Below are 44,315 nucleotides of genomic sequence, written 5' to 3' on the forward strand. Positions count from 1 at the left end.
GGGGGGCGCGCGCGCGGGCGTCGTCGCCGGGCGCGCCGTGGTGGTGCCCGCCCGCCTCGAGGGGGACGGGGGGGGCCGGGGGACGGGTGGGGGCGGTCAGAAGAAGCGGCGGCGCTTGGCCTTCTGCGGACGAATCACGTCCGCACCCTTGGTCAGCAACCGGGTCACCCCGGAGGGACCACGGCGGGCCTCCAGGGTGTGGCTGAGCCGGCGGGCACCGGCAGCGGCCAGCGGCACCGCGACCGCCATCACCGCCCACTGGGCAATGCGCTTCTGGATCATGTGGGTTCACCTCCGTCAGTGGCTTCTGACGTCTCTGATACCCAGAGTGACGTGCGGGTAAGCGCGTCGGCTCAGATAACCGGGGCGACCGGGTTGGGCAGCGCGCCGCCGAAGCGTCGGTCCCGCTGGGCGTACAACTCGCAGGCGTACCAGAGGTGGCGGCGGTCGAAGTCGGGCCAGAGCGTGTCCAGGAAGACCAACTCGGCGTACGCGGTCTGCCAGAGCAGGAAGTTGGAGATCCGTTCCTCCCCGGAGGGACGCAGGAACAGGTCGACCTCCGGGATCTCCGGGTGGTAGAGGTACTTCGCGACGGTCTTCTCGGTGACCTTCGCCGGATCCAGCCGGCCGGCCGCCACGTCCCGCGCTATCGCGGCGGCGGCGTCACCGATCTCAGCCTGCCCGCCGTAGTTGACGCAGAACTGCAGGGTCAGCGTCGAGTTGTCGCGGGACATCTCCTCGGCGGTCTGCAGCTCGCTGATGACGCTCTTCCACAGCCGGCCGGGTCGGCCCGACCACACCACCCGGACGCCCAGGTCGACAAGCTGGTCACGGCGACGTCGGATCACGTCCCGGTTGAACCCCATCAGGAACCGGACCTCGTCGGGCGAGCGCCGCCAGTTCTCGGTGGAGAACGCGTACGCCGAGAGGTACGGGATGCCCATCTCGATGGCGCCCTCGATGGTGTCGAAGAGGCTGTGCTCCCCCGCCTCGTGCCCCTTGGTGCGGGGCAGCCCGCGGTCCTTGGCCCAGCGGCCGTTGCCGTCCATCACCACCGCCACGTGCTTCGGCACCGCCTCGGAGGGCAGCGCCGGGGGTCGGGCCCCGGACGGGTGTGGCACCGGCGGCGTCGGCTCGCGCCGGCCGGCCTTCTTCGTTCGGATCACTCGGTCACTCCCTGTTCGCGCCGTCCGCCCCGGCCTCCACGTCGCCACGTGGCCGGAGCACCACGGCCCCCGTGCCCTCCGGCGGCGAGGCCGCGCCGGCCGCCGGGGAACCCCGGTCGACCAGCGGCAGCGAGCGTAGCGCGCGCTCCAGGTGCCACTGCAGGTGAGCGGCGACCAGCCCACTGCACTCCCGACGTACGGCGGCGTCGGTGGCGTCGGCGACCACCCAGTCGCCGGTGGAAAGCGCGGACATCAGATCGATGGTGGCCGGCGCGGGATGAGCCGCCCCGGGTGGCCGACAGTCCAGACAGACCGCGCCGCCGGCCGGTACGGAGAACGCGCGATGCCGCCCGGGGGTGCCGCAGACCGCGCAGGCGACAAGCGCGGGGGCCCAGCCGGCCAGGGACATCCCGCGCAGCAGGTACGCGTCGAGCACCAGGGTGGTGGCGTGCTCACCCCGGGACAGCGCCTTCAGCGCGCCGACGGTGAGCTGGAACAGCCGCAGCGACGGCTCCCGTTCCACGGGTGTCAGCCGCTCGGCGGTCTCGGCGATCGCGCTTGCCGCCGTGTAGCGCGGATAGTCGCCAAGGAACCGCTTGCCGTACAGGTCGATGCCCTCGACCTGGCTGACGGTGTGCAGCGAGCTGCCGTGGTTGCCCTTCGGGTCACCGGCGAGCTGAAGGTCGACGTGGCCGAACGGCTCCAGTCGGGCACCGAACTTGCTCGTGGTGCGGCGGATCCCCCGGGCCACCGCGCGCAGCCGGCCGTGCCGGCGGGTGAGCAGGGTGATGATCCGGTCGGACTCGCCGAGCTTCTGCACACGCAGGACCACCGCGTCGTCGCGGTAGAGCTGTCGGCGGTACCCGGCCATCGGGCCATTCTCCCTCGGGGTGGGAAATCAGGGTTGGTTCGGGGTGCAAGCGCGGTCGAACCCCGATGTGGTCGACTCGCGCCCGGTCGTAGCGTGCTCGTCATGGCACTACAGCTGAACACCGCCACCCGCCGTCGCCGCGTCTCCACTCCCGTCGCGCTGGGGCTCGCCACCACCCTCATCGTGCTCTCCGGGTGCGACAACCTGTCGTTCCGCCGGCTCGACTACGACAACACCGAGGCGGTCCGGATCACCACGGTCCGGCTCTCCGGGGGCTCCGGCGACGTGGTGGTGCGCGGCACCGGCCCGGCGTCCGAGGTGCGGATCAAGCGGGTGGTGCGCTACCAGGGCGGTGAACCGAGCAATGCCCGGTACGAGATCAAGGGCAGCGAGCTGGTGCTGAACACCAACTGCGGCTCGCGGTGCAGCATCTCCTACGAGGTGACGGTGCCGGAGGGTGTGGGGGTGCAGGGCGAGACCAGCTCCGGCAACGTCGAGCTGACCCGGGTCGGCACGGTGGACCTCCAGGTGAGTTCGGGCGACGTGCGGATCTCCGGGGCGTCGGGTGCGGTCGGGGTGGAGGCCCGGTCGGGCAACATCGAGGTGAACGAGGCTGCCGCGGCGGTACGGCTGCGCGCCTCGTCCGGAGACATCAGCGCGCGTCGGCTGGGCGGCACGGTCGACGCCGAGGCCAGCTCCGGCAATGTCAACGTCGAGCTGGACCGGCCCGCCTCGGCCCGGGTGCACGCCTCCAGTGGTGACGTCACGTTGCTGGTGCCCGCGGGCAGCTACCAGGTCCGCTCCACCGCCGACTCCGGCGACAAGACCGTCACCGTCGCAGACAACCCGGCCGCGTCGCTGGTGCTCGACGGTTCGGCCGACAGCGGCAACCTCACGATCAGCGAGCGTTGATCTCGATGTTCCCCACCTCCTCGGCCGTCCGCTGTGCCGGCACCGCTGCGCCGACCGGCCGGGCAGCCGCGTCGGCGGCTTGCGCCGAGGCAACCGGGACCAGCTCCGGGCGGCGTCGGGCGGCGACGTCCTCGACCCAGCCGACCGCCAGGGTGACCAGCCCGACCAGGGCGAAGACCAGCAGTACCCGGATGGCCAGGCCCACCGGGTCCTGGTGGGACCAGCCCACCACGTCGACGAGCGGGGTGAGCGCCACCACGAACGGCATGTGCCAGAGGTAGACGGTGAGCGCCCGCCGGTTGAGCACCGTCACCGCCCGCTCGGCCAGTCGGCTCCGGCTCAGCCAGGCGACCCCGGTCGGTGCCCGACCCAGCGCGATCAGGATGAACGCGGCCGACCAGAGGGCGTTGCCCAGGTGGTTGTCGTTGAGGTCGTACCCGCGTGGCCCGGGATGCCCGACGATCCAGGCGCCGCCGCCCACGGCGAGGGCGAGCGCCAATGGGTACAGCAGCCGGCCGGGAAGTCGGCGCAGCATCCCGGCGTGGTGGGCGAAGCCGAGCAGCCACGCCCCGAAGTACAACCCGAACTCACGCAGCACCGGCGGCGCCGGGTAGATCCCCACCTCGATCGCCACCAGCAGGAGGTACGGGGCGAGCAGGGTCGGCAGCGGGGCACGCCGGAACAGCCAGAACGCGACAGGCGAGGCGAACACGAACCACAGGTAGTCGCGTAGGTACCAGATGACGCTCAGCGCCAGCGCACCCCAGTGGTTGGCCGGCGGGTCGGCGATCGGGAACAGCCACAGCAGCACCCGAGGGCTCGCCGGCAGCCCGGTGAAGAGCATGGCCGGCACGAAGACCACCGCGAGCACCCACAGCGACGGCAGTAGGCGACGCAGCCGACGCCCGACCGCCGCCGGTCCGGTGCGGGTGAGCGACGCGGCCATCAGCGAGCCGGCAAGCGCGAACATCACCGACATGGCGGGGAAGACGAGGGTGAGGGTGGCCCATCCGGTGACGTGGTAGATCACCACTCGGATGATGGCCAGGGAACGGAGGAGGTCGAGGTACCTGTTGCGCATCAGCCTGCATCTGGGTTGGGGACGCTTGGCACAACATCCCTACCCGGCGCGGCGTCCGCACCAAACGACAGCGGCCCCAACCGAACGTGAACGTCCTCCGTTGCCCGACCGAGGGCGGTCGTGCCGCCGGTCGGGCCGAGGGGGTGGGTCAGAAGCCCAGCTTGCGCAGTTGCCTCGGGTCGCGCTGCCAGTCCTTCGCGACCCGCACGTGCAGGTCGAGGTAGACCCGGCTGCCGAGCAGCTCCTCGATCTGCTTGCGGGCGGTGGTGCCGACCTCCTTGAGTCGACTCGCCTTGTGCCCGAGCACGATGGCCTTCTGGCTCGGCCGCTCCACGTACAGGTCGGCGTAGATCTTCATGACCTGACCCTCGGGAATCATCTCCTCCACCACCACGGCGATGGAGTGCGGCAACTCGTCGCGGACCCCCTCCAGGGCGGCCTCCCGGATCAGCTCGGCGACAAGCACCTGCTCGGGGTCGTCGGTGAGCATGTCGTCCGGGTAGAGCTGCGGCGACGGCGGCAGATACTTGGTCATCACGTCGACGAGGGTGTCCACCTGGTGCCCGGCCACCGCGCTCACCGGCACGATCTCGGCGAACTCCCCCAACTTGCTGACCGCCAGCAACTGCTCGGCCAGCCGGCGCTTGTCCACCAGGTCGGTCTTGGTGACCACCGCCAGCACCGTCGCCTTCAACTCGGCCAGCTCGCCGGTGATGAACCGGTCGCCGCGACCGACCGGCTCGTCGGCCGGGATGCACAGGCCGATCACGTCGACCTCGGTCCAGGTGGACCGGACCAGGTCGTTGAGACGCTCGCCGAGCAGCGTACGGGGACGGTGCAGGCCGGGCGTGTCGACGAGGACCAGCTGCGACTCCGGGCGGTGCAGCACCGCCCGGATGACGTGCCGGGTGGTCTGCGGCTTGTTCGAGGTGATGGCGATCTTGGTGCCGACGATGGCGTTGGTGAGCGTCGACTTGCCGGCGTTGGGACGACCGACGAAGCAGCCGAACCCGGCCCGGTACGGTCGCGCCTGCGGATCCTGCACCGGGCTCACTGGGTCACCGTGCCGAGGACCGTGCCGTCCGGAGCGGCCACGTGCACCGGGGCGTCCGCCGCGAGGTCGCGCACCGCCGCGTGCCCGGAACCGTCGAGCGTCGACGCCTCGGTCACCACCACCGCCGCCTCCAGCCGCGTCGCCCCGGCCGCCACGGCCGACGCGACAGCCAACTGCAACGCGGTGAGCGTCAGCGACGGCAGCGCGACACTCGCTGCCGCGTACGTCCGGCCGTCCTGGTCGCGGACCGCGGCGCCCTCCACGGCGCCGACCCGTGCGCGGGCGCCCCGGGCCAGGACGACGAGCTTGCCGTCCTCGGCGCTCAGCGCGCCAGACGCGGTGGGGGTGGGCCGGGCGGCAGACGCGGCGGGTGTGTCAGGCATCGGCGGGTTGCCTCTCGTCGTCTCGATGGTTGTCCGTGTCGTCCCCGGGGTCGGCCTGCTCGCCGCGCCCCGCGCTGTCCTGCTCGTCGCCCGGCTCGACCCGGCTGACCAGCACGGTGTCGATCCGGTTGCGCCGGCCGGTGGTGCCCTCGGCGACCAGGCGGAGGCCGGCGACCTCGGCCTCGGCACCCGGGATCGGCACCCGCCCCAGCGACTGGGCGAGCAGCCCGCCGACCGTCTCCACCTCGTCGGTGGGTAGGTCGGTGTCGAACATCTCGCCCAGATTCTCCACCGGCAGACGAGCGGTCACCCGCACCGAGGAGTCCGCCAGGCGTTCGACGGGCGGGCGCTCGACATCGTACTCGTCGGTGATCTCACCGACGATCTCCTCCAGGATGTCCTCGATGGTGACCAGACCGCCGGTGCCGCCGTACTCGTCGACCACGATGACCAGGTGGTTGCGGGCCGCCTGCATCTCGGACAGCAGGTCGTCGACCGGCTTGGACTCCGGTACGAAGGTCGCCGGGCGCATCAGCTCGGCCACCGGCAACTGCTCGGCCCTCGGATCCCCGCCACGGGAGCGCCGGATCAGGTCCTTGAGGTAGAGGACACCCAGCACGTCGTCGACGCTCTCGCCGATCACCGGGATGCGGGAGAAGCCGGACCTGAGGAAGAGCGCAAGCGCCTGCGCGAGCGTCTTGTTCTCCTCGATCCACACCATCTCCGTACGCGGCACCATCACCTCACGGGCGATGGTGTCGCCGAGCGCGAAGACGGAGTGGATCATCTGGCGCTCGCCGTGCTCGACCACGCCGCGCTGCTCGGCCAGGTCGACCAGCTCCCGCAGCTCCACCTGGCTGGCGAACGGCCCCTCCCGGAAGCCGCGCCCGGGGGTGACCGCGTTGCCGATGAGGATCAGCAACGACGCGAGCGGGTTGAGCGCCCGGCCCAGCCAACGGACCAGCGGCGCCACCGCACGCCCCACGGCGTAGGCGTGCTGCCGGCCGAGGGTGCGCGGGGCGACACCGACCACCACGAAGCTGACCACTGTCATGGCGCCGGCGGTCACCAGCGCGGCACGCCAGCCGGCACCGAAGCTGTCCACGGCCACGAGGGCCACGAGTGTGGTGGCGGTCAGCTCGGCGAGCAGCCGCAACAGCAGGAGCAGGTTGAGATGCCGGACCACGTCGCCGGCGACGACCTGGAGGGTACGGGCGCCGCGTACCCCGTCGCGGGCGAGTTCGGCGGCGCGGGCCGGTGAGACCGCCGCGAGTGCCGCCTCGGTCATCGCGATCAGGCCGGCCAGCACCACCAGACCGGCCGCGAAGACGATCAGCTGAAGGTCGGGAAGGCCGGCGGTGGCGCCGGCCGCGAGTAACGGAGGAGTGGACATCACTGGGTGCGGGTCGACCGCCAGCTCGCCAGCAGCCGAGCCTGGAGTGCGAACATCTCCCGCTCCTCCTCCGGCTCGGCGTGGTCGTAGCCGAGCAGGTGCAGCACCCCGTGCACGGTGAGCAGGTGCAGCTCGTCGGCGGGCGCGTGCCCGGCGGTGGCAGCCTGCTTGGCCGCCACCTCGGGGCAGAGCACGATGTCGCCGAGCAGGGCAGGCTCCCCGCCGGCCGGCGCGGACTCACCGGGGCCGTGGTCGACGCTGCCCTCGTCCATGGGGAAGGCGAGCACGTCGGTCGGACCGTCGCCGCCCATCCAGCGGTGGTTCAGCTCGGTCATGTAGTCGATGTCGACAAGCAGCACGGACAGCTCGGCGAGGGGGTTGACCCCCATCTCGTCGAGGGCGTGCCGGGCGACGGCGAGCACGGCGTCGGTGTCGACGTCGACACCGGACTCGTTGGCGATCTCGATGGACAACTGCTTTCCTCTGCTTTAGCGGCGGCGGCCGGCCCGGCCGCCCTGGGCGGGTCGCCCAGGAACGGCGTGAACGCCGGTTGCCTGCTGGTTCTCCCGCTCGGCATCCCAGCGGGCGTACGCGTCGACGATCTCCCCGACCAGCCGGTGGCGGACCACGTCGGAGCTGGACAACTGGGAGAAGTGCACGTCTTCGACGTTCTCCAGGATCTCCCGAACCACCCGCAGGCCGCTGCTCGTCCCGCCGGGTAGGTCCACCTGGGTGATGTCACCGGTCACGACGATCTTGGAGTTGAAGCCGAGTCGGGTGAGGAACATCTTCATCTGCTCGGGCGTGGTGTTCTGCGCCTCGTCCAGGATGATGAACGCATCGGAGAGCGTACGGCCCCGCATGTACGCCAGTGGGGCGACCTCGATCGTCCCCTGGGCCATCAGCTTGGGAATGGTCTCCGGGTCGAGCATCTCGTGCAGCGCGTCGTAGAGCGGGCGCAGGTAGGGGTCGATCTTCTCGTTGAGCGTGCCGGGCAGGAAGCCCAGCCGCTCGCCCGCCTCGACCGCCGGCCGGGTGAGGATGATGCGGTTGACCTGCTTGGCCTGCAACGCCTGGACGGCCTTCGCCATCGCCAGGTAGGTCTTTCCGGTGCCGGCCGGGCCGATGCCGAAGACGATGGTGTGGGTGTCGATCGCGTCGACGTACTTCTTCTGCCCGAGCGTCTTGGGGCGGATGGTGCGCCCGCGCCGGGAGAGGATGTTGAGCGTCAGAACCTCGGCGGGCCGCTCGGCGCTGCCCTGCTCGAGCATGCCGACGGTACGCCGGACGGCGTCAGTGGTCAGGGTCTCGCCTTTCTCGATGAGTTCGAGGAGTTCGCTGAAGACCCGCTCGGCGAGGGCGTTGTCCGCAGGGTCACCGGTGATGGTGATCTCGTTGCCGCGGACGTGCACGTCACTGCTGACCGAGCGTTCGACGAGTCGGAGGATCTCGTCGCCTGCGCCGAGCAGATTGACCATGATCTTCGGGTCGGGCACGGTGATCCTGGTCTGCACCCGGGGCGGGCCGGGAGGTGGGGTGCCGGTCATAGGTCGGGCCGAAGGGCCCTGCGCCACCTGCTCTCGATCTCGGCGCCGGCCTGCTGGCCTGGCGTGCGGACGTTACACCCATCGTATCGTTTCAACGCGGGCCGCATCGCGCCCATTTCCGCTGGCCGCGATCAACTCCCGGCCCGGAAGTCGTACCTGTCGAAGGTCTCCTGGTGGCGGGTGAACCGGTAGGTCGCCCAGTGCATCCGGACCACCGCGCCGGCGTCGTCCCGGGTCAGTCGGAGCAGCTCACCGACCTCCCGCCCGGAGACCACCCGGAACACGTCCGGCTGGTCCGGCAGCGGAGTGAAGATCGCCGGTGGACGTCCGGCCGGGTCACCCACCCCGCGCGCCCGCAGGGCGCCGTCGTGCCAGGAGAAGACGTACTCGGAGCCCTCGCCCCACCAGCGGCCGAGCAGACCTCGCAGGGCCGCCGGTGCGGGTGGGCCGGGACGCCAGGGCTCGATCTCGGCCGGGTCGTGCTCGACCGCCGCCGCGAGCAGCCGGTGCGACAGGTCGAACAGCTCGGACGCGGTACCGGACGAGCCGAGCACCGCGGCGCCCATCGCACCGGCCGTGCCGTCCCCGCCGCGGCGGCCGTACACCCCGGCGAGGAAACCGGGCATCGCCCCGTCGTGCCCCACGTGCATCACCCGTTCCCCTTGCGGGATCAGGATCAGCCCGAGCCCGAAGCCCGCGCCCCAGAGCGTCTCGTCGGTGGTGGTCAGCGGCCAGCGCATCTCGTCCAGGGTGGCCGGGGCGAGGACCGCGCCGGCCGGGTCCAGCGCCGCCGGGTCGGCCAGGAACGCCGCCCAGCGGGCCATGTCGGTCGCGGTGCTCCAGAGCTGGGCGGCCGGGCCGACCGCGCCGAAGTCGGTGGGCGGTTCCGGGTGCGCCTCGTCGGAGTACGCGTCGACGAGGAACCCGGTGGCCGCAGTCGGCCGGGGGGTCACCGTGGTGTCGGTCAGCCGCAGCGGCGTGAGGATCCGCTCGGTGAGCGCCTGCGCCCAGGTGCCACCCCGGAGCCGGGCGACGAGTTGGCCGAGGACGGCCAGGCCCAGGTTGGAGTAGTGGAACCGCCGGCCGGTCGGCAACACCCGCTCGGCCCGGTCCAACTCCGCGACGAGTTGGTCGTCGTCGGGTGCGCGCAGGCTGTCCCACACGTCGCCGAACGGCTCGCGTTGCAGGCCACCGGTGTGCGACAGCAGCCGGCGTACGGTCAGCTCGCCGTGCGCCGGGAGGTCCAGGTGCCGGCCCACCGGGTCGTCCAGGTCGAGCAGCCCGTCGTCGCGGCACTGCAGGACCAGCACCGCGGTGAACGTCTTGGTGACCGAACCGATCCGGAACTGGGTGCCCGGCCCCAGCGGGCTGTCGGTGCCGGTCTCGCCGACGGTGCAGCTCCAGAGCGGTCGGTCGGCGCGGTGCAGCGCCGCCGACACCGCCGGCACCCGGGCCTCGGCCTGCACCCGTCGGACCAACCGGTCCAGATGGTCGTGGACGCGGCCGTCCGGGCCGGTCACGCCAGGTTCCGGGCGAGCATCGGGCCGAGCGGCGCACCACCGAGCAGGTGCGCGTGCACGTGGAACACCTCCTGCCCGCCGTACGCGCCGGTGTTGAACATCAGCCGGAAACCGTCGCCGAGCAGACCCTCGTCCTCGGCCACGGCGGCGGACGTCGCCAGCACGTCGGCGGCGAGCGCCGGATCCCCCTGGGCGAGCGTGGCCACGTCGGCGTAGTGCTCCTTCGGAATGACCAGGACGTGCACCGGCGCCTTCGGGTCGATGTCGCGGAAGGCGAGCGTGGTGTCGGTCTCCCGGACCACGGTGGCCGGGATCTCCCCGGCGACGATGCGGCAGAACAGGCAGTCGGATCCCATCGGGGCAGTGTAGGGACCAACCGGGCCGGGGACGCTCTGGTGCCGCCGGCCCGTTCGCGGGAGGCCACGACGGCTGCGGCAGGATGGCCGGCATGACGGATCGGGCGGTACTCGTGACGGGGGCCTCGCGTGGCATCGGCCGCGCGGTGGCGATGGCGTTCGCGGCCGGCGGGGACCGGGTGGCGATCCACCACCGCGACTCCGCCGACGCGGCCGAGGAGGTACGCGGGCAGCTACCCGGCGACGGGCACGTGGTGGTCCGTGCCGACCTCACCGACCCGGCCGCGGTCCGGGTCATGGTGGACCGGGCCGCCGAACTGCTCGGCGGGCTGGACGTGCTGGTCAACAACGCCGGGACGTACGGCGACCGCGACGACCCGCACCCGATCTTCGGCGCTACGTACGAGGAGTGGCAGGAGCGCTGGCGGCAGGTGCTGGAGACCAACCTGACCGGTGCCGGCAACGTCATCTGGTGCGCCGCCCAGCACCTGCGCGAACGCGGCGGACGGATCGTCAACGTCTCGTCCCGTGGCGCGTTCCGTGGGGAGCCGCACCAGCCGGCGTACGGGGCCAGCAAGGCGGGGCTGAACGCGCTGGGTCAGTCCCTCGCGGTGGCGCTCGCGCCGTACGGCATCACTGTCGCCACCGTCGCGCCGGGCTTCGTGGCGACCGACATGGTCACCGAGTACCTCGGCGGCGAGGAGGGCGCGGCGATCCGGGCGCAGAGTCCGTTCGACCGGGTGGGCCGACCGGAGGAGATCGCCGCCGCAGTGCACTGGCTTGCCTCGCCGCAGGCCGAGTGGGCCTCGGGCACGATCGTCGACCTCAACGGCGCCTCCTACCTGCGCAGCTGACGTCGGGAACATCCACCGAATCACCCGGTTCGGGGGGTGGTTCGCGGCTCCGAGCTGGGTAAGTCTCGCCGACATGGCCGACTCCGCGCTGCTGGACCTCACCGCCGACTACCGGGTGGCCGACGGCCACGACGACGACCCCGTCCTGCTCCGCCCCGACGGCACCCCCGTCGAGACGTGGCGCGAGGACTACCCGTACGACGAGCGGCTGGACCGTGACGAGTACGACCGCGACAAGCGGCTGCTCCAGATCGAGCTGCTGAAGCTCCAGGACTGGATCAAGGAGTCCGGCGAGCGACTGGTGATCATCTTCGAGGGGCGGGACGCGGCCGGCAAGGGCGGCACCATCAAACGCTTCATGGAGCACCTCAACCCGCGCGGCGCGTCGGTGGTGGCGCTCGCCAAACCGGACGAGCGGGAGGCCGGCCAGTGGTACTTCCAGCGGTGGCTGGCGCACCTGCCGGCGGCCGGTGAGATCGTGCTGTTCGACCGTTCCTGGTACAACCGGGCCGGCGTGGAGCGGGTGATGGGCTTCTGCTCCCGCAAGGAGTACCTGGAGTTCCTGCGGCAGGCACCGGAGCTGGAGCGGATGCTGGTGCGCTCGGGCATCCGGTTGGTCAAGTTCTGGTTCTCCGTCTCCCAGAACGAGCAGCGCACCCGGTTCGCGATCCGCCAGGTCGACCCGGTCCGGCAGTGGAAGCTGTCTCCGATGGACATCGCGTCGCTGGACCGGTGGGACGACTACACCGAGGCCAAGGAGGCGATGTTCTTCTGGACCGACACGGCCGACGCGCCGTGGACGGTGGTGAAGAGCAACGACAAGAAGCGGGCCCGGCTGGAGGCGATGCGGCACGTGCTGCACCGCTTCGACTACGAGGGCAAGGACGCCGAGGTGGTCGGCACACCGGACCCGCAGATCATCGGAAACGCTGGGCTGGACCTGGGGCCGGAGGAGGAGGTCGTGCCGGTGTTCCCGAGGCCCTGAACGGTCACCAGCGGCCGAGACGGGTGGCGAGCACGCTGAGGGCCGCCACCCCGGCGGTGGAGGTGCGCAGCACGGCCGGCCCGAGGCGGACGGGTCGCCCGCCGGCCTCGACGAACGCGGTCACCTCGGCCGGGGCGATGCCCCCCTCCGGGCCGACCACCAGCACGATCTCGCCGACGGTCGGCAGCTCGGCGGTGGTGAGCCGGTCCTCGGCCTCCTCGTGCAGCACGAACGCGGCGGCGGCACCGGCGATCCGACGGGCCACCGTGGCGGTGGACTCGTCGGGCGAGCCGGCCACCACCGGCAGCCACGGCCGGCGGGCCTGCTTGGCCGCCTCCCGGGCGGTGGCCACCCACTTGTCCCGGGCGCGTACGCCCCGGTCGCCGCGCCACTGGGTCACCGAACGCGACGCCGCCCAGGGCACGATCTCGTCCACCCCGACCTCGGTCATCGCCTGCACGGCCAGCTCACCCCGGTCACCCTTGGCGATGCCCTGCACCACGACGATCCGGGGGACCGGCGCGTCCGCGTACCCCCGGGAGGTGATGGTGACCTCCAGGCTGCCCCGGCCGACGGCGGTGACCACGGCGGCGGCCGTGCCGCCCCGACCGTCGGCGAGCAGCAACTCCTCGCCGACGCGCAGCCGCTGCACGGTGGCCGCGTGGTGCCCCTCCGGGCCCGCCAGGGTCAGCGCGTCGTCGGTGGGCAGCGTCTCGACCAGGAACAGCGGTGCGGACACCTCAGGCGTGCCCGTTGAACGCGTCGCGCATCCGGGAGAAGAAGCCGCCCTGCTTGGATAACTCGGCGACCTCCTCACCACGGGTCTTGGCGAAGTCGCGCAGCATCTTCTCCTGGTCCGGGTCGAGCTTGGTCGGCGTCCGCACGTCCAGGTGCACGTAGAGGTCGCCGCGGCCGGTGCCGCGCAGGTGGGGCACACCCCGGGCGCGCAGTCGCAGCGTGCTGGCCGGCTGGGTGCCGGCCTTGACGTCGACGGTCTCCTCGCTGTCCAGCGTCTTGATGGTCAGCCTGGTGCCCAGCGCCGCCGCCGTCATCGGCACGGTGACCCGGCAGTGCAGGTCGTCGCCCTTGCGGGAGTAGACGTCGTGCGGGCGCTCGTGGATCTCCACGTAGAGGTCGCCGGCGGTGCCCCCACCGGGGCCCACCTCGCCCTGCTGGGCCAGCCGGATCCGCATGCCGTCCTCGACGCCGGCCGGGATCTTGACCGTCAGCGAGCGGCGGGTGCGCACCCGGCCGTCGCCGGCGCAGGTGGGGCAGGGGTGCGGGATGGTGGTGCCGTAGCCCTGGCACACGGTGCACGGCCGGGCGGAGACCACCTGGCCGAGGAAGGTGCGCTGCACCGACTGCACCTCGCCCCGGCCGCCGCACGCCTCGCAGGTCGCCAGGTGCGTGCCGGCGGCGGTGCCGGCACCGGAGCAGGTGGTGCAGAGCACCGCCGTGTCGACGGTGATCGGGGCCTCGACCCCGAACGCCGTCTCGTGCAGGTCGAGTTCGAGGCGCAGGATCGCGTCGGCGCCCGGGCGGGTACGCGGCCGTGGGCCACGGGCACCACCGCCCGCACCGCCGAAGAACGCGTCCATGATGTCCTGGAAGCCGACGAACGGGCCGGCGCCCCCGGGGCCGCCCGGGCCACCAGCGCCGCCGCCCCCCGGGGCGAGCGGGTCGCCACCCAGGTCGACGATCTGCCGCTTCCGGTCGTCCGAGAGGACCTCGTACGCGGCGTTGATGTCCTTGAACTTCTCCTGAGCCTCCGGGTCCGGATTGACGTCCGGGTGGAACTGGCGTGCCAGCTTGCGGTAGGCGCGCTTGATCTCGTCATCGGAGGCTTCCCGGCTCACACCGAGAATGCCGTAGTAGTCCCTGGCCACTGCGTTCCGTGTCCTCATGTTCGTCTCGCGTTGCGCCGGTCGGCGGCCGCAGCCGGCCGCATCGGCCCTGACCAATCAGTTCTGGGCCAGCAACTCGCCCACGTAGCGTGCCACGGCGCGCACCGTGGCGATGTTGCCGGGGTAGTCCATCCGGGTGGGCCCCAGCACCCCCAGGCCGCCCAGGATGGTGGTGCCCGGGCCGTACCCGGTGCTGACCACCGAGGCGGCGCGCAGGTTGTCGAATTCGTTCTCGTCGCCGATCAGCACCCGGGTCGTGCTCGGCTCGGTCTCACCGATGAGCTTGAGCAGCACGACCTCCTCCTCCAGAGCCTCGAGGATCGGCCGCAGTGAGCCCTGGAAGTCGAGCAGGCCGCCCCGGGTGAGGTTCGCGGTGCCGGCCAGCGCGATGCGCTCCTCGTGCCGCTCGACGAGCGTCTCCAGCAGGACGCTGGCGAGCGTCGTCATGGTCGGACGCAGCCCGGGCGGCACTTCCTCGACAAGCGCCTGCACCAGTGGTGGCGTCTCGGAGAGCCGGGCGTTGGTGAGCTTCTCGTTGATCAGTCGGCGCAGGTCGGTGACGTCGTCGGCGGGCACCGGCCCGGGCAGTTCCACGAGTCGCTGCTCCACCCGCCCGGTGTCGGCGATCATGACGAGCATCAGCCGGGTGGTGGAGATCGGCACCAGCTCCAGGTGACGCACCGAGGAGCGGGCCAGCGACGGATATTGCACGACGGCGACCTGCCGGGTCAGCTGGGCGAGCAGTCGCACCGTGCGGTGCACCACGTCGTCGAGGTCGACCGCGCCGACCAGGAACCGCTCGATGGCCCGCCGCTCGGCCGGGCTGAGCGGCTTGACCCGGGACAACCTGTCGACGAAGAGGCGGTAGCCGCGGTCGGTGGGCACCCGGCCGGCACTCGTGTGCGGCTGCCGGATGTAGCCCTCCTCCTCCAGCACGGCCATGTCGTTGCGGACCGTGGCCGGGGAGACCCCGAGCTGGTGCCGCTCGACGAGCGCCTTGCTGCCGACCGGCTCCTGGGTGGAGACGTAGTCCTCGACGATGGCGCGGAGCACGGCGAGTTTCCGGTCGTCGAGACCCATCCTCCGCACCTCCTGTCGCACGTCGGCCGCCGGCGCTGCGGGCCGGCCGGGCCGTCCTGGCACTCGACTGTAACGAGTGCCAGTCTACGTCGGCAGTCCCGCCGACGCGATGATCAACGACCACCCGTCGGTGCGGCCCGCGCCACCCCGATCGTCCGATCGTCCCGCACTGCCCGGCGGTGTCGCTCTGGTGCGCCGTTGCCACCGGCCCCTACCGTGACATCCATGACTGAACCTCCTCGCCCTCCCGGGTCGGGCGACCCCGGCAACTACCCGCCGGAGCCCACGTCCCCGGGCCCGTACCCGTCGGCCGAGCCACCCACCGCACCACTGTCCGGGGCTCCCGGCCCGGCCGGCTATCCTCCGGCCGGTGGCTATCCGCCGCCCACCGGTGACCAACCGCCGTCGGGCGGCTACCCTCCGGCAGGCGGCTACCCTCCGCCCGGTGGCTATCCGCCACCCGGCGGTTACCCGCCCGGTGGCGCCTACGGCGGCCCCGGCGGCGGTTACGCCAACAACGAGGACAAGACCTGGGCCCTGGTCGCGCACTTCGGCGGAGCGCTCGGCGCGCTTGTCAGCTTCGGTCCGCTGGGCTTCGTCGCCCCGCTGATCGCCTACCTGGCCCGCGGCCAGCAGTCGCCGACCGTCCGGGCCCACGCGCTCGCCGCCCTGAACTTCCAGATCCTCTGGTCGATCATCGCGTTCGTGCTGCTCTTCGTGAGCTGGTGCCTGCTCTTCCTGCCCAGCATCGCCGTCGTGGTGATCCAGATCCTGTTCGGGATCATCGCCGGCATGAAGGCCAACGAGGGCACCCCGTACCGCTACCCGATGACCGCCACCTTCATCAAGTGAAGCGGGCCGGCCGCTCCCCCGGCCGGCCCGATTCGCCGCAGCTCGACCCAACCACTCACGGCAGCAGGTCGCGCACGACCGCGTCGGCGAGCAGCCGCCCGCGCAGGGTGAGCACCGCCCTGCCGGCGGCGTACTCGTCGGCGGCCAGCAGACCGTCGGCCAACGCCCGCTCGGCGCCGGCCCGGCCGGTGCCGTCGAGCACCGCAAGCGGGAGACCGCTGGCCAGGCGCAGCCGGAGCATCACGTCCTCCATGTGCGCCTCGTCGACCGTGAGCACCTCCCGGGCCAGGCCAGGGGACTCGCCGGCGGCCAACCGCTTGGCGTACGCCGAGGGGTGCTTGACGTTCCACCAGCGCACCCCGCCGACGTGGCTGTGCGCCCCCGGCCCCAGCCCCCACCAGTCCGCGCCGGTCCAGTAGAGCAGGTTGTGCCGGCACCGGGCCTCGTCGGTGCGGGCCCAGTTGGAGACCTCGTACCAGGAGAGGCCAGCCGCGTCGAGCGCGGCCTCCGCGGCCAGGTAACGGTCCGCGGCCACGTCGTCACTGGGGTACGCCAGCTCGCCGCGCCGCATCCGGGCGGCGAGCCGGGTGCCGTCCTCGACGATCAGGGCGTACGCGCTGACGTGGTCGACCCCGGCGGCGACGACCTGCTCCAGCGAGGCGGCGAAATCCCCGGCCCGCTCCCCCGGGGTGCCGTAGATCAGGTCCAGGTTGACGTGCTCGAACCCGGCGTCGTGCGCCTCCAGGGCGGCGGCGGTGGCCCGGCCGGCGCTGTGCTTGCGGTCCAGGATCGCCAGGACCCCCGGGGAGGCGGACTGCATGCCCAGCGAGATCCGGGTGTAGCCGGCGGCCCGCAGCAGCTTCAACGATTCCGGGGTGACCGACTCCGGGTTGGCCTCGGTGGTCACCTCGGCGTCGGCGGCCAGCCCCCAGGTGCGGTCGATGCCGTCGAGGATGCGGGCCAGGTCGTCGGCGGGGAGCAGGGTGGGCGTGCCGCCGCCGACGAAGACGGTGTCGACCCGGGGCGGCGGGGTGTCGCCGAGCACCCGGGCGGCGAGCGCCAGCTCGGCCAGGACGGTGTCGGCGTACCCCTCGCGGCTCGCACCACCGCCCAGTTCGGCTGCCGTGTAGGTGTTGAAGTCGCAGTATCCGCAGCGACTGGCGCAGAACGGCACGTGCACGTACACGCCGAAGCCGCGCGCGCCGACCGCTGCGGTGGCGGTGGCGGGCAACGATCCGTCGACGGGGACGGTCTCACCATCTGGAAGGACGCCGGGCATGGCCACTAGTGTGCCCGGCATGACCTCTCCCGACGTCCTCGTGCGGGTCGCCACGGCCCGTGGGGTGACCACCCTCACCCTGGACAGCCCGCACAACCGCAACGCGCTCTCCACCGGCCTGATGACCCAGTTGCTGGCCGGGCTGGCGGACGCCGTCGCCGACGAGGCGGTCCGAGTGGTCGTGCTCGACCACACCGGCCCGGTCTTCTGCTCCGGCGCGGACCTGAAGGAGACCGCCGCGGCGTACGCCAGCGGGACGGTGCCGGCCGGGATGCTCGGCGACGTGCTCGCGGCGCTCTGGGAGTGCCCGAAGCCGGTGCTGGCCCGGGTGGGCGGGCCGGCGCGGGCCGGCGGGCTGGGTCTGATCGCCGCCGCCGACCTGGCGGTCTGCGCCGACGAGGCGACGTTCGCGTTCACCGAGGTGCGCATCGGGGTGATCCCGGCGGTGATCTCGGCGACCGTGCTGCCCCGGCTGCACCCCCGCGCCGCCGCCGAGCTGTACCTGACCGGAGACACCTTCGACGGTCGCCGGGCCGCCGAGGTCGGCCTGGTCACGGCGTCGGTCCCGGCGGACGGGCTGGACGCCGCGGTCCAGGGCTACTGCGACTCGCTGGTGCGCGGCGCGCCCGGGGCGCTGGCCGGCGCGAAGGAGCTGCTGCGCCGACCGGGCACCGCCGAGCTGCGCGCCGACCTGGCCCGGCTCTCCGCCGTCTCGACCGGCTACTTCCTCTCCGACGAGGGACGCGAGGGGGTCACGGCCTTCCGCGAGCGTCGGTTGGCGCGCTGGGTGCCCGCGCCGGACGGCGACTAGGTCGTCCGGGGCGTCGCCTTCGGTCGGCGGCGCCCCGGTCTCCGGTGCGGTGGTGGGTCGGGGTCACCAGGCGGTCGCGCCGCCGTCGACCGGGTAGTTCGCCCCGGTGATGTACGACGCCCGGTCGGACGCGAGGAAGACCACCAGCTCGACGACCTCCTCGGGGCGCGCGAAGCGCTTGAGGAGCGTCTTGGCCGTGATCGCGTCCCGCGCCTCCTGGTTGTCACCGAGGTCGCGCTCGCTGGCCGGGGTGAGGGTGGGCCCGGGGCTGATCGCGACCGCGCGGATGCCGTGCGGCGCGCCCTCAAGCGCGAGCTGACGCGTCATGCCGATGATGCCGGCGTTCGCGGCGGTGTGACCGACCATCGGCGGGACGTGGCCACCGATCATCCCGGCCATGGAGGCGGCGCTGATGATGACACCGCCACCGCGCCGGACCAGGTGCGGCCAGGCGAACTTCGACACGAAGTACGGAATGTCGAGTTCTCCGGTGATGGTGTACCGCCAGTCCTCCACGGAGAAGTCGGGCATCGGGCCGAAGCGGAGCGCGGCGGCGTTGTTGTAGACCACGTCGAGGCCACCGTAGGCGGCGGCAGCGTCGTCGACGAGCTTGCGTACCTGCTCGGGGTCGGTGAGGTCGACCGGGGCGATGCCGGTCATCTCCCCGCCGGCACGACGGACGAGTTCGACGGTCTCGTCGTTACCGGCCACCTGGAGGTCGGCGCCGACGACCTTGGCGCCCTCCCGGGCGAAGGTCAGCGCCGCGACGCGACCCAGACCACCGCCGGTGCCCGTGATCAGGACGACCTTGCCATCGAGCGTTCCCATGGAACTCCTCCTTCAGACGACCGACGCACCCGGGTATGGGTGGTAGGTCCGATTGATATGTCAACCGAGTCAAGTCCTTGACCGATCAATTGCTTCCCGTTGTGGCATACCCGGTGACGCTCACGACAGGCCCCGCCAGCAGCGGGTGACGGCACGACTGCGCAGGTGAGAACCCGAGCGGAGCGGGAACATCGCCAATCGGTACGGGACAGCGGAGCCGACGCCGAACCCCCCGGAATCGACCGACCCGGGGCCGAACCGCTCGGACGACCCGGCGAGGGCGTGCGGGGACGTACGCTTGGCGGACTGTCGATCTGGGGGTGTGGGTGCGAACTCGGGCAACCGTGGCGGGTGGAGTGGTGCTCATCCTCGTCGCCGTGATCGCGATCTGGCTCGTCGTACGGCAGGTCGGTGACAACCTCGCGTTGCCGCTGGTGGCTCGGAAGTGCACGGTGCAGGCCGACGGACGCGTCGCGCTCGACGCCGACCAGATGGCGAACGCGGCGACGATCGCGGCGATCGGCGCGAAACGCGGAATGCCCGAGCGGGCCGTGGTGGTCGCGCTCGCCACCGCGTACCAGGAGTCCGGGCTGCGCAACCTCGCCGACGGCGACCGCGACTCGGTGGGTCTGTTCCAGCAGCGACCGAGCCAGGGCTGGGGCACCCCGGCGCAGATCCGCGACCCGCGCTACGCGGCCAACCGGTTCTACGCCGCCCTCAAGAAGGTGCGCGGCTGGGAGAAGATGCGGGTCACCGACGCGGCCCAGCGGGTGCAGCGCTCGGCGTTCCCCGAGGCGTACCAGAAGTGGGCCGACGACTCCGAGGTGCTCAGCCGAGCCCTGCTCGGCGACGCCAGCGGCGCGGTCGCCTGCACGGTGGGGCGCACCCCGGCGATGCACGGCGCGGCGGCGGCCGCGCAACTGACCCGCAACCTGGTGCTGGACTGGGGGTTGAAGGGCACCGACCCGACCGACCCGACCGGGCTGGCGGTGACTCCGGGCGACAAGCGTGACGGCTGGCGGTACGCGCACTGGCTGGTGTCGCACGCCCAGGACCACGGGGTGAAGCGGGTCCGCTTCGGCGACCTGGAGTGGACCGCCCGCGGCGGTTCGTGGAGCCGGGTGGACGGCCAGCGCAGCCCTGCCGGCCAGGTGGTGGCCGAGGTGTTCAACGAGGGCTGACGACCCGGATCTCTTAACCGGCAGTCACCGCACAATCGGGCAACGAATACCAAATCGCGCTATTGATCACCTAGATCTCACTGTGTGCGTTTCTCTCGCTGCACGGGGTCCCGATGCGGGCCAATCCCACCAACACACCTTCCCCGATGCCGGGACCACCGCGTTACGATCGGCGGCCTGTGCCAGAAAAGGTTTCACCTCATGGGGAGGGGTACGACGCGGTGTTCGATTACGGCGACCGGACCGGTTACGAACCGATCAGCGACACTGACCGCAAGGAGTTCCACGAGCAGGGCTTCCTCCTGCTGCGCAACGTCCTGACGGAGGACCACCGGGCGGCGCTGGAGGCGGCTGTCGACCGCGTCTACGCGGAGGAGCAGGCCAAGGGCACCACCAAGAAGGACGGGACCCTGCACCTGCTGGGCTTCCTGGAGCGCGACGAACTCTTCGGCGAGCTGCTGACCCACCCGATCGCGTTCCCGTACATGTGGGGGCTGGCCGGCTGGAACATCTACACCCACCACAACCACCTGGACGTCACCCCGCCGGCCGCCGAGCCGGAGAAGCCGTACTGGGGTTGGCACCAGGACGGGTACCGGCAGAACTCCGACCCGGAGACGATGGACCCGAACCTGCCCCGGCCGATGTTCTCGCTGAAGGTCGCGTACGTGCTGTCCGACCTGTCGGAGACCGGCCGCGGCGCCACCAAGGTCATCCCGGGCAGCCACCTGAAGAACTCGCTGCCCCGGCCGGCGGACCTCACGGTGCAGAACCCCGACCCGGAGGGCACGGTGGAGATCACCGCCAACCCGGGCGACGCCTTCATCTTCGACCGTCGGCAGTGGCACTCCCGCTCGACGAACCTGTCGACGATCACCCGCAAGATGCTCTTCGTGGGCTACACCTACCGGTGGATCCGTCCGCTCGACGAGCTGCACCCCGACGTGAACGGCGAGTGGTACCGCAACCGCACCCCGGTCCAGCGCCAGCTGATCGGTGAGGGCACCCACACCGCCAACTACTGGGGCATCAACTGGGACGGGTACGTCGACGACGAGATCCCGCTGCGCAAGGAGCTCAAGGAGCGCGGTCTGCTCGACCGAAACATCCCCTGGCTCCGCTGATCCTCTGCTCGTAGGGCGGCCCCCTGTCACGCACCGAGCGTCGGCAGGGGGCCGCTGCCCGTTTCGGCGGCGGTCGGCGCGGCCGGTCAGCCCCGGGCGGCGAGGCGGCGGCGGGCCTTCTCCCGGATCGGCTCCGGCAGGTCTTCCGCTTCGAGCAGCCGAGGCAGCAACTCCGGCTCCAGGCTGGTCGCCCGGAACACCTCGCCGATGGTCACACCGTGCGCCGGCCTCTCCACCACCTCGACCGGGTCGCCCGCGCCGACCTCCCCCTCGCGCAACACCCGCAGGTAGGCACCGGGCAGCGCCCGGGCGGTGAACCGCTTGATCAGATCCGGTACGCCCCAGAATCCGGCGAAGGTGGTGCAGGGCGTCCGTGGCTTGGTGACCTGGAGCAGGGCCGAACCGACAAGCCACTGCTCGCCGATCACCGCACCCGTCACGTCGACCGCGTAGGTGGTCAGGTTCTCACCGAAGCCGCCGGGCCCTACGGCGCGGCCCAGTTCGGCCGCCCACCAGGCGGCGTCCTCCTCCGCGTAGGCGTAGACCGCCTGGTCCGGGCCGCCGTGCTGGGGCCGCTCGGCGACGAAGTCGCCCGCCAGGCCGCCGGTGAGCAACGACACCGGGCCGTCGACCGGCCGCTTGTCGATGCCGCTGCGACCACTCGCGTCGCCGGCCCACCCCGCCTCGGTCACGATGCCGAGGTTCACCGCTGCCACCCTGCCCGTCATGACCATCAGCCTAGTGGCGGGCCGACGCCGACCAGCCCCCGCGCGCCGCCGGGGTCAGCCCTTCACGGCGCCGGCCACCAGGCCGGAGACCATCCGACGCTGCACCAGCAGGAAGAAGATGATGACCGGCAGGGTGAACAGGGTGGACGCGGCCATCACCGGCCCCCAGTTGGTGTCGTCCCGCCCGAAGAAGAAGGTCATCGCCACCGGCAGCGTGTAGCTGCCCTGGTCGTTGATGAACGTCAACGCGAAGATCAGCTCGTTCCAGGCCGTGATGAAGGAGAAGATGCTGGTGGCCACCAGGCCGGGTGCGACAAGCGGGAAGAGCACCCGGCGGAAGGTCTGGGCCCGGCTGGCCCCGTCGATCGCCGCCGCCTCCTCCAACTCCTTCGGCACCGCGGCGACGAAGCCACGCAGCATCCAGACCGCGAACGGCAGCGAGAAACCGAGGTACGTGAGGATCAGGCTGGGCAGGGTGTTGTAGAGCCCCAACCGTTGGATCATCAGGAACAGCGGGATGACAAGCGCCTCCAGCGGAATCATCTGCACCACCAGCAGCATGATCAGGAAGCTGGTCCGCAGCCGGAACCGGAACCGGGCCACCGCGGTCGCGGCGAGCAACGCCACCAGGCCGCTGAGCACCACCGTGGAGACGGCGACAAGCGCGCTGTTGACGAAGAAGTCGAGGAAGCTGACGCCGGGGATCAGGTTGCCGGTCAGGATCTCCCGGTAGTGGGCCAACGTCGGATGGGTGGGCACCGGCTGCGGGGTGGCCGAGAAGATCTCGTTGCTCGGCTTCAGCGAGGTCGAGATCATCCAGTAGACCGGGAACGCCGCGAAGAGCGCGACCAGCAGCCCGGCGCCGTTGAGGGCGATTTTCTTCACGACTCGTCCTCCTGCCTGAGCACCATCCGTACGTAGAAGCCGGTGACCACCAGCAGGATCAGCGTGAGGATCACCGCGATGGCCGCGCCGAGCCCGTACTTCGGCGGCGGCGAGAAGGCTTCGGCGTACGAGTAGATGGCGAGCATGAACGTCGGCCGGTCCTGGGTGCCGCCGGCCAGCACGAACTGCTGGGTGAAGACCTTGAAGTCCCAGATCGTCGAGAGCACGATCAGGATCCCGAAGACCGGGCGCAGCAGCGGGAAGGTGATCTTCCAGAAGACCCGCCACGGGCTGGCGCCGTCCACCCGGGCCGCCTCGTGCAGCTCACTCGGCACGCTCTTCAGCCCGGCGAGCACGCTGACCGCGATGAACGGGAACGAGTGCCAGACCACCACCAGGGTGAGGATGGCGAAGAAGAGCAGCGGCGAGTTGAACCAGCCGTAGCCGGTCCAGTCGCTGCGCCCGAACAGGCCGTTCGAGAGCCCGTCCGGCAGCGCGTTGAACAGCCAGGTGACCAGGCCGCTCGTGTCGTCGAAGATCCACTTCCAGACGATGGTGCCGGTCAGCGCCGGCGTGGCCCAGGCGAGCATCACGCAGCTCGCCACGAACGTCGCCATCTTGCGACCGAGCCGGTTGAGCAGCAGCCCCACCAGGGTGCCGAGCACCATCGTGAGCAGCACGTTCGCCGCGGCGAACAGCACCGTGTTGCGCAGCACGGTCAGGAAGAACGGGTCGGAGAGGATGTCGGCGTAGTTGCCGAGCCCCACCCACGGCCACTCCCGATCGCCGCGCAGCTGCCGGACGCTGTTCAGCCGGTAGAAGGACATCACCACCACCTGGCCGAGCGGCCAGAGCAGCAGCACCCCGATGATCAGCAGGGCGGGCAGGAGCAGCAGGTAGGGCAGGCGGTCCACCCGGCGACGCCGCCGCGCGGGGGTCTCCCTCGCGGCGGACGTCATCGGGTTTTTTGTCTGTGAGCTCACTTGCTGTTCAAGATGCCTTCCATCTCACCGGCCGCATCGGCGGTAGCCTTCTCGACCGTCTTCTGACCCTTCATGACCGAGCTGTTCATCGCCTGGGTCACCGTCTTGGTCCGGCTGACCTCCACCCACTTCGGAGTGAGCGGCGTGAGCTTGGTGTTCTGCATGGTGGTGGCGAACGCCGCCATCACCTTGTCGTTCGCGTACGCGTCGCCGGAGACCAGGTCCTGGTAGACCGGGAAGAAGCCGAGGCTGCTCGCGAAGCTCTGCGCGTTCTTCTTGTTCAGCAGCACGGTCAGGTAGTCCCAGGCCAGGTCCTGCCGCTCACTGTCCTTCCAGATCGCCACGTCCGAGCCGCCCGCGAAACCGGGTGCCGCCTTGCCGTCCGGGCTGGGGATCGGGAACGTACCCCAGACCTTCTCGATCTCGGGGTTGTCCTTCTTGATGGCACCCTGCTGCCAGCTACCGGCGAAGGCCATCGCGGCCTTGCCGGTGGCGAACTGGGTACGCGCGTCGATCTCGTTCCAGCCGGCCGCCGCGGGCGGGGCCACCTTGTGCACGGTCACCAGATCGGTCCAGAACTTGACGGCCCGCTGCGCCTCGGGCGTGGTGTAGCCGGACTTCCAGGTGCCGCCCTGGTTGCTGGCGATCTCGCCGCCCGCGCCCCAGAGGAAGGAGTAGAAGGGCAGCTCGGAGTTGCCCGGCAACGCGATGCCGTAGGTGCCCTTCTTCTTCGCCTGCACGGCCTTCGCCACCGTGACCAGGTCGTCCCAGGTCTTCGGCGGCTGCACACCCGCCTCGGCGAACCAGTCGGTGCGGTAGTAGATCGCCCGCACACCCGCGTACCAGGGCACGCCGTACTGCTTGCCGTCGAGCTGCGCGTTGCGCACCAGGTCCGGCAGCAGATCCTTGCCGTCGGCCCAGCCACCCATCCGGGCACTCACGTCGGCGAGCGCCTCCTGGGCGGCCCAACCCTGCGTTTCGGTGTTGCCCAGCTCGGTGATGTCCGGCCCCTCACCGCCGGCGAGCGCGGCCTGGAACTTCTTGGGCGCCTCGAGCCAGGGGATGTACTGCACGACGACATCGGTGTCGGGGTGCTTCTGGCGGAACTCGGCCTCGACACCGTCGAGGAAGGAGTTCTGCGCGTCCCCGCCCTCACCCATCATCCAGACCGTGAGCTTGCTGTCGTCGGCCGCGTCGTCGCCGGAGCCTCCACAGCCGGTCAGCACCATCGCGGCCGAGGCCACCATGGCGGTGACCGGGGCCAGCCGCTTCCACCTGTTCACGCCACTTCTCCCCTCGCGCCGCTTGGAACTAACCTTCTCCGCCGCACCCTAGTACGGAGGATTCCTTTACGACAGTGGGCGGGACCGGCCGAAGCGTCGCGACCGTACCGCAGCGGCCCGACGACCGAGGCCCCGACATCTGACCAAAACCGGGTAGGACAGCACGAAAGGGCGCCCGGCTCTGGCCGGGCGCCCTTTCCAGTCGTGCTGTCCTACAGGTGGTGCTGTAGCACCAGATGATGCCGGGTCGTTATCGGCTGACGCCGGGTCGTTACCGGGTGACGCGGCGGCGGCCACCCACACCGGCCACCAGCGCGACCGCGATCGCGGCCACCACGACCTGCACCAGCAGCTCGCCCCAGTCGACACCGCTCGTCTCGGTCGCGATGCCGATGGCCCGCGCCAGGACGGTGCCCAGCAGCGCAGCGCCGATACCGATCAGCAGGTGCAGCCAGATCGGCATGTTCTGCTTGCCCGGGACGACCAGGCGGCCGAGCGCGCCGACGATGAGACCAACAACGATCGCAGTGATGATGCCCCACACGGTGAGCTCCACGGCCACCCTCCTTCAAAGAATGTCTGACACACGGTGTGTGTGCTTCCTGTCGTGACCGTTAATTGCCCGACCCACCCAAAATCCAAACCGACTTCGCCCACCAAACGATCACGACTTGGGAGACAGGGACACGTTCCACAGCGGTCCCCGTCGACCAGGGGTGTCCTGACCACCTCAGCCACCCGGAATACCCGAGCCCACCAGACATACAGGACGGGTTGACCACCGCAATCCAGCCCACCGAGTACGTCCGGCAGGGACCTGCGGACCTTGAGAGGCAGACCGCCGACTTCGAGCCGAACCACGACGCCCACCCCGACGATCTGAGCCACGACGACGCACGGCCCGTCGGGCAGAACGCGGCGCGGTCCGCCGGCGTGGGCGAAACGCCGATGGGCGCCCGGCCTGTCGGCCGGGCGCCCATCGGAGGGTCGCTGTGTTACGGGTTCAGGTGTTACCGGGTCACGCGGCGGCGGCCACCGACGCCGGCCACCAGCGCGACGGCGATCGCGGCGAGCACGACCTGCACCAGCAGCTCGCCCCAGTCGACACCGCTCGTCTCGGTCGCGATGCCGATGGCCCGCGCCAGGACGGTGCCCAGCAGGGCCGCGCCGATGCCGATGAGCATGTGCAGCCAGATCGGCATGTTCTGCTTGCCCGGGACGACCAGGCGGCCGAGCGCGCCGACGATGAGACCGACAACGATCGCAGTGATGATGCCCCACACGGTGAACTCCACGGTCGCCCTCCTTCAAAAGAATGTCTGACACACGGTGTGTGTGCTTCCTGTCGTGACGGCTAAGTGCCCGACCTACCAAAAGCCCAAACCGACTCACGTCACCTGACAACGCCAAACTTCGATACCTCGGGGGGTGCGTCGGTTGACGCGAACGTGCGTCCACACAGGTAGGAGGCCATTTCGCCGAATTCACCGACTGCGTGACGACGACAGAAAATTTTCTCCGAGGCCGGGTCCCACCTCCGCGCGGCCGGCACGGGGACGCACCGGGACGCCCAGGAACGCCATCGCGCCCGGGTGCCTGTGGCACCCGGGCGCGATGGCGTTGCGAACTACTTCTTGCCGGCGGCCTTGCCGTCGCCGGAGTCGGAGGAGAGGGCCGCGATGAAGGCCTCCTGCGGCACCTCGACCCGGCCGACCATCTTCATCCGCTTCTTGCCTTCCTTCTGCTTCTCCAGCAGCTTGCGCTTACGGCTGATGTCACCGCCGTAGCACTTGGCGAGAACGTCCTTGCGGATCGCCCGGATGGTTTCCCGGGCGATGACCCGGCTGCCGATGGCCGCCTGGATCGGCACCTCGAACTGCTGGCGCGGGATCAGGGTACGCAGCTTCGCGGCGATGGTGACGCCGTAGTTGTACGCCTTGTCCTTGTGCACGATGGCGCTGAACGCGTCCACCGGCTCGCCGTGCAGCAGGATGTCCACCTTCACCAGGTCGGACGCCTGCTCGCCGGAGGGCTCGTAGTCGAGCGAGGCGTAGCCCTTGGTACGGCTCTTCAACTGGTCGAAGAAGTCGTAGATGATCTCGGCGAGGGGCAGCGTGTAGCGCAGCTCCACCCGGTCGGCGGAGAGGTAGTCCATGCCGAGCAGGGTGCCGCGGCGGCCCTGGCAGAGCTCCATGACCGCGCCCACGTAGTCGTTCGGCGTCAGCACGGTGGCACGGACCACCGGCTCGTACACCTCGGCGATCTTGCCGGTGGGGTACTCGCTCGGGTTGGTGACGACGATCTCCTCGCCGTCGTCGGTGATCGCCCGGTAGACGACGTTCGGCGCGGTGGAGATCAGGTCGAGGTTGTACTCGCGCTCCAGCCGCTCCCGGATGATCTCCAGGTGGAGCAGACCGAGGAAGCCGCAGCGGAAGCCGAAGCCGAGCGCGCCGGAGGTCTCCGGCTCGTAGTCCAGGGCGGCGTCGTTGAGCTTGAGCTTGTCCAACGCCTCGCGCAGGTTCGGGTAGTCGGACCCGTCGATCGGGTAGAGGCCGGAGTAGACCATCGGCTTCGGGTCCTTGTAGCCGCCGAGCGGCTCGGCCGCCGGCCGGCTGTTGATGGTGACCGTGTCACCGACCCGGGACTGCCGGACGTCCTTCACACCGGTGATCAGATAGCCGACCTCGCCCACGCCGAGCGCCTCGGCCTTGACCATCTCGGGTGAGATGACGCCGATCTCCAGCAGCTCGTGCACCGCCCCGGTGGACATCATCTTGATCCGGTCGCGGGCGCTGATCCGGCCGTCGATGACCCGGACGTACGTCACGACGCCGCGGTAGACGTCGTACACCGAATCGAAGATCATGGCCCGGGCGGGCGCCTCGGCCTCGCCGACCGGCGGAATGAACTGCCGGACGATCTCGTCGAGCAGGTACGGAACGCCCTCGCCGGTCTTGCCGGACACCCGGATGCAGTCGGCGGGGTCGCCACCGATGAGGTGGGCCAACTCCTCGGCGTACTTCTCCGGTTGGGCGGCCGGCAGGTCGATCTTGTTGAGCACCGGGATGATGCGCAGGTCGTTCTCGAGCGCCAGGTAGAGGTTGGCCAGGGTCTGCGCCTCGATGCCCTGCGCGGCGTCGACGAGCAGCACGGCGCCCTCGCAGGCGGCCAGCGACCGGGACACCTCGTAGGTGAAGTCGACGTGCCCCGGGGTGTCGATCATGTTGAGCACGGCCTGCTCGCCGGCCCGCTCACCCTCGCCGATCGTCCACGGCATGCGGACGGCCTGGCTCTTGATGGTGATGCCGCGCTCGCGCTCGATGTCCATCCGGTCCAGGTACTGCGCGCGCATCTGCCGCGGGTCGACCACGCCGGTGAGCTGCAACATCCGGTCGGCCAGGGTCGACTTCCCGTGGTCGATGTGGGCGATGATGCCGAAGTTCCGGATGCGACCGGGGTCGGTGGCACCAGGGGCGTTCGCGCCGGGATCGAGCTTCGGTGGCACAGCGGTCCGTTCTGGTCGGCTGACGTGAACAGGCCGGCGCGCCGCCGACCCCCTCTATGTTCCCACGCCGCCGGGGTACGCCCACTGGGCGGGCGATGGATCGGCCCGAGGATCCCTCACTCCAGCGGCGGCTCGACGAAGAGCGCGGCCAGCCGGGGCAGCCGCCGACGCGCCTCGTCCTCGTCGTCGAAGTCCCAGAAGTCGTTGAGATCCGGCGTCCGCACCGGGTCGCGGTCCGCCGGCAGGTCCGTCGCGGTGGCCTTGCGGTACGCGTCCCACGGCACCGAGAGCATCCGCTCCGCGGAGAACTCCTCGCCACTGAGAGACGCCGCCCGCACCTGGGGCAGTTCGGCTAGCGAGTCCGGTTCGGCGACCGCACGGGCGAAGACCGCCCGCCCCTGGGCCATCAGCCAGCCCCGGAAGTGCTCGAAGCCGTCGGCCGAGGCGCCACCGTTGATCAGGTACGCCGCGCCCCACAGGTCCGCCTTGTGCGAGGCGGCAAGCACCCGCGTCTGGTGCCGCGCGTACCCGACGATGTCCTCCGGATCGCGCTCGGCGAGCAGGGCGACGGCCCGCGCGGCTACCGGCCCGGGTTCTCCCCCGCCGCCGGCCCGAGCCTCGTCGATCAGCTGCCAGAAGTCCTCGGTCCTCATGGCTTGGCAGTCTGGCAGTGTCGCCGCGCGTCGCGCACGCACCCCGGGGCAGCATGGTGTGGTGTCCTCTCCCCCGTTGCCGCCGGTGCCCTACCACGCGAGCGCCCAGCGGCCGTCGTGGTCGGCGTTGCCGGCGACGCTGCGGGCCGCGGTCGCCGACCGGCTCGGCGCGCCGGTGGTCACCGCCCGGGTCGCGGGCGCGGGCTTCACCCGCGGCTTCGCCGCAGTGCTCCACACCGCCGCCGGTGGCCGGGCCTTCGTGAAGGCCGCACCCGCCGCCGAGCAACCGCACCTTGTCGACTGGTACGCCCGGGAGGCCGCGATCCTGGACCGGCTGCCGGCGGATCTGCCGGCGCCCCGGGTCCGGTGGACCCTCGCCGAGGCGGGGTGGTTCGTGCTCTGCACCGACGCGGTCGACGGCCACACCCCACGCCTGCCCTGGGCGCCCGCCGAGCTGGACGCCACCCTCGCCGGGTACGCGCAGGTCGCCGCCGCCCTGGCCGACCCGCCGACCGAGCTGACCACGCTCGGCCTGCCGCACCTGGCCGACCTCGCCAGGTCGGACATCCTGTGGTGGGAGGAGGTCGCCACCGGCCGCGAACCGGTACCGCCGCTGCCCCCGTCGGGCCGGGACCGGCTGCCCGACCTGGTCGCGTTGGAGTCCCTGCTCCCCCGGTACGCCGCCGACGCGACCGGCCTGATCCACGGTGACCTGCGGGTCGACAACGTGCTGATCGACGCCGACGGTCGGGCCTGGTTCTGCGACTGGACCTGGGTCTGCACCGGGCCGGCCTGGTTCGACCTGGCCGGGCTGCTGCTCACCGCGTACGCCAGCGGGCTGGACGCGGACCGGCTCTTCGCCACCCACCTGGCCACCGTCGGCGCGCCCCCGGACGCGCTGGACGCGACCCTGGCCGCGCTGGCCGGCTACTACCTCACCGGCGCCGCGGCCGCACCGCCCACGGCCTCGCCGCACCGGCGCGCGCACCAACGGTGGAGCGGCGAGGTGTCCCTCGACTGGCTGGCCCGCCGCCAAGGCTGGCAGTGACAACGCCCCGACGTCCCTGGCGGGGCGGCCCGGCGGGCTCGGCGGCCCGGCGGGCTCGGCCCGGCGGGCTCGGCCCGGCGGGCTCGGCCCGGCGGCCCGGCGGCCCGGCGGCTCTTGATCGACTCGGGTTCCTTGAAGTCGGGTGGTCTGCCGCGCTGGGTTGCCCCGGTTTTCAGGAAGGCGAGTGGATCAACCGTCGAACGTCCGGATAAAGCCCTCGCGGCCCGGGACGAACCCGGGTGAACCCGGCTCTGGCCGAGCCGTTTTGGCTCGTCCCGGGCGACCTGGTAACCTGGCTCTTCGCGCAGCGATGACGCATGTTCGTCATCACGCGCAATAAGCTGACCAACCCGAGCTATCAAGACGAGGCTGTCGCGTGGCGAACATCAAGTCCCAGATCAAGCGCAACCGGCAGAACGAGAAGGCCCGGCTGCGCAACAAGTCGGTCAAGTCGTCGCTGAAGACCGCCGTCCGGAAGTTCCACGAGGCTGCCGAGGCCGGTGACGTCGAGAAGGCGACCGCGCTCATGCTGGACGCCTCGCGCAAGCTGGACAAGGCCGTCAGCAAGGGCGTGATCCACTCCAACCAGGCCGCGAACCGCAAGTCCGCGATCGCAAAGCGCGTGGTGGCGCTCTCCGCCTGACGACTTCACCGTCAGACTGATTCGGAAAGCCCCGGGCCTCGGCCCGGGGCTTCCGTGTGTCCAGAATTCAGCCGTGTGGCGGTTTGGCGACGCGGCGGCCGCCGCTCGCGGCGCGACGGATCAGGCCCTCAGTCTGCCGGGTTGGCGCGTCGGGGAGGTGGCACCGCGTCGGCGGTGATCACCACGCCGGGCACGCTGTGTGAAGCCCACTCCACCTGGGCCCGGCCGACCACCGGCTCCATCTGCCGGCGAAACCGGTCCCGCTCCTGCTCGGGCACGAGTGCGGCGGAGCGGACCACGATCGCGGCGACCATGTCGTTGAGCTTGACCATGGCCGCCACCACGACCGGCAGCACCAGTACCGCCCACCAGCTGACCAACTCGGCCAGGGCGAGCAGCACCGCCAGAGCGATGGCACCCTCGAAGAAGAGGAAGCACAGTACGCCGCCGGGGTTGACGCAGCGCAGGCCGAGGAGCCTGGCGTAGAGCGGCCGGTAACGCTCCTCGTCCACGGGAATGGTGGCCCACACCGGGCGGTTGACCCCCGTCACCTGATGCTGCCCTGTCGGGCTGCGGCGACCGAGAAGACGGCGCGCTCCAGGGCGTACGCCCGGTCGTCGGAGCCGCCCTTGACGGCCGCGTTGCACTCGGCTGCGACCTGCATGGCCCGGACCAGACCCTCCGGAGTCCAGCCCCGCCCCTGCCGCTGCGCCCGCTCGATCTTCCAGGCGGGCATGCCGAGGCTGCTGGCGAGCTGGTACGCACTACCTCGCCCAGCCGATGCCACCCGGGCCACCGTGCGCACGCCGTCGGCCAGGGCGTCGGCGATGGGCACCGGGTCGACCCCGACGTGCAGGGCCCAGCGCAGGGCCTCAAGTGCTGCCGGCACGTCGCCGACCATGGTGGCGTCCGCAACTGTGAAGCCGGTCACCTCGACCCGGCCCCGGTAGTACCGGGCAACCGTATCGACGCTGATCCGCCCATCGGTGTCGGCAATCAGCTGCGAGCAGGCGGCGGCCAGCTCGCGCAGGTCGTTGCCGACGGCGGCGAGAAGCGCCTCGGCGGCGTCGTCAGTGCACTTCCCACCGGCTCGGCGGATCTCGTCGCGGACGAAGGCCACCCGGTCACGGTGCCCCTTGAGCTTGGCTGCCGGGACGACCGTCGCGCCGGCCGACCGTAGGCCGTCGGCGAAGGCCTTGCCCTTGGCACCGCCCAGGTGCAGCACCAGAAGCTGGACGTCCGGGTCGGGATTCTTCGCGTACGCCAACAGCGCGGCGACCAGATCCTTGCGGGCGTCCTGGCCGGCACGCAGGATCAACAGCCGCCGCCCGCCGAACAGCGACGGGCTGAGCATCTCGGCAATCTCGCCGACGGTGAGCTGACCGGCCTGGTATTCGCGGACGTCCACCTCGGGGTCGATGCCGCGAACCTTCGCGACAGCTTCGGTGACCGCGCGCGTGGCGAGCAACTCCTCGTCACCGAGGACGAGCACAATGGGGGCGAGGCTGGCGGGGGTCACGCCGCCCATATTCGCACGGCCTGCGGCGGGATCGTGCCTGCTCATTCCCTGCTTGATCGGCGCAGCCCGCACACAGTGCAAATCCAGACATATATCTCAATTAACCACCTAAACCGCAAGTCGCTCGTTCAATGGGAAACCGTTTCCGTGAATCAGCGCTGCCCACCGGCGGGCACACCTCGCCGGGCTACCGCCAGACCGTCGCCCGTTCGGATCGCCGCCACATCGCCATCCGTGTCGGTGCGCAGCACCCGCACACCGCCTCTGCGCAGTTGGGCGAGCAGCCCCGGACTCGGGTGCCCGTAGGTGTTGCCCGTGCCCACCGGCACGAGCGCCACCGCCGGCCGCACCGCGCCGAGGAAGCCCGCGTCCTGGTACGACGAACCGTGATGCGCGACCTTCAACACATCCGCCCGCAGTTGGCCGGGCACTGCCCGGGTCAGCAGCGCGTGCTGCTCCTCGGTCTCCGCGTCGCCGGTCAGCAGAATTCGTACCCCGGCGACCGTGGCGCGCAGCACCAGCGAGTTGTTGTTCGGGTCGGACCTGGTCCCGGCCAGCGGGTACGGCGGGCCGAGCACCAGCAGGTCGACCCCGCCCACCGGATGACGAGCGCCGGCCACGGTGGTCAGCAGCGCGGCCCGCCCGCCAGCGGCCGCCACCCGAACGAGGTCCCGGCCGCTCTCCGGGTCTGTCGACGACGGCGTCAGCACCGCACCGACCCGCCGCCCCCGGAACACCCCGGCCACCCCGCCCACGTGGTCCGCGTGAAAATGGCTGATCACCAGCAGCGGCACCTCCCGTACGCCGAGACGACGCAGGCACCCGTCCACCGCACCCGGTTCCGGCCCGGCGTCCACCACCACGGCCCGGCCGGGGCCGACCGGGAGCACCAGGGTGTCGCCCTGCCCCACCGCGCAGGCCACCACCACCCAACCGGCGGGCGGCCAACCGGCGGCCAACAGCCGAATCGGCAGGGCCCCAAGCACGGCAGCGACCCCGACCAATGCCACCAGCCGGCGTACGAGGGGCCGGCGCACCGCGATCAGCAGCGCGACGGTCAGCCCGGCCAGCAGCAGGGCACCGAGCACCCCGCCCGGCCACGGCAGGGTGCCGCCCGGCAGCCGAGCGCCCTGCCGTGCGATCACCACCAACCACCAGGCCGGCCAACTCGCCAGCCAGGCGAAGACCTCGGCACCGGCCGGCCAGATCGGCGACACCAGGGCCGCCAGCACGCCCAGCACGGTCGCCGGTGCGATGGCCGGCACCGCCAGGAGGTTCGCCGGCACCGCCACCAGGCTCACCGTGCCGGAGATGCCGGCGACGACCGGCCCGCAGGCCAGTTGGGCAGCCGCCGGCACGGCCAACGCCTCGGCCAGCCCAGGGGGGACGCCGCGCCGACGCAACCCGTCCCGCCAGCGAGGCGCGAGCAGGAGCAGGCCGCCGGTGGCCAGCACGGAGAGGGCGAACCCGGGATCCCCGGCCAACTCCGGGTCGACGAGCACCAGCACGGTCACGGCGGCGGCCAACGCGGGCAGTGCCGCCCGAGGACGACCGGCGGCGAGGGCGGCGAGGCCGATCGCTCCCATCGTGGCGGCCCGTACGACGCTCGGCGACGGGCGGACCAGAATCACGAACCCCACAAGCGCCACCCCACACAGCGCGGCGGCGAGCCACGGACCGGCCCTCGACCAACGGGCCAGCAGTAGCACCGCACCCACCACGATCGCCACATTGGAGCCGGAGACCGCGTTGAGATGGGTCATCCCGGTGGCCTGAAAGTCCTCCTCGACGGCGGGTGGTAGTCGGCTGGTGTCGCCCACCACCAGACCGGGCAGCAGCCCACCGGGATCCTCGGGCAGTGGCGCGCAGGCGCGTTGCAGGCCGGTACGTAGCGTCCCGGCGGCGCGCTGCGCCCACGACGGCGCGCCGTGCCGCTGCGGAGGGTCATTGGTGCTGAGCACCGCCGCGGTGAGGTCGCCACCGCGGGGAAGGCCGAGCCGGCCGTCGACGGTGAGGCGCTGCCCCGGCAGCAGGCCCCGCCACGCCGGATCGGTGGCAAGGACGAGCAGCCGCACCGACGCGTGGAGCCGTCGACCGTCCGGGTCGGTGAGCCGGACCAAGTCGGTCGACACCAGCAGCATTCCGGGTCGCCCGGCGCTCCGAATCGGGCGGGGGTCGTCCCGGACGAGCAGGTCGGCGGTGACCGGAGCGCGCTGCTCGGCGAGGGCACGGATCGCCGGCGCGTCGCGAACGGCGAGTCGAGCGGCGGTGGCCGCACCACCGCAGACCACGCCGAGGCCGATCGCCACGACGACCCATCCGTAACGCCGCACCGCGGCTCGGGGACGCCCGAGGCGGCCGAGCAGGTGCGCCGCGCCAACCGCCGTCAGGCCAGCCGCCGCGCCCGCCACCAGCAGGACGCCTCGGCCACCGAGGTGCAGGCCGGCGAGTGCCGCGAGCCAGGCCGCCACCGCGAGACCGGCCAGTCGCAGATCCGGCGGCTCGGACCGGGCCCGACCAACCGGCTGGGCGGACCGGGCCGGACCAGCCGACGGCGCAGACCGGGCCCGACCAGCCGGTGACGCAGACCGGGCCCGACCAGCCGACGGCGCAGACCGGGCCCGACCAGCCGGTGACGCAGACCGGGCCCGACCAGCCGGTGACGCGGCCTGGTCCGGCTCGGCCGGGGGCCGGGGCTGGGCCACGCGAGGCGGCTGTGGACCGGCGGCGGACCCGCTCACACCGTCACCAGGTCCTTGAGCTGCTCGTAACGGGCGTCGCCGATGCCGTCGACCTGACGCAGGTCGCCGACGGATTTGAACCCGCCGTGCTGATCTCGATGGGTGAGGATGCGTTGGGCGAGCACCGGCCCGACCCCGGGCAGCGCGTCGAGCTGAGCCAGTGTCGCGGTGTTGAGGTTCAGCGGCCCGCCGGCGGCTGCCGCGCCGCCCGCCGCAGGACCGATCGCACCGCCCGGTAATGGCGGTGGAGTCACCCCGACCACGATCAGCTCGCCGTCGGTGACCTTGCGGGCGGGATTGAGCAGCGCCACGTCGACCCCGGGCAGTGCGCCGCCGGCCGCCTGCACCGCGTCGGCGAGACGGGACCCGGCCGGCAGGCGTACCAGACCGGGTTTTCGGACCTTGCCCGCGACCGCCACCACCAACTCGCCGGCCTCGGACGTGCCAGAGTCAGCCGCCGGCGCGGCCGACGCGGTCTCGCTCGATAGCGGGGCGACCGGCTCCGACTGCGGCCGGGCCTGCCACGCCCAACCGGCCGCACCCGCGACCACCACCACGGCGACCACCGCCAGCGCCCGCACACCACGCCGCCCGGGGTCGAACGCCCCCGGCCCCGGCAACCACGACTCGGGCGGGACCGCGAGGCCCTCCGACATCGGCTCCGCGACCGGCACGGCGAGCCGGGAGAACAGCACGTCCGCCGGCGGCGCGCCGACCAGGGGCGACGGGGGTACGCCCGTGAGCGGCGCCTCCGGCCGGGGCAACGGTGCGACAACCGTCTCCGTCAGCCGGCGCAGGCGCTGGCGTACCTCTGTCTCCTCGTCGTGCGACACAACGCGACGCTAGGGCGGCGGCCGGGACGGTGGAGGACGACGACGCCGCCCTGTGGACAACCGACGTCACTGTGGACAACGCCCTGATCATGCTTTGATCTGCTACGCGGGAGTCGACCGCCGACACGGGACCCCGGGCCACCGGTCTGCTCGCTGACGTTCGCGGCGAGCGGTCCACCCTCGACATATGCCCGACTCCCGCCTGCTGCGCATCGGCACGCGCAACTCTCCGATGGCTCTCGCGCAGGTCGAGCGGGTTCGCGCGCTGCTGGCCGACCGACACCCCGATATCACCGTGGACGTGCCGTCGATGGCGACAAGCGGGGACCGCTGGCACGGTGACCTGGGCGGCAAGGGGGCGTTCACCAAGGAGGTGGACGCCGCCCTCATCGCCGGCGACGTGGATCTGGTGGTGCACTGCGTCAAGGACGTCCCAGGAGACCGGCCGGCACCAGCCGGCACGGTGATGGCCGCCTACCTGGCCCGTGACGATGTCCGGGACTGCCTCGTACACCCGGGTGGGCTTGCGGATCGACCAGCTGCCCCCCGGCACCCGGATCGGCACCTCCGCGGTCCGGCGGGTCGCGCAGCTGGCGCTGCACTGGCCGAGCCTGGTGCCGGTGGCCATCCGGGGCAACGCGAACAGCAGGCTCGCCAAACTCGACGCCGGCGACAGCTACGACGCGCTGCTGCTCGCGTACTCCGGTCTGGAACGGATTGGGCAGGCCGCCCGGATCACCCACCCGATCGGCGTCGACACGATGGTCCGGCCGTCGGCTCCGGCACCCTGGTGCTGCAGTGCCGGGAGGACGACACCAGCACCCGTGACCTGGCGGCCAGCCTCGGCGACCGCCGGGCCTGGCGGGAGACCGTGGCCGAACGGACCATGCTGCACATCCTGCAGGGCAACTGTCACTCCCCCATCGCCGCGCTCGCCCGCACCGAACCCGACGGCCGCCTCGGCCTACGAGCAAGGGTGATCAGCCTCGACGGCAAGACCGTGCTCGACGTACACGAGTGGGCGGCGGATCCGATCACCCTCGGGACCTCCGTCGCCGCCGCCCTGCTCCGGCAGGGTGCCCGTGACCTCCTTGACCTGTCCGCGCACGCCTGACCGCCCGCCGGCTACCACTTAGAGGTACGGCCGGGTGATGATCTCGATGGCGTGGCCGGCCGGGTCGAAGAAGTAGAAGCCCCGTCCACCGTGCTCGGTGTTGGTCTCGCCCTCCCGCTTGAGCTGCGGATCAGCCCAGTACGTGATGCCCCGCCCTTCGACGAACGCCAGGCACCGCGCGAACAACTCGTCGTCGACGAGGAACGCGTAGTGCTGCATCTGGATGTCCACCGGCGGCTCGGCGAACTGGAGCAGCACACCCTCGTCCAGTTGCACATTGGCGAACGGCCCCCACGAGGGTGTCTCCGGCAGCTCGAACAACTCCCGGTAGAACGCGGCCGAGGCGCTCTTGTCCTTGCTGGCGATGATGGTGTGGTTGAACGTGACTGTCATGCGTACCCGTCTTCTTCCCGGTCGATCCGAAGACCCGACCGGAAGCCCGCAACGCCTCACCCAGCCACGCAGATGACGAAGCCCCGAGGGCACCAACGCCCCGGATCCCGCACGAGAGACGCGTACGTCGCATCGATCTCGGCGTGGTGGCTGAAGTAGCCGGAACCTCCGGGGGGTAGGCCCATCTGGGGCGCGCACGGAGGCTAACACAACCGGCGTGTTCGTAGCCGACGGCTGGGCGTCGCCGGCACGACGGGTCAGCGGGCCTCCGGGTCGAGGCCGAGCACGGCCCGCCCGCCGTCCACCGGCAGCGTCACCCCGTTGACGAAGCTCGCCGCGGGCGACAGCAGGTACGCGACCGCCTCGGCCACCTCGTCGGCCCGCCCGATGCGGCCCGTCGGGTGCAGCCGGGTCAGCTCGGCGTCGATCCAACGGGCCTGGGCGGGCTCCAGCGTGGCGAGGAACTCGGCGTGCCGCTCGGTGGCGATGGAGCCGAGCGCCACCGCGTTGGCCCGGATGCCGTGCCGCCCGTACTCGACGGCGAGCGCCCGGGTCAGCCCTTCCAGGGCGGCCTTCGCCGTCGCGTACGGCAGGGCGCCGGACACCGGTCGGCGGGCCTGGTGCGACGAGACGTTGACGATGGCGCCGCCGGCGGCGCGGGCGAGGAATCGGCGGACGGCGACCCCGGCGCCCACCACGGCGGGGCGCAGGTTCATCCCGATCAGGTCCAGCACCGTGTCGGCCGACGTGGTGTGCAGTGCGGCGTCGCGGAACACCGCAGCGTTGTTCACCCAGCCGCCAAGCGGTGCGGCGTGCTCGGCCAGCTCGGCGGCGTGCTCCGCCACCTGCTCGTCGGCGGCGTCGCCGACCACCGCGACGAGCCGATCGGCGGCCGGATGGCCGGCCACCCAGTGGACCGCGTCGGCGTCGTGTTCCAGGATGACGATGGTGGCGCCGGTCGCCACCAACCGTTGCACCACGGCCCGGCCGACGCCGCGACCACCGCCGGTCACCACGTACGAGGTGGGCACCACTCAGCCCTTCCGTCGGCGGTGGACGACCACGCAGGCCAGGCCCGGCCCGGCGTGCGCGGCGACGACGGCGCCGGCCTCGGAGACGTACGTGTCGTGCAGCCGGTCACCGAACCGCTCGGTCAGCGCGGTGCGCAACGCCTCGGCCCGTTGCGGCGCGGCCAGGTGGTGCACCCCGAGGTCCACGTCGTCGCCGTCGGCCGTCTCGACGGCCAGGTCGACGAGGCGGGCCACTCCCCGGCTGGCGGTGCGGACCTTCTCCCGCAGCACGATCGCCCCGTCCGGCATGTGCATGATCGGCTTGACGGACAGCGCGGTGCCGACCAACGCCTCGGCGGCGTTGATCCGGCCGCCCCGGCGCAGGAACTCCAGCGTGTCGACGTAGAACCAGACGGTGGTGCGGGCGATGGCGTCGAGCGCCGCGTCGCGTACCCCGTCGAGGTCGGCGCCGGCCTCGGCGGCGGTGGCGGCGGCGATGGCCGGGAAGCCCAGCCCCATGCCCGCCGAGCGGCTGTCCACGACCTCCACCCGGCCGTCCAGGTCGGCGGCGGCCAGCCGGGCGGCCTCGACGGTGCCGGACAACGCGGCGGAGAGGTGCACCGAGACGATCCCGTCGGCGCCGGCATCGAGCAGTCGACGGTACGTCCGGGAGAACTGCTCGGGGGCCGGGCGGGAGGTGGTCGCCGTGACCCGGCGGGCGCTCAGCGCCAGGGTCGCGTCGGCCGGCTGGGTCTCCACCCCCTCCAGCCCCTCCGCGCCGTTGAGCACGACTGTCAACGGCACGACGGTCAACTGGTGCGCCTGCACCAGCTCGGGCGGGAGGTAGGCGGTGGAGTCGATGACGACCGCGACGGGCATGCCCGGCACGCTAGCCGATCGAGGCCGCAAACGCCGAGGCGCGAGCGCTCAGACCGCGTCGACGGCCACCGGGGCGGTGATCAGACCGACGTTGTGCGCCCGCAGTTGCCACCCGCGGACGTCGTGGGGACGGCCGATGGCCGGCGCGCTGGGTGCGCGCCGCAGCTCGGTCCAGTGGCAGTTGGCCAGGGAGCCCAGGCTGCGCAGCACGCCGTGATCCCAGCCGAGCAGGTGACCGATGCCCTGTCGGGAGCCGCCGCCGTGGGTGGCGATCACCACGGTGCCGTCGGGGGCGGCGTCGGCCGCTTCCAGGAGGGCGGCGGCGACCCGCTCACCGAGGTCGTGCAGCGGTTCCAGATCCGCGCCCGGGTCGGGGTCACCGGCCCGCCAGCGGGCGTACTCGTCGGGGAAGCGCTCGGCGACCTCGGTGAGGTGCAGACCCTGCCACGTGCCGAAGTGCCGCTCGCGCAGCCTCGCGTCGCTGCGTACCGGCAGCCCGGTCAGCGCGGCGAGCGCGGCGGCGGTCTCCGCCGCGCGGCTCAGGTCGCTGGCCACGATGGCGTCGGGCCGCAGCGCCGCGAGCAGCGGAGCGGCGGCGCGGGCCTGGTTACGGCCAAGCTCGTTGAGGGGTACGTCGGTCTGACCCTGGACACGGTTGGCGGCGTTCCAGTCGGTGTTGCCGTGCCGCCAGACGATCAGTCGGGTCATTCGGCCGCGGCGGACCCGCTGGCGTCGGCCTCGACCAGGTCGCGGTCGACGAACGGGATGGTCGGGCAGTCCTTCCAGAGCCGGTCGAGCCCGTAGAACTCGCGCTCCTCGGTGTGCTGGACGTGCACCACGATGTCGACGTAGTCGAGCAGCACCCAGCGGCCACCCCGCTCGCCCTCGCGCCGCACCGGCTTGGCCTTCTCGGGCAGCTCCAGCAGGCTTTCCTCGATGGCGTCGACGATGGCCAGCACCTGACGCTCGTTGGGGGCGGCGGCGAGCACGAACGCGTCGGTGATGGCGAGTTGGTCGCCGACGTCGATGATCGCGATGTCCTGCGCCTTCTTGTCGGCGGCGGCCTGAGCGGCCGCGATGGCCAGCTCGTGAGCGCGTTCGGAAACTGTCACCGTTCTCCTTCGATCAAGCGTGCGATCCTCCAAGCGTCTCATACCCGGCGGCACCCCGATCGTTCAGTTCTGGTCGGTTATCGGTGCGAAAGTGGGCATAACGGGTGCACTCAGCGCTGATAGAGGCTCCGCTTGGCGATGTACTGCACCACACCGTCGGGCACCAGATACCAGACCGGCTCACCTCGGGCGACCCGCGCACGACAGTCGGTCGACGAAATGGACATCGCGGGCACCTGGATCAGGCTGACGGTATCCGCCGGAAGGTGCTTGTCGGTGAGCGGGAAACCGGGCCGGGTCACCCCGATGAAGTGGGCCAACTCGAAGATCTCGTCCAGGTCCTTCCAGGACAGGATGCGTTGCAGGGCGTCCGCGCCGGTGATGAAGAACAACTGCACCTTCGGGCCGTACTCGGCCTGAAGATCTCGCAGCGTGTCGACCGTGTAGGTCGGCCCACTGCGGTCGATGTCGACCCGGCTGACCTGGAATCGGGGGTTGGAGGCGGTGGCGATGACGGTCATCAGGTACCGGTCCTCGGCCGGGCTGACCGGCTCGTCGGCCTTCTGCCACGGCTGCCCGGTGGGGACGAAGACCACCTCGTCCAGGCCGAAACGGTCCGCCACCTCGCTGGCCGCGACGAGGTGCCCGTGGTGGATCGGGTCGAAGGTGCCACCCATGATCCCGATCCGCCGGATATCTTCCTCCACTCACTGATCGTAGGCCCGGCCTCGCGCGCGGATCGTTCGGCCTCAAGCAGTGATCGATTCGGCCTCACCCGGGAGCCAACTCCGGCCTAACGCGGGGTGGGTAGTTCCACCTCGCACGGTGATCGACTCGGCCTCGCGCGGGGATCGTCTCGGCCTCGCGCGGGGATCGTCTTGGCCTCGCGCGGGGATCGTCTCGGCTTCCCGGAAATCGGCGTATCGCGGCGACCGGGATACCGCGATTTCACGAAGGCCGAGTCGATCACCGGACCGTATGCGGCGCACAGGCGCCGCGCCGTGAACATGGCGCCGATCTTGCAGTTTCGGTTGTCGACATGAGGTGATACGCCCCTTGTGTGCGGACAGGAAGTGCAAGATCGCTAAGCAGGGACAACCTGGGCCCGTCGATCATGGAGTTGCGGTGCCCGCTTTGCCATGCCGCAGGCTTTTTGTCGCCCACCACAACTCCATGATCGACGAGGCGGGGTCGACTAGGCGGGGTGCGACGCGGTCTTGCCGATCGCGGGGCCAGAGTGCGCCGGGTCGAGGGGTTGCAGCACCCGACCCGGGGCGTTGACGGACCCGGGCGGCGGGAGCTGCGCTGCGCCAGCGGGCGCGAACGGCAAAGATCGCGGGGCGGCAAAGGTCGCGGGGTGGCGGGGGTCGCGGGGTGGCGGGGGTCGCGGGGTGGCGGGGGTCGCGGGGTGGCGGGGGTCGCGGGGTGGCGGGGGTCGCGAACCCTCGCCCGTCGGCGTATATTCGTCGACGAGTAACCGTCGACGAGCGAGGGGGTCATCGTGCCGAAGCGGCGCAAGGTCGGCAACCTGCTGGCGCTGGCCGTGTTGTCCGCCCTGGTCCAGCGGCCGATGCACCCGTACGAGATCGCCACCGCACTGCGGGCCTGGGGCAAGGACCAGGACATGGAGTTCAAGTGGGGGTCCTTCTACACGGTGATCGGCAACCTGGACAAACACCACCTGATCGAGGCGGTGGAGAGCCTGCGCGAGGGCCGACGCCCTGAGCGCACCGTGTACCAGATCACCGACGCGGGGCGGGGGGAGCTTGTCGACTGGGCCCGGGAGCTGGTCTCCACGCCGATGCCGGAGCATCCCCGCTTCCGGGCCGGGTTGTCGGTGCTCGCCGCGCTGCATCCCGACGAGGCCACCGCCCTGCTGCGGCAACGGCTCGACCTGCTCGAGGACGCGATCCGCAAGGACCGCGACGCGCTGGACGCCCACCTGCGGGAGATCCCCCGGCTGTTTCTTGTGGAGTCGGAGTACGACCTCGCCATTCGGGACGCGGAGGCGTCCTGGTTGCGGGCCCTGCTCGCGGAGCTGACCTCGGGGAGCTACCCAGGGTTGGACATCTGGCGGGCCTTCCACGAGACCGGCGAGATGCCGGCCGAACTGACCGACCTGGCCGCCAGAACCACCAGCCCGGAAACACCGACCACCGGGCCGGGAACCCCGACCGCCAACACCTCGAAGGCAGGCTCCCACAACACGACGAACACCGACACCACCGGCTGAAGAACGGCCCCGGCGAGGTGCGCCAACACCTCACCGGGGCCCTGACCCCGAACCGACGCCTGGGAAGGCACCCGGCCCGAAGCGGCAACCAGAGGATAACCGGGCTCCCTCCCAGGTCCGCGCGACCGCGCACCGACCAATGCAGGCCGCGCGACCGCGCACCGACCAATGCAGGTCCGCGCTACCGCGCACCGACCACACCAGGTCCGCGCGACCGCGCACCGACCACATCCAGGGAGAGAGCATGAGCACGGTACGAACCGCGATCGTCATCGGCGGGGGCATCGCCGGGCCGGTGACAGCGCTCGCGCTGCGCCGCGCCGGCATCACCGCAACCGTCTACGAGGCGTACCCGACCACGGCCGTCGGCATCGGCGGCACCCTCGCCCTCGCGCCCAACGGTGTGGCGGCTCTGCGGACGATCGGCGCGCACGAGGCGGTGACGGCGATCGCCACACCGATCCACCGCAGTGCGCTGGCCGTCGGCCGCCGCCGCATCGAGATGCCCACGCTGAGCGGGGTGCCGCCGCTGCGCGTGGTGCACCGGGCCGAGCTGTACCAGGTACTGCACGACCGGGCAGATGCCGAGGGTGTGCCGTTCGTGTACGGCAAGCGACTGGTCCACGCCGAGCAGACCGGAGACGGCGTGCTCGCGTGTTTCGAGGACGGCAGCACGGCGACCGCCGACATCCTCGTCGGCGCGGACGGGATCCGCTCCACGGTCCGGGGTCTGATCGACCCGGCGGCGCCCGGCCCCCGGTTCACCGGGCTGCTCGGGTTCGAGGCGGTGGCCCGACACGAGGTGGACGCCGAGCCGGGCACGATGACGTTCGCGTTCGGGCGACGCGGCTACTACCTGTACTGGCCGGAGCCCGGCGGCGGCACCCGGTGGGGGGCCAACCTGCCCCAGCAGCGGCCGATGAGCCTTGTCGAGGCCCGGGCGGTGCCGGCGGAGCAGTGGCTGGACACACTCCGCGCCAGCTACGGCGACGACGACCCGGGGCGGGAGCTGATGGCGACAAGCAACGCCGACGACCTCCAGGTGGTCGGGTCGTTGCAGATCATGCCCCCCGTGCCGCACTGGCACCGGGGTCGGATGGTGCTTGTCGGCGACGCGGCGCACGCGCCGTCGAACAGTTCGGGGCAGGGCGCGTCGCTGGCGATCGAGAGCGCGGTGCAGCTCGCCCGCTGCCTGCGGGACCTACCGGACGCCTCGGCGGCGTTCGCCGCGTACGTGCGGCTGCGTCGTACCCGGGTGGAGAAGGTCGCCGCCCGCGCGGCCCGGATCAACCACGCGAAGGCCCCTGGTGCGGTGGCGCGGACGCTGATGCCGCTGCTGATGCCACTGATGGTGCGCACGGTGCTGGACCCGGAGAAGACCGTCGCCGACGAGCAGCGTTACGTCATCGACTGGGACGCGCCGGTCACGGCGGAGCCCGCCCTGCGCTGACCTGCGGACGTGGGGGGGGGGGGGGGGCCCCCCCCCCCCCCCGCGGGGGGGGGCCCGGGGGGGGCCCCCCCCGGGCCCGGCCCCACAGCCCCCCCGCGGGGGGGGGGAGGGGGGGGGGCCCC

At 71.6% G+C, this 44,315-nt stretch carries 46 protein-coding genes and 2 pseudogenes; 14 read left to right on the plus strand and 34 right to left on the minus strand.

What is annotated here, in order from left to right:
• Nucleotides 1-96: 96 nt before the first annotated feature.
• From AB0C15_RS29075 to recO, 3 genes are all read right to left on the minus strand, one after another.
• The gene (locus tag AB0C15_RS29075) at nucleotides 97-282 is read right to left on the minus strand and encodes a hypothetical protein (RefSeq protein ID WP_357357255.1); all 186 of its coding nucleotides are present in this window, start codon (nucleotides 280-282) and stop codon (nucleotides 97-99) included.
• Between the two features lie 71 nt (nucleotides 283-353).
• The gene (locus AB0C15_RS29080) at nucleotides 354-1,166 is read right to left on the minus strand and encodes an isoprenyl transferase (protein WP_357357257.1); all 813 of its coding nucleotides are present in this window, start codon (nucleotides 1,164-1,166) and stop codon (nucleotides 354-356) included.
• 4 nt (nucleotides 1,167-1,170) lie between these two features.
• On the minus strand, nucleotides 1,171-2,037 hold the full coding sequence (gene recO / locus AB0C15_RS29085) for a DNA repair protein RecO (RefSeq protein WP_357357259.1): 867 nt from the start codon (nucleotides 2,035-2,037) through the stop codon (nucleotides 1,171-1,173).
• Nucleotides 2,038-2,139: 102 nt separating this feature from the next.
• Here recO and AB0C15_RS29090 point away from each other — a divergent pair, with 102 nt between their 5' ends.
• Complete coding sequence (locus AB0C15_RS29090) at nucleotides 2,140-2,949, plus strand: DUF4097 family beta strand repeat-containing protein (RefSeq protein ID WP_357357261.1); 810 nt, start codon at nucleotides 2,140-2,142, stop codon at nucleotides 2,947-2,949.
• Here AB0C15_RS29090 and AB0C15_RS29095 read toward each other — a convergent pair.
• The 8 genes from AB0C15_RS29095 to AB0C15_RS29130 all read right to left on the minus strand — a co-directional run bounded on the left by AB0C15_RS29095 (nucleotide 2,936) and on the right by AB0C15_RS29130 (nucleotide 10,283).
• On the minus strand, nucleotides 2,936-4,030 hold the full coding sequence (locus AB0C15_RS29095; RefSeq protein ID WP_357357263.1) for an acyltransferase: 1,095 nt from the start codon (nucleotides 4,028-4,030) through the stop codon (nucleotides 2,936-2,938). The genes AB0C15_RS29090 and AB0C15_RS29095 overlap by 14 nt on opposite strands.
• Before the next feature lie 148 nt (nucleotides 4,031-4,178).
• Nucleotides 4,179-5,084 (minus strand): GTPase Era, encoded by a 906-nt coding sequence (gene era, locus AB0C15_RS29100; protein WP_357357265.1) that lies wholly within the window; start codon nucleotides 5,082-5,084, stop codon nucleotides 4,179-4,181.
• The gene (locus AB0C15_RS29105; RefSeq protein ID WP_357357267.1) at nucleotides 5,081-5,467 is read right to left on the minus strand and encodes a cytidine deaminase; all 387 of its coding nucleotides are present in this window, start codon (nucleotides 5,465-5,467) and stop codon (nucleotides 5,081-5,083) included. The genes era and AB0C15_RS29105 overlap by 4 nt, the downstream gene beginning before the upstream one ends.
• Nucleotides 5,460-6,884: a hemolysin family protein gene (locus AB0C15_RS29110; protein ID WP_357357326.1), complete on the minus strand. Its 1,425-nt coding sequence runs from the start codon at nucleotides 6,882-6,884 to the stop codon at nucleotides 5,460-5,462. The genes AB0C15_RS29105 and AB0C15_RS29110 overlap by 8 nt, the downstream gene beginning before the upstream one ends.
• On the minus strand, nucleotides 6,860-7,333 hold the full coding sequence (gene ybeY / locus AB0C15_RS29115) for an rRNA maturation RNase YbeY (RefSeq protein WP_030491788.1): 474 nt from the start codon (nucleotides 7,331-7,333) through the stop codon (nucleotides 6,860-6,862). Before ybeY ends, AB0C15_RS29110 begins: the two co-directional genes overlap by 25 nt.
• A gap of 15 nt (nucleotides 7,334-7,348) precedes the next feature.
• On the minus strand, nucleotides 7,349-8,407 hold the full coding sequence (locus AB0C15_RS29120; protein ID WP_357357328.1) for a PhoH family protein: 1,059 nt from the start codon (nucleotides 8,405-8,407) through the stop codon (nucleotides 7,349-7,351).
• 131 nt (nucleotides 8,408-8,538) lie between these two features.
• The gene (locus AB0C15_RS29125; RefSeq protein ID WP_357357269.1) at nucleotides 8,539-9,927 is read right to left on the minus strand and encodes a serine hydrolase domain-containing protein; all 1,389 of its coding nucleotides are present in this window, start codon (nucleotides 9,925-9,927) and stop codon (nucleotides 8,539-8,541) included.
• Nucleotides 9,924-10,283: a histidine triad nucleotide-binding protein gene (locus AB0C15_RS29130; RefSeq protein WP_124774517.1), complete on the minus strand. Its 360-nt coding sequence runs from the start codon at nucleotides 10,281-10,283 to the stop codon at nucleotides 9,924-9,926. Before AB0C15_RS29130 ends, AB0C15_RS29125 begins: the two co-directional genes overlap by 4 nt.
• Before the next feature lie 92 nt (nucleotides 10,284-10,375).
• Here AB0C15_RS29130 and AB0C15_RS29135 point away from each other — a divergent pair, with 92 nt between their 5' ends.
• Together AB0C15_RS29135 and ppk2 are read left to right on the plus strand one after the other, a co-directional pair.
• On the plus strand, nucleotides 10,376-11,137 hold the full coding sequence (locus AB0C15_RS29135) for an SDR family oxidoreductase (protein ID WP_357357272.1): 762 nt from the start codon (nucleotides 10,376-10,378) through the stop codon (nucleotides 11,135-11,137).
• 73 nt (nucleotides 11,138-11,210) lie between these two features.
• Nucleotides 11,211-12,122, plus strand: a complete 912-nt coding sequence (gene ppk2 / locus AB0C15_RS29140; protein WP_357357274.1) for a polyphosphate kinase 2 — start codon at nucleotides 11,211-11,213, stop codon at nucleotides 12,120-12,122.
• Nucleotides 12,123-12,126: 4 nt separating this feature from the next.
• Here the strand turns inward: ppk2 and AB0C15_RS29145 are convergent, their stop codons facing one another.
• From AB0C15_RS29145 to hrcA, 3 genes are all read right to left on the minus strand, one after another.
• Complete coding sequence (locus AB0C15_RS29145; protein ID WP_357357276.1) at nucleotides 12,127-12,861, minus strand: 16S rRNA (uracil(1498)-N(3))-methyltransferase; 735 nt, start codon at nucleotides 12,859-12,861, stop codon at nucleotides 12,127-12,129.
• A 1-nt stretch (nucleotide 12,862) separates the two neighbouring features.
• Nucleotides 12,863-14,008 carry a molecular chaperone DnaJ gene (gene dnaJ, locus AB0C15_RS29150; protein WP_181518639.1) on the minus strand — a complete coding sequence of 382 codons (1,146 nt, stop codon included), beginning with the start codon at nucleotides 14,006-14,008 and terminating at the stop codon, nucleotides 12,863-12,865.
• A gap of 75 nt (nucleotides 14,009-14,083) precedes the next feature.
• The gene (gene hrcA / locus AB0C15_RS29155; protein WP_357357278.1) at nucleotides 14,084-15,106 is read right to left on the minus strand and encodes a heat-inducible transcriptional repressor HrcA; all 1,023 of its coding nucleotides are present in this window, start codon (nucleotides 15,104-15,106) and stop codon (nucleotides 14,084-14,086) included.
• A gap of 225 nt (nucleotides 15,107-15,331) precedes the next feature.
• On the opposite strand from hrcA, the gene AB0C15_RS29160 reads away from it, so the two are divergent.
• Complete coding sequence (locus AB0C15_RS29160; protein ID WP_357357280.1) at nucleotides 15,332-15,958, plus strand: DUF4870 domain-containing protein; 627 nt, start codon at nucleotides 15,332-15,334, stop codon at nucleotides 15,956-15,958.
• A 55-nt stretch (nucleotides 15,959-16,013) separates the two neighbouring features.
• Here AB0C15_RS29160 and hemW read toward each other — a convergent pair whose 3' ends face one another.
• The gene (gene hemW / locus AB0C15_RS29165; protein WP_357357330.1) at nucleotides 16,014-17,237 is read right to left on the minus strand and encodes a radical SAM family heme chaperone HemW; all 1,224 of its coding nucleotides are present in this window, start codon (nucleotides 17,235-17,237) and stop codon (nucleotides 16,014-16,016) included.
• Nucleotides 17,238-17,256: 19 nt separating this feature from the next.
• On the opposite strand from hemW, the gene AB0C15_RS29170 reads away from it, so the two are divergent.
• Nucleotides 17,257-18,048 (plus strand): enoyl-CoA hydratase-related protein, encoded by a 792-nt coding sequence (locus AB0C15_RS29170; protein ID WP_357357282.1) that lies wholly within the window; start codon nucleotides 17,257-17,259, stop codon nucleotides 18,046-18,048.
• Between the two features lie 63 nt (nucleotides 18,049-18,111).
• Here the strand turns inward: AB0C15_RS29170 and AB0C15_RS29175 are convergent, their stop codons facing one another.
• Nucleotides 18,112-18,876, minus strand: coding sequence for an SDR family NAD(P)-dependent oxidoreductase (locus tag AB0C15_RS29175; RefSeq protein WP_357357285.1), 765 nt, complete (start codon nucleotides 18,874-18,876; stop codon nucleotides 18,112-18,114).
• A 320-nt stretch (nucleotides 18,877-19,196) separates the two neighbouring features.
• Here AB0C15_RS29175 and AB0C15_RS29180 point away from each other — a divergent pair, with 320 nt between their 5' ends.
• On the plus strand, nucleotides 19,197-20,057 hold the full coding sequence (locus AB0C15_RS29180) for a hypothetical protein (protein WP_357357287.1): 861 nt from the start codon (nucleotides 19,197-19,199) through the stop codon (nucleotides 20,055-20,057).
• A 221-nt stretch (nucleotides 20,058-20,278) separates the two neighbouring features.
• Entirely contained in the window at nucleotides 20,279-21,181 is a 903-nt protein-coding gene (locus tag AB0C15_RS29185) for a phytanoyl-CoA dioxygenase family protein (RefSeq protein ID WP_091409805.1), read from the plus strand.
• Between the two features lie 86 nt (nucleotides 21,182-21,267).
• Here AB0C15_RS29185 and AB0C15_RS29190 read toward each other — a convergent pair whose 3' ends face one another.
• The 8 genes from AB0C15_RS29190 to AB0C15_RS29225 form a co-directional block, all read right to left on the minus strand.
• A complete protein-coding gene (locus AB0C15_RS29190) occupies nucleotides 21,268-21,909 on the minus strand; it encodes an MOSC domain-containing protein (protein WP_357357289.1) in 642 nt (213 codons plus the stop codon).
• 54 nt (nucleotides 21,910-21,963) lie between these two features.
• Nucleotides 21,964-22,794 carry a carbohydrate ABC transporter permease gene (locus AB0C15_RS29195; protein WP_357357291.1) on the minus strand — a complete coding sequence of 277 codons (831 nt, stop codon included), beginning with the start codon at nucleotides 22,792-22,794 and terminating at the stop codon, nucleotides 21,964-21,966.
• On the minus strand, nucleotides 22,791-23,777 hold the full coding sequence (locus AB0C15_RS29200) for a sugar ABC transporter permease (RefSeq protein WP_357357293.1): 987 nt from the start codon (nucleotides 23,775-23,777) through the stop codon (nucleotides 22,791-22,793). Before AB0C15_RS29200 ends, AB0C15_RS29195 begins: the two co-directional genes overlap by 4 nt.
• Entirely contained in the window at nucleotides 23,774-25,060 is a 1,287-nt protein-coding gene (locus AB0C15_RS29205; RefSeq protein WP_357357295.1) for a sugar ABC transporter substrate-binding protein, read from the minus strand. Before AB0C15_RS29205 ends, AB0C15_RS29200 begins: the two co-directional genes overlap by 4 nt.
• A 271-nt stretch (nucleotides 25,061-25,331) precedes the next feature.
• Complete coding sequence (locus AB0C15_RS29210) at nucleotides 25,332-25,616, minus strand: GlsB/YeaQ/YmgE family stress response membrane protein (RefSeq protein ID WP_357357297.1); 285 nt, start codon at nucleotides 25,614-25,616, stop codon at nucleotides 25,332-25,334.
• A gap of 454 nt (nucleotides 25,617-26,070) precedes the next feature.
• Entirely contained in the window at nucleotides 26,071-26,355 is a 285-nt protein-coding gene (locus AB0C15_RS29215; RefSeq protein ID WP_357357299.1) for a GlsB/YeaQ/YmgE family stress response membrane protein, read from the minus strand.
• Between the two features lie 332 nt (nucleotides 26,356-26,687).
• Nucleotides 26,688-28,565, minus strand: coding sequence for a translation elongation factor 4 (lepA, locus tag AB0C15_RS29220; protein ID WP_357357302.1), 1,878 nt, complete (start codon nucleotides 28,563-28,565; stop codon nucleotides 26,688-26,690).
• 116 nt (nucleotides 28,566-28,681) lie between these two features.
• Nucleotides 28,682-29,218, minus strand: coding sequence for a DUF4240 domain-containing protein (locus tag AB0C15_RS29225; RefSeq protein ID WP_357357304.1), 537 nt, complete (start codon nucleotides 29,216-29,218; stop codon nucleotides 28,682-28,684).
• A 61-nt stretch (nucleotides 29,219-29,279) separates the two neighbouring features.
• Between AB0C15_RS29225 and AB0C15_RS29230 the strand changes: the two genes are divergently transcribed.
• Complete coding sequence (locus tag AB0C15_RS29230; protein ID WP_357357306.1) at nucleotides 29,280-30,266, plus strand: phosphotransferase; 987 nt, start codon at nucleotides 29,280-29,282, stop codon at nucleotides 30,264-30,266.
• A 376-nt stretch (nucleotides 30,267-30,642) separates the two neighbouring features.
• Entirely contained in the window at nucleotides 30,643-30,909 is a 267-nt protein-coding gene (gene rpsT, locus AB0C15_RS29235; RefSeq protein WP_030336508.1) for a 30S ribosomal protein S20, read from the plus strand.
• A 128-nt stretch (nucleotides 30,910-31,037) separates the two neighbouring features.
• On the opposite strand, the gene AB0C15_RS29240 is transcribed toward rpsT, so the two are convergent.
• From AB0C15_RS29240 to AB0C15_RS29255, 4 genes and pseudogenes are all read right to left on the minus strand, one after another.
• On the minus strand, nucleotides 31,038-31,460 hold the full coding sequence (locus AB0C15_RS29240) for a hypothetical protein (RefSeq protein WP_357357309.1): 423 nt from the start codon (nucleotides 31,458-31,460) through the stop codon (nucleotides 31,038-31,040).
• Nucleotides 31,457-32,437 carry a DNA polymerase III subunit delta gene (gene holA / locus AB0C15_RS29245; RefSeq protein WP_357357332.1) on the minus strand — a complete coding sequence of 327 codons (981 nt, stop codon included), beginning with the start codon at nucleotides 32,435-32,437 and terminating at the stop codon, nucleotides 31,457-31,459. Before holA ends, AB0C15_RS29240 begins: the two co-directional genes overlap by 4 nt.
• A 143-nt stretch (nucleotides 32,438-32,580) precedes the next feature.
• Nucleotides 32,581-34,932 (minus strand): annotated as a pseudogene (locus AB0C15_RS29250) (ComEC/Rec2 family competence protein); the annotation flags it as partial.
• Between the two features lie 233 nt (nucleotides 34,933-35,165).
• Nucleotides 35,166-36,002, minus strand: a complete 837-nt coding sequence (locus AB0C15_RS29255; protein ID WP_357357311.1) for a ComEA family DNA-binding protein — start codon at nucleotides 36,000-36,002, stop codon at nucleotides 35,166-35,168.
• A gap of 187 nt (nucleotides 36,003-36,189) precedes the next feature.
• Here AB0C15_RS29255 and AB0C15_RS29260 point away from each other — a divergent pair.
• The 3 genes and pseudogenes from AB0C15_RS29260 to AB0C15_RS29270 form a co-directional block, all read left to right on the plus strand.
• Nucleotides 36,190-36,507: pseudogene (locus tag AB0C15_RS29260) on the plus strand (hydroxymethylbilane synthase); the annotation flags it as partial.
• Nucleotides 36,494-36,982, plus strand: coding sequence for a hypothetical protein (locus tag AB0C15_RS29265; protein ID WP_357357334.1), 489 nt, complete (start codon nucleotides 36,494-36,496; stop codon nucleotides 36,980-36,982). The pseudogene AB0C15_RS29260 and the gene AB0C15_RS29265, both read left to right, overlap by 14 nt.
• The gene (locus AB0C15_RS29270) at nucleotides 36,874-37,116 is read left to right on the plus strand and encodes a hypothetical protein (RefSeq protein WP_357357336.1); all 243 of its coding nucleotides are present in this window, start codon (nucleotides 36,874-36,876) and stop codon (nucleotides 37,114-37,116) included. The genes AB0C15_RS29265 and AB0C15_RS29270 overlap by 109 nt, the downstream gene beginning before the upstream one ends.
• An 18-nt stretch (nucleotides 37,117-37,134) precedes the next feature.
• On the opposite strand, the gene AB0C15_RS29275 is transcribed toward AB0C15_RS29270, so the two are convergent.
• The 6 genes from AB0C15_RS29275 to nadD form a co-directional block, all read right to left on the minus strand.
• Nucleotides 37,135-37,509 carry a VOC family protein gene (locus AB0C15_RS29275; protein ID WP_357357313.1) on the minus strand — a complete coding sequence of 125 codons (375 nt, stop codon included), beginning with the start codon at nucleotides 37,507-37,509 and terminating at the stop codon, nucleotides 37,135-37,137.
• A gap of 257 nt (nucleotides 37,510-37,766) precedes the next feature.
• Nucleotides 37,767-38,540, minus strand: a complete 774-nt coding sequence (locus AB0C15_RS29280; RefSeq protein WP_357357315.1) for an SDR family oxidoreductase — start codon at nucleotides 38,538-38,540, stop codon at nucleotides 37,767-37,769.
• 3 nt (nucleotides 38,541-38,543) lie between these two features.
• The gene (locus tag AB0C15_RS29285) at nucleotides 38,544-39,398 is read right to left on the minus strand and encodes a DegV family protein (protein WP_357357317.1); all 855 of its coding nucleotides are present in this window, start codon (nucleotides 39,396-39,398) and stop codon (nucleotides 38,544-38,546) included.
• 48 nt (nucleotides 39,399-39,446) lie between these two features.
• Entirely contained in the window at nucleotides 39,447-40,106 is a 660-nt protein-coding gene (locus tag AB0C15_RS29290) for a histidine phosphatase family protein (protein ID WP_357357319.1), read from the minus strand.
• Complete coding sequence (gene rsfS / locus AB0C15_RS29295; protein WP_130403715.1) at nucleotides 40,103-40,510, minus strand: ribosome silencing factor; 408 nt, start codon at nucleotides 40,508-40,510, stop codon at nucleotides 40,103-40,105. The genes AB0C15_RS29290 and rsfS overlap by 4 nt, the downstream gene beginning before the upstream one ends.
• A gap of 110 nt (nucleotides 40,511-40,620) precedes the next feature.
• Complete coding sequence (gene nadD, locus AB0C15_RS29300; protein ID WP_357244230.1) at nucleotides 40,621-41,217, minus strand: nicotinate-nucleotide adenylyltransferase; 597 nt, start codon at nucleotides 41,215-41,217, stop codon at nucleotides 40,621-40,623.
• Nucleotides 41,218-42,011: 794 nt separating this feature from the next.
• Between nadD and AB0C15_RS29305 the strand changes: the two genes are divergently transcribed.
• Both AB0C15_RS29305 and AB0C15_RS29310 read left to right on the plus strand, forming a co-directional pair.
• Nucleotides 42,012-42,743 (plus strand): PadR family transcriptional regulator, encoded by a 732-nt coding sequence (locus AB0C15_RS29305; protein ID WP_357357321.1) that lies wholly within the window; start codon nucleotides 42,012-42,014, stop codon nucleotides 42,741-42,743.
• A gap of 244 nt (nucleotides 42,744-42,987) precedes the next feature.
• A complete protein-coding gene (locus tag AB0C15_RS29310) occupies nucleotides 42,988-44,193 on the plus strand; it encodes an NAD(P)/FAD-dependent oxidoreductase (protein WP_357357324.1) in 1,206 nt (401 codons plus the stop codon).
• Nucleotides 44,194-44,315 lie beyond the last annotated feature (122 nt).

Origin of the sequence: Micromonospora sp. NPDC048835, assembly GCF_040649995.1 — a bacterium.
GTDB lineage: Bacteria > Actinomycetota > Actinomycetes > Mycobacteriales > Micromonosporaceae > Micromonospora.

Coding starts and splice junctions, on each gene's coding strand:
- AB0C15_RS29075 (WP_357357255.1), bottom strand. CDS start 282: ATGATCCAGAAGCGCATTGCCCAGTGGGCGGTGATGGCGGTCGCGGTG.
- recO (WP_357357259.1), bottom strand. CDS start 2,037: ATGGCCGGGTACCGCCGACAGCTCTACCGCGACGACGCGGTGGTCCTG.
- AB0C15_RS29090 (WP_357357261.1), top strand. CDS start 2,140: ATGGCACTACAGCTGAACACCGCCACCCGCCGTCGCCGCGTCTCCACT.
- AB0C15_RS29095 (WP_357357263.1), bottom strand. CDS start 4,030: ATGCGCAACAGGTACCTCGACCTCCTCCGTTCCCTGGCCATCATCCGA.
- AB0C15_RS29105 (WP_357357267.1), bottom strand. CDS start 5,467: ATGCCTGACACACCCGCCGCGTCTGCCGCCCGGCCCACCCCCACCGCG.
- AB0C15_RS29120 (WP_357357328.1), bottom strand. CDS start 8,407: ATGACCGGCACCCCACCTCCCGGCCCGCCCCGGGTGCAGACCAGGATC.
- AB0C15_RS29130 (WP_124774517.1), bottom strand. CDS start 10,283: ATGGGATCCGACTGCCTGTTCTGCCGCATCGTCGCCGGGGAGATCCCG.
- AB0C15_RS29135 (WP_357357272.1), top strand. CDS start 10,376: ATGACGGATCGGGCGGTACTCGTGACGGGGGCCTCGCGTGGCATCGGC.
- ppk2 (WP_357357274.1), top strand. CDS start 11,211: ATGGCCGACTCCGCGCTGCTGGACCTCACCGCCGACTACCGGGTGGCC.
- hrcA (WP_357357278.1), bottom strand. CDS start 15,106: ATGGGTCTCGACGACCGGAAACTCGCCGTGCTCCGCGCCATCGTCGAG.
- AB0C15_RS29160 (WP_357357280.1), top strand. CDS start 15,332: ATGACTGAACCTCCTCGCCCTCCCGGGTCGGGCGACCCCGGCAACTAC.
- hemW (WP_357357330.1), bottom strand. CDS start 17,237: ATGCCCGGCGTCCTTCCAGATGGTGAGACCGTCCCCGTCGACGGATCG.
- AB0C15_RS29170 (WP_357357282.1), top strand. CDS start 17,257: ATGACCTCTCCCGACGTCCTCGTGCGGGTCGCCACGGCCCGTGGGGTG.
- AB0C15_RS29175 (WP_357357285.1), bottom strand. CDS start 18,876: ATGGGAACGCTCGATGGCAAGGTCGTCCTGATCACGGGCACCGGCGGT.
- AB0C15_RS29190 (WP_357357289.1), bottom strand. CDS start 21,909: ATGACGGGCAGGGTGGCAGCGGTGAACCTCGGCATCGTGACCGAGGCG.
- AB0C15_RS29225 (WP_357357304.1), bottom strand. CDS start 29,218: ATGAGGACCGAGGACTTCTGGCAGCTGATCGACGAGGCTCGGGCCGGC.
- holA (WP_357357332.1), bottom strand. CDS start 32,437: ATGGGCGGCGTGACCCCCGCCAGCCTCGCCCCCATTGTGCTCGTCCTC.
- AB0C15_RS29265 (WP_357357334.1), top strand. CDS start 36,494: ATGTCCGGGACTGCCTCGTACACCCGGGTGGGCTTGCGGATCGACCAG.
- AB0C15_RS29275 (WP_357357313.1), bottom strand. CDS start 37,509: ATGACAGTCACGTTCAACCACACCATCATCGCCAGCAAGGACAAGAGC.
- AB0C15_RS29285 (WP_357357317.1), bottom strand. CDS start 39,398: ATGCCCGTCGCGGTCGTCATCGACTCCACCGCCTACCTCCCGCCCGAG.
- AB0C15_RS29290 (WP_357357319.1), bottom strand. CDS start 40,106: ATGACCCGACTGATCGTCTGGCGGCACGGCAACACCGACTGGAACGCC.
- AB0C15_RS29310 (WP_357357324.1), top strand. CDS start 42,988: ATGAGCACGGTACGAACCGCGATCGTCATCGGCGGGGGCATCGCCGGG.